64 protein-coding genes, 2 pseudogenes, 1 riboswitch and 2 other annotated features (1 of these 69 cut by a window edge) are annotated in these 55140 nt (G+C 43.1%); of the genes and pseudogenes, 36 read left to right on the top strand and 30 right to left on the bottom strand.

The window, feature by feature from the left end; all coding sequences use genetic code 11:
- Positions 1-35 precede the first annotated feature (35 nt).
- Positions 36-308 (top strand): annotated as a pseudogene (locus AB5N96_RS04675) (YybI family spore inner coat protein); the annotation flags it as partial.
- A gap of 88 nt (positions 309-396) precedes the next feature.
- Here AB5N96_RS04675 and AB5N96_RS04670 read toward each other — a convergent pair.
- Positions 397-1389, bottom strand: coding sequence for an LLM class flavin-dependent oxidoreductase (locus AB5N96_RS04670; protein ID WP_499704810.1), 993 nt, complete (start codon positions 1387-1389; stop codon positions 397-399).
- 10 nt (positions 1390-1399) lie between these two features.
- Positions 1400-1699: a DUF3219 family protein gene (locus tag AB5N96_RS04665; RefSeq protein ID WP_499704801.1), complete on the bottom strand. Its 300-nt coding sequence runs from the start codon at positions 1697-1699 to the stop codon at positions 1400-1402.
- A 286-nt stretch (positions 1700-1985) separates the two neighbouring features.
- Positions 1986-2235: a binding site (T-box leader), on the bottom strand.
- Between the two features lie 154 nt (positions 2236-2389).
- On the opposite strand from AB5N96_RS04665, the gene AB5N96_RS04660 reads away from it, so the two are divergent.
- The 8 genes from AB5N96_RS04660 to AB5N96_RS04625 all read left to right on the top strand — a co-directional run bounded on the left by AB5N96_RS04660 (position 2390) and on the right by AB5N96_RS04625 (position 10926).
- A complete protein-coding gene (locus AB5N96_RS04660) occupies positions 2390-2998 on the top strand; it encodes a VanZ family protein (RefSeq protein ID WP_499704800.1) in 609 nt (202 codons plus the stop codon).
- Positions 2999-3270: 272 nt separating this feature from the next.
- A complete protein-coding gene (locus AB5N96_RS04655; protein WP_499704799.1) occupies positions 3271-4206 on the top strand; it encodes an ABC transporter permease in 936 nt (311 codons plus the stop codon).
- On the top strand, positions 4206-5156 hold the full coding sequence (locus AB5N96_RS04650; RefSeq protein WP_499704798.1) for an ABC transporter permease: 951 nt from the start codon (positions 4206-4208) through the stop codon (positions 5154-5156). The genes AB5N96_RS04655 and AB5N96_RS04650 overlap by 1 nt, the downstream gene beginning before the upstream one ends.
- A 5-nt stretch (positions 5157-5161) precedes the next feature.
- Positions 5162-6283, top strand: coding sequence for an ABC transporter ATP-binding protein (locus AB5N96_RS04645; RefSeq protein ID WP_499704797.1), 1122 nt, complete (start codon positions 5162-5164; stop codon positions 6281-6283).
- Between the two features lie 66 nt (positions 6284-6349).
- A complete protein-coding gene (locus AB5N96_RS04640) occupies positions 6350-7987 on the top strand; it encodes a peptide ABC transporter substrate-binding protein (protein WP_499704796.1) in 1638 nt (545 codons plus the stop codon).
- A gap of 96 nt (positions 7988-8083) precedes the next feature.
- Positions 8084-9007 (top strand): S66 peptidase family protein, encoded by a 924-nt coding sequence (locus tag AB5N96_RS04635; protein WP_499704795.1) that lies wholly within the window; start codon positions 8084-8086, stop codon positions 9005-9007.
- An 18-nt stretch (positions 9008-9025) separates the two neighbouring features.
- Positions 9026-9967, top strand: coding sequence for a C40 family peptidase (locus AB5N96_RS04630; protein WP_499704794.1), 942 nt, complete (start codon positions 9026-9028; stop codon positions 9965-9967).
- Positions 9964-10926: an ABC transporter ATP-binding protein gene (locus tag AB5N96_RS04625; protein ID WP_499704793.1), complete on the top strand. Its 963-nt coding sequence runs from the start codon at positions 9964-9966 to the stop codon at positions 10924-10926. Before AB5N96_RS04630 ends, AB5N96_RS04625 begins: the two co-directional genes overlap by 4 nt.
- Before the next feature lie 40 nt (positions 10927-10966).
- Here AB5N96_RS04625 and AB5N96_RS04620 read toward each other — a convergent pair whose 3' ends face one another.
- Both AB5N96_RS04620 and AB5N96_RS04615 read right to left on the bottom strand, forming a co-directional pair.
- A complete protein-coding gene (locus tag AB5N96_RS04620; RefSeq protein WP_499704792.1) occupies positions 10967-11797 on the bottom strand; it encodes a hypothetical protein in 831 nt (276 codons plus the stop codon).
- Positions 11787-12311: an RNA polymerase sigma factor gene (locus tag AB5N96_RS04615; RefSeq protein ID WP_499704791.1), complete on the bottom strand. Its 525-nt coding sequence runs from the start codon at positions 12309-12311 to the stop codon at positions 11787-11789. Before AB5N96_RS04615 ends, AB5N96_RS04620 begins: the two co-directional genes overlap by 11 nt.
- 174 nt (positions 12312-12485) lie before the next feature.
- On the opposite strand from AB5N96_RS04615, the gene AB5N96_RS04610 reads away from it, so the two are divergent.
- Positions 12486-12953, top strand: a complete 468-nt coding sequence (locus AB5N96_RS04610) for an AAA family ATPase (protein ID WP_499704790.1) — start codon at positions 12486-12488, stop codon at positions 12951-12953.
- Positions 12954-13079: 126 nt separating this feature from the next.
- On the opposite strand, the gene AB5N96_RS04605 is transcribed toward AB5N96_RS04610, so the two are convergent.
- Entirely contained in the window at positions 13080-14660 is a 1581-nt protein-coding gene (locus AB5N96_RS04605; protein ID WP_499704789.1) for a M2 family metallopeptidase, read from the bottom strand.
- A 158-nt stretch (positions 14661-14818) separates the two neighbouring features.
- Here AB5N96_RS04605 and AB5N96_RS04600 point away from each other — a divergent pair, with 158 nt between their 5' ends.
- The 4 genes from AB5N96_RS04600 (at position 14819) to AB5N96_RS04585 (ending at position 18128) form a co-directional block, all read left to right on the top strand.
- On the top strand, positions 14819-15514 hold the full coding sequence (locus AB5N96_RS04600; protein ID WP_204589986.1) for a Crp/Fnr family transcriptional regulator: 696 nt from the start codon (positions 14819-14821) through the stop codon (positions 15512-15514).
- Between the two features lie 347 nt (positions 15515-15861).
- Positions 15862-15984, top strand: a complete 123-nt coding sequence (locus tag AB5N96_RS04595; RefSeq protein WP_204590083.1) for a cytochrome C oxidase subunit II — start codon at positions 15862-15864, stop codon at positions 15982-15984.
- An 18-nt stretch (positions 15985-16002) separates the two neighbouring features.
- Positions 16003-16476, top strand: a complete 474-nt coding sequence (locus AB5N96_RS04590; protein WP_499704788.1) for a cytochrome c oxidase subunit II — start codon at positions 16003-16005, stop codon at positions 16474-16476.
- Entirely contained in the window at positions 16476-18128 is a 1653-nt protein-coding gene (locus AB5N96_RS04585; RefSeq protein ID WP_499704787.1) for a b(o/a)3-type cytochrome-c oxidase subunit 1, read from the top strand. The genes AB5N96_RS04590 and AB5N96_RS04585 overlap by 1 nt, the downstream gene beginning before the upstream one ends.
- A gap of 148 nt (positions 18129-18276) precedes the next feature.
- Here the strand turns inward: AB5N96_RS04585 and AB5N96_RS04580 are convergent, their stop codons facing one another.
- The 5 genes and pseudogenes from AB5N96_RS04580 to AB5N96_RS04560 form a co-directional block, all read right to left on the bottom strand.
- On the bottom strand, positions 18277-18642 hold the full coding sequence (locus AB5N96_RS04580; protein ID WP_204589989.1) for a PH domain-containing protein: 366 nt from the start codon (positions 18640-18642) through the stop codon (positions 18277-18279).
- A 79-nt stretch (positions 18643-18721) separates the two neighbouring features.
- Positions 18722-19132: a type VII toxin-antitoxin system HepT family RNase toxin gene (gene hepT, locus AB5N96_RS04575; protein WP_204589990.1), complete on the bottom strand. Its 411-nt coding sequence runs from the start codon at positions 19130-19132 to the stop codon at positions 18722-18724.
- On the bottom strand, positions 19125-19535 hold the full coding sequence (mntA, locus tag AB5N96_RS04570; RefSeq protein ID WP_204589991.1) for a type VII toxin-antitoxin system MntA family adenylyltransferase antitoxin: 411 nt from the start codon (positions 19533-19535) through the stop codon (positions 19125-19127). The genes hepT and mntA overlap by 8 nt, the downstream gene beginning before the upstream one ends.
- 87 nt (positions 19536-19622) lie before the next feature.
- Positions 19623-21068 carry a DEAD/DEAH box helicase gene (locus tag AB5N96_RS04565; RefSeq protein WP_204589992.1) on the bottom strand — a complete coding sequence of 482 codons (1446 nt, stop codon included), beginning with the start codon at positions 21066-21068 and terminating at the stop codon, positions 19623-19625.
- A gap of 161 nt (positions 21069-21229) precedes the next feature.
- Positions 21230-21562 (bottom strand): annotated as a pseudogene (locus tag AB5N96_RS04560) (DUF4275 family protein); the annotation flags it as partial.
- 217 nt (positions 21563-21779) lie between these two features.
- Positions 21780-21994, top strand: a binding site (T-box leader).
- Positions 21995-22037: 43 nt separating this feature from the next.
- Here AB5N96_RS04560 and argS point away from each other — a divergent pair.
- Complete coding sequence (gene argS / locus AB5N96_RS04555) at positions 22038-23726, top strand: arginine--tRNA ligase (RefSeq protein ID WP_499704786.1); 1689 nt, start codon at positions 22038-22040, stop codon at positions 23724-23726.
- Between the two features lie 38 nt (positions 23727-23764).
- Here argS and AB5N96_RS04550 read toward each other — a convergent pair whose 3' ends face one another.
- The 4 genes from AB5N96_RS04550 to AB5N96_RS04535 all read right to left on the bottom strand — a co-directional run bounded on the left by AB5N96_RS04550 (position 23765) and on the right by AB5N96_RS04535 (position 26607).
- Positions 23765-24181: a hypothetical protein gene (locus tag AB5N96_RS04550; protein ID WP_499704785.1), complete on the bottom strand. Its 417-nt coding sequence runs from the start codon at positions 24179-24181 to the stop codon at positions 23765-23767.
- A 19-nt stretch (positions 24182-24200) separates the two neighbouring features.
- On the bottom strand, positions 24201-24713 hold the full coding sequence (locus AB5N96_RS04545) for a GNAT family N-acetyltransferase (protein ID WP_499704784.1): 513 nt from the start codon (positions 24711-24713) through the stop codon (positions 24201-24203).
- A 142-nt stretch (positions 24714-24855) separates the two neighbouring features.
- Positions 24856-25056, bottom strand: a complete 201-nt coding sequence (locus AB5N96_RS04540; RefSeq protein ID WP_204589995.1) for a cold-shock protein — start codon at positions 25054-25056, stop codon at positions 24856-24858.
- A 225-nt stretch (positions 25057-25281) separates the two neighbouring features.
- Positions 25282-26607: an alkaline phosphatase gene (locus AB5N96_RS04535; protein WP_499704783.1), complete on the bottom strand. Its 1326-nt coding sequence runs from the start codon at positions 26605-26607 to the stop codon at positions 25282-25284.
- A gap of 357 nt (positions 26608-26964) precedes the next feature.
- Here AB5N96_RS04535 and AB5N96_RS04530 point away from each other — a divergent pair, with 357 nt between their 5' ends.
- The 6 genes from AB5N96_RS04530 to AB5N96_RS04505 all read left to right on the top strand — a co-directional run bounded on the left by AB5N96_RS04530 (position 26965) and on the right by AB5N96_RS04505 (position 31253).
- Positions 26965-27138, top strand: coding sequence for a hypothetical protein (locus AB5N96_RS04530; protein WP_204589997.1), 174 nt, complete (start codon positions 26965-26967; stop codon positions 27136-27138).
- On the top strand, positions 27125-27703 hold the full coding sequence (locus AB5N96_RS04525) for a Fic/DOC family protein (protein WP_499704782.1): 579 nt from the start codon (positions 27125-27127) through the stop codon (positions 27701-27703). Before AB5N96_RS04530 ends, AB5N96_RS04525 begins: the two co-directional genes overlap by 14 nt.
- 57 nt (positions 27704-27760) lie before the next feature.
- The gene (locus AB5N96_RS04520) at positions 27761-28246 is read left to right on the top strand and encodes a peptide-methionine (S)-S-oxide reductase (protein WP_499704781.1); all 486 of its coding nucleotides are present in this window, start codon (positions 27761-27763) and stop codon (positions 28244-28246) included.
- Between the two features lie 261 nt (positions 28247-28507).
- Positions 28508-28610: riboswitch (SAM riboswitch) on the top strand.
- Positions 28611-28702: 92 nt separating this feature from the next.
- Positions 28703-29728 carry a methionine ABC transporter ATP-binding protein gene (locus tag AB5N96_RS04515; protein ID WP_499704780.1) on the top strand — a complete coding sequence of 342 codons (1026 nt, stop codon included), beginning with the start codon at positions 28703-28705 and terminating at the stop codon, positions 29726-29728.
- Entirely contained in the window at positions 29718-30380 is a 663-nt protein-coding gene (locus AB5N96_RS04510; protein WP_499704779.1) for a methionine ABC transporter permease, read from the top strand. The genes AB5N96_RS04515 and AB5N96_RS04510 overlap by 11 nt, the downstream gene beginning before the upstream one ends.
- Before the next feature lie 12 nt (positions 30381-30392).
- A complete protein-coding gene (locus AB5N96_RS04505; RefSeq protein WP_204590002.1) occupies positions 30393-31253 on the top strand; it encodes a MetQ/NlpA family ABC transporter substrate-binding protein in 861 nt (286 codons plus the stop codon).
- An 88-nt stretch (positions 31254-31341) separates the two neighbouring features.
- On the opposite strand, the gene AB5N96_RS04500 is transcribed toward AB5N96_RS04505, so the two are convergent.
- Complete coding sequence (locus AB5N96_RS04500) at positions 31342-31593, bottom strand: hypothetical protein (RefSeq protein WP_499704778.1); 252 nt, start codon at positions 31591-31593, stop codon at positions 31342-31344.
- The gene (locus AB5N96_RS04495) at positions 31590-31790 is read right to left on the bottom strand and encodes a helix-turn-helix transcriptional regulator (RefSeq protein WP_499704777.1); all 201 of its coding nucleotides are present in this window, start codon (positions 31788-31790) and stop codon (positions 31590-31592) included. Before AB5N96_RS04495 ends, AB5N96_RS04500 begins: the two co-directional genes overlap by 4 nt.
- A 131-nt stretch (positions 31791-31921) precedes the next feature.
- Between AB5N96_RS04495 and AB5N96_RS04490 the strand changes: the two genes are divergently transcribed.
- From AB5N96_RS04490 to AB5N96_RS04480, 3 genes are all read left to right on the top strand, one after another.
- Positions 31922-32335 (top strand): hypothetical protein, encoded by a 414-nt coding sequence (locus AB5N96_RS04490; protein ID WP_499704776.1) that lies wholly within the window; start codon positions 31922-31924, stop codon positions 32333-32335.
- A 31-nt stretch (positions 32336-32366) separates the two neighbouring features.
- Positions 32367-32930: a DUF4256 domain-containing protein gene (locus AB5N96_RS04485; RefSeq protein ID WP_499704775.1), complete on the top strand. Its 564-nt coding sequence runs from the start codon at positions 32367-32369 to the stop codon at positions 32928-32930.
- A gap of 87 nt (positions 32931-33017) precedes the next feature.
- Positions 33018-33440: a cytidine deaminase gene (locus AB5N96_RS04480; protein ID WP_499704774.1), complete on the top strand. Its 423-nt coding sequence runs from the start codon at positions 33018-33020 to the stop codon at positions 33438-33440.
- 77 nt (positions 33441-33517) lie between these two features.
- On the opposite strand, the gene AB5N96_RS04475 is transcribed toward AB5N96_RS04480, so the two are convergent.
- Positions 33518-34117, bottom strand: a complete 600-nt coding sequence (locus AB5N96_RS04475) for a transposase (RefSeq protein ID WP_499704773.1) — start codon at positions 34115-34117, stop codon at positions 33518-33520.
- A gap of 144 nt (positions 34118-34261) precedes the next feature.
- Between AB5N96_RS04475 and AB5N96_RS04470 the strand changes: the two genes are divergently transcribed.
- Positions 34262-34819 carry a hypothetical protein gene (locus AB5N96_RS04470; RefSeq protein ID WP_499704772.1) on the top strand — a complete coding sequence of 186 codons (558 nt, stop codon included), beginning with the start codon at positions 34262-34264 and terminating at the stop codon, positions 34817-34819.
- Positions 34820-34866: 47 nt separating this feature from the next.
- Here the strand turns inward: AB5N96_RS04470 and AB5N96_RS04465 are convergent, their stop codons facing one another.
- The 3 genes from AB5N96_RS04465 to AB5N96_RS04455 all read right to left on the bottom strand — a co-directional run bounded on the left by AB5N96_RS04465 (position 34867) and on the right by AB5N96_RS04455 (position 40088).
- A complete protein-coding gene (locus AB5N96_RS04465; RefSeq protein ID WP_499704771.1) occupies positions 34867-36507 on the bottom strand; it encodes a thiamine pyrophosphate-binding protein in 1641 nt (546 codons plus the stop codon).
- Positions 36508-36522: 15 nt separating this feature from the next.
- Complete coding sequence (locus AB5N96_RS04460; protein ID WP_499704770.1) at positions 36523-39294, bottom strand: bifunctional diguanylate cyclase/phosphodiesterase; 2772 nt, start codon at positions 39292-39294, stop codon at positions 36523-36525.
- A 353-nt stretch (positions 39295-39647) separates the two neighbouring features.
- Positions 39648-40088, bottom strand: coding sequence for a MarR family winged helix-turn-helix transcriptional regulator (locus AB5N96_RS04455; RefSeq protein ID WP_499704769.1), 441 nt, complete (start codon positions 40086-40088; stop codon positions 39648-39650).
- 103 nt (positions 40089-40191) lie between these two features.
- Between AB5N96_RS04455 and AB5N96_RS04450 the strand changes: the two genes are divergently transcribed.
- The 5 genes from AB5N96_RS04450 to AB5N96_RS04430 all read left to right on the top strand — a co-directional run bounded on the left by AB5N96_RS04450 (position 40192) and on the right by AB5N96_RS04430 (position 43390).
- Positions 40192-40608, top strand: coding sequence for an Ohr family peroxiredoxin (locus AB5N96_RS04450; RefSeq protein ID WP_499704768.1), 417 nt, complete (start codon positions 40192-40194; stop codon positions 40606-40608).
- 217 nt (positions 40609-40825) lie between these two features.
- Complete coding sequence (locus AB5N96_RS04445) at positions 40826-41305, top strand: LytTR family DNA-binding domain-containing protein (protein WP_499704767.1); 480 nt, start codon at positions 40826-40828, stop codon at positions 41303-41305.
- On the top strand, positions 41295-41708 hold the full coding sequence (locus tag AB5N96_RS04440; RefSeq protein ID WP_499704766.1) for a DUF3021 domain-containing protein: 414 nt from the start codon (positions 41295-41297) through the stop codon (positions 41706-41708). Before AB5N96_RS04445 ends, AB5N96_RS04440 begins: the two co-directional genes overlap by 11 nt.
- 12 nt (positions 41709-41720) lie before the next feature.
- Entirely contained in the window at positions 41721-42650 is a 930-nt protein-coding gene (locus AB5N96_RS04435; protein WP_499704765.1) for an ABC transporter ATP-binding protein, read from the top strand.
- Complete coding sequence (locus AB5N96_RS04430) at positions 42647-43390, top strand: ABC transporter permease (protein WP_499704764.1); 744 nt, start codon at positions 42647-42649, stop codon at positions 43388-43390. The genes AB5N96_RS04435 and AB5N96_RS04430 overlap by 4 nt, the downstream gene beginning before the upstream one ends.
- A gap of 78 nt (positions 43391-43468) precedes the next feature.
- Here the strand turns inward: AB5N96_RS04430 and AB5N96_RS04425 are convergent, their stop codons facing one another.
- The gene (locus tag AB5N96_RS04425) at positions 43469-44251 is read right to left on the bottom strand and encodes an SDR family NAD(P)-dependent oxidoreductase (RefSeq protein ID WP_499704763.1); all 783 of its coding nucleotides are present in this window, start codon (positions 44249-44251) and stop codon (positions 43469-43471) included.
- 189 nt (positions 44252-44440) lie between these two features.
- Here AB5N96_RS04425 and AB5N96_RS04420 point away from each other — a divergent pair, with 189 nt between their 5' ends.
- Both AB5N96_RS04420 and AB5N96_RS04415 read left to right on the top strand, forming a co-directional pair.
- Positions 44441-44845, top strand: a complete 405-nt coding sequence (locus AB5N96_RS04420; protein ID WP_499704762.1) for a GNAT family N-acetyltransferase — start codon at positions 44441-44443, stop codon at positions 44843-44845.
- 74 nt (positions 44846-44919) lie between these two features.
- Positions 44920-45372 carry a hypothetical protein gene (locus AB5N96_RS04415; RefSeq protein WP_499704761.1) on the top strand — a complete coding sequence of 151 codons (453 nt, stop codon included), beginning with the start codon at positions 44920-44922 and terminating at the stop codon, positions 45370-45372.
- Positions 45373-45427: 55 nt separating this feature from the next.
- On the opposite strand, the gene AB5N96_RS04410 is transcribed toward AB5N96_RS04415, so the two are convergent.
- Complete coding sequence (locus tag AB5N96_RS04410) at positions 45428-46186, bottom strand: SDR family oxidoreductase (RefSeq protein WP_499704760.1); 759 nt, start codon at positions 46184-46186, stop codon at positions 45428-45430.
- Between the two features lie 158 nt (positions 46187-46344).
- On the opposite strand from AB5N96_RS04410, the gene AB5N96_RS04405 reads away from it, so the two are divergent.
- The 3 genes from AB5N96_RS04405 to AB5N96_RS04395 all read left to right on the top strand — a co-directional run bounded on the left by AB5N96_RS04405 (position 46345) and on the right by AB5N96_RS04395 (position 48201).
- Positions 46345-46920, top strand: coding sequence for a TetR/AcrR family transcriptional regulator (locus AB5N96_RS04405; RefSeq protein WP_204590018.1), 576 nt, complete (start codon positions 46345-46347; stop codon positions 46918-46920).
- Positions 46921-46968: 48 nt separating this feature from the next.
- Entirely contained in the window at positions 46969-47289 is a 321-nt protein-coding gene (locus AB5N96_RS04400) for an NUDIX hydrolase (protein ID WP_499704759.1), read from the top strand.
- Positions 47290-47373: 84 nt separating this feature from the next.
- On the top strand, positions 47374-48201 hold the full coding sequence (locus AB5N96_RS04395) for a GNAT family N-acetyltransferase (protein WP_499704758.1): 828 nt from the start codon (positions 47374-47376) through the stop codon (positions 48199-48201).
- 30 nt (positions 48202-48231) lie between these two features.
- Here the strand turns inward: AB5N96_RS04395 and AB5N96_RS04390 are convergent, their stop codons facing one another.
- The 8 genes from AB5N96_RS04390 to AB5N96_RS04355 all read right to left on the bottom strand — a co-directional run bounded on the left by AB5N96_RS04390 (position 48232) and on the right by AB5N96_RS04355 (position 54387).
- The gene (locus AB5N96_RS04390; RefSeq protein ID WP_499704757.1) at positions 48232-48399 is read right to left on the bottom strand and encodes a hypothetical protein; all 168 of its coding nucleotides are present in this window, start codon (positions 48397-48399) and stop codon (positions 48232-48234) included.
- A gap of 344 nt (positions 48400-48743) precedes the next feature.
- The gene (locus AB5N96_RS04385; protein ID WP_499704755.1) at positions 48744-48986 is read right to left on the bottom strand and encodes a hypothetical protein; all 243 of its coding nucleotides are present in this window, start codon (positions 48984-48986) and stop codon (positions 48744-48746) included.
- A gap of 187 nt (positions 48987-49173) precedes the next feature.
- Positions 49174-49518 (bottom strand): DUF2178 domain-containing protein, encoded by a 345-nt coding sequence (locus AB5N96_RS04380; protein ID WP_499704754.1) that lies wholly within the window; start codon positions 49516-49518, stop codon positions 49174-49176.
- Entirely contained in the window at positions 49515-49748 is a 234-nt protein-coding gene (locus AB5N96_RS04375) for a helix-turn-helix transcriptional regulator (RefSeq protein ID WP_204590024.1), read from the bottom strand. Before AB5N96_RS04375 ends, AB5N96_RS04380 begins: the two co-directional genes overlap by 4 nt.
- 122 nt (positions 49749-49870) lie before the next feature.
- The gene (locus tag AB5N96_RS04370) at positions 49871-50191 is read right to left on the bottom strand and encodes a DUF3784 domain-containing protein (protein WP_499704753.1); all 321 of its coding nucleotides are present in this window, start codon (positions 50189-50191) and stop codon (positions 49871-49873) included.
- Between the two features lie 236 nt (positions 50192-50427).
- The gene (locus AB5N96_RS04365; RefSeq protein ID WP_499704752.1) at positions 50428-52854 is read right to left on the bottom strand and encodes a DEAD/DEAH box helicase family protein; all 2427 of its coding nucleotides are present in this window, start codon (positions 52852-52854) and stop codon (positions 50428-50430) included.
- The gene (locus AB5N96_RS04360) at positions 52847-53173 is read right to left on the bottom strand and encodes a nucleoside triphosphate pyrophosphohydrolase (protein ID WP_499704751.1); all 327 of its coding nucleotides are present in this window, start codon (positions 53171-53173) and stop codon (positions 52847-52849) included. Before AB5N96_RS04360 ends, AB5N96_RS04365 begins: the two co-directional genes overlap by 8 nt.
- 14 nt (positions 53174-53187) lie before the next feature.
- Entirely contained in the window at positions 53188-54387 is a 1200-nt protein-coding gene (locus AB5N96_RS04355) for a sigma-70 family RNA polymerase sigma factor (RefSeq protein ID WP_499704750.1), read from the bottom strand.
- Between the two features lie 71 nt (positions 54388-54458).
- Here AB5N96_RS04355 and AB5N96_RS04350 point away from each other — a divergent pair, with 71 nt between their 5' ends.
- Positions 54459-55140, top strand: partial view of a DEAD/DEAH box helicase gene (locus AB5N96_RS04350; protein ID WP_499704749.1) — the start only. 2564 nt of this gene lie beyond the right edge of the window; the window shows 682 of its 3246 coding nt (coding positions 1-682); the start codon lies at positions 54459-54461; its stop codon lies off the right edge, out of view.

Raw genomic sequence — 55140 nt, 5'->3', positions numbered from 1 at the left:
GCAAGTCTAAATGGAGGTCGATGTCTCTCTCAATCATTATTGACATTTCAGCAAGAGGCAGCGAGTATTTAGATGAAATCTATGATGAAAATGGAAAGCTGAAGAGTCCGATCACTGGATTTGTAAATCCGCTTAGTGGGTTGTATCCTGTAGATTTTGATTACAATCAACAGTTTGAGTTGTTGGCCTATCAGAAAATTGCGGGGCGATATAATGCGGATTCTTTAGGGTATGTTTTGAATACTTTAGCATGGTCGGGTAATAGATTTGGTTTGCAAAATCAGTATGTTGCTATCTTTGGAAGTTAGGATATAAAAAGGTGTGAGGAGAGCATCAAAATGTAATCAGCTAAATAGAAAAACAACCAGTTAGCCTTTAATTAACTGGTTGTTTTTATTACAAGAGTTCTTCAGCAATCAATTTATACGACTGTAAGCGATCCATATAGTCATGAGTGATAGTAAGGATCATGAATTCATTAGTGTGGTAGATGGATTGTAACTGTTCAAGCTGCTCCCGTACTTCTTGTGGATTGCCGATGATCATTTTGCGCCGCATCTCTTCAATTTCTTGTTGATCTCCGCTTGTATATGGATAGTGTTCGGCTTCTTCTAGTGAAGGGACCCCAACGCTACCTTCCCCTTTTACCATTTTTAATTTCCAGAGAAAACCACTCTTTGCCAAGTGTTCAGCTTTTTCGGTCGTTTCTGCACAAATGACAGACACGGCTATGATTGATTCCGGTTGTTGGGATAAACCCGGTTGAAAATTTTCTTCGTAGGTTTTAAGGATTTCCGGCCCTTCTTTATCGCTCATAAAATGACCGAATGCATAGGCGCTTCCATTCTCTGCAGCAAGCTTGGCACTTTTACTACTTGTCCCGAGAAGCCATGGTTTAGGAGAAATTTCCGGAAGCGGCGCTGCAGATACTTTTGAATACATATGATCTTCCGGAAAATCATCTTTGAGGAAATGCAAAAGTTCTTTAAAGGATTCCGGCAATTTATAAACATTTTGCAAATAATTCTCCGAGAGAGCCATCGTCACTTCCGCTGATCCGCCCGGAGCCCTTCCGATCCCTAAATCAATTCTGCCAGGAAACAGGGTCGCTAGCATATTATAGACTTCAGCAACCTTGTACGGTTTATAATGCGGAAGCAATACCGCCCCTGCTCCGATACGGATTGTTTTGGTGTGTGCCCCAATGTAGCCCAGCATCACTTCCGGCGCCGAACAGGACAGTCCGGTAAAATCGTGATGCTCGGCAATCCAATACCGCGTGTACCCGAACTGTTCACCACTTTTTGCGAGCTCCATAGAAGCCTGCAAAGCTGTAGCGGGTGTTTTGCCAGCGGATACAGGTGATTGATCCAGGATGCTTAATTTCAGTCGATTTTCTCTACCCAATTTCAATCAGCTCCAGGCTGAATAGTGATGAAGAATCTTCATCTGTGAAATCAGTCCGTGAAGTAGAATAATTGTTGATGGTTCCTCTGAAGCTCAAATCGAGTTCAGGGACCTTTACATCAAATGTATTTTTGTATAAATGGACCGTGACGTCGTGGTACTCATTCCCGCCCCGTACTTCGAAATCAAACCGAATCGTCTTTGCTTTTTTTCCGGGACTGTTTGTGGAGACTCCCTGTTCAAAACCAGTTACCTTCAAAGAAAAATCGTCCAAAATCACTTCATTTACCATTACGGATCCTCCTCAATAGTTACCTAAGTTTGTCCATGTTACCACTCGCCGAAAACGTTTAACAAATTTTCTGCTTTGTTTAGTTGGAGTACAATAAAAGATAGGGTGAAGGAGATACCTGAAATTTTATAAACGAGCTGAACAGAAGTAAGCGATATTGTTTAACTAACGGGGTAGAAAAGATTAATGATTTTTTTAGGAGGGGTCTATAGTAGACTCCTATTCTTCCAAGTGTTCATGTTCATTCCCCCTAAAATAAAAAAATCCCGCCCTCAAGACGATTAGTCTTGAGGACGAGATTCTCTCGTGGTGCCACCTCTATTTGTTTATGCATTGCTACACAAACCTCATTCGGTACGACCGTCATTGCGGTATATACCTAAGCTCTATAACGGGAGCGCCCGTTACACCATCCCTTCACAGTTCCGGTGCAATGCTCAGAGGTTTGATTCGATACCCAGCCCTTACTCCTTCTCACCAACCGGAGCTCTCTTTGAAAGGCGTATGGTATGTACTAGTCTCTTCCACGCATTTTGATTTTGCCTATCGTATCATAATTGGATTTGATTGGTAAAGAAAGAATTTAGAAATCCTTAAGAATTTCCCTACCTATTTCTTCAGATTTCAATGAAATAATTAGTGTATCAGCTAAAAAGCATACACGCGATTGATCTGAAGAAGAGGAGTTGGATGAGAATGAAAACGGAAGAGTCTTGGTCGTATATAGCCACTATTGACGCATGGTATGTTTTGGGACCACTGTTTGTCGTGTATTTGATTTTGATGATGGGGAAGATAAAGAAACAGAGTGAGAGGTACAGTGTGTTTCAATACATCACGTTGATCACTTTAGGTATTTATCTACTATCGGTGTTAGCTTTAACCACGTTCCCAATTGAAGTGAACTGGGGAATGTATAAAAATCAGACTTCCTGGCTTAGCCGAATCAATCCAATCCCGATACTAACAATTGATTTAGCAACATTTGTATTGAATATCATTATGTTCATTCCATTTGGCGTCTACCAATGGTTAGTGATGAGGAAAGATAAAATCTCGTGGGAGCCGGTCGTAGTCGGTAGTTTGCTGTTCAGTATCTGTATAGAAATAGTGCAACTACTGATGTACATTATTTTCAATAGTGCTCGAAGTGTAGATGTGAACGACTTGATTGCCAACACACTAGGTGGAATAGTCGGCTTTTATACAATAAAATGGATTTCAAAAAATACGTACTTCCGAAACCTTATAGATGTATTTAAAGTTCCAGCAAAAAAACTTATCACTTCAACAAACTAAAATTCTCCTTTCACAAATCCTAACTATCCGGGATTTGTGATTTTTTTTATTTATCCTCAAACTTTCCGGCTAGTCTGAATAAGGAAAAAGATGGATTGCATTCTGAAAAGTGCCAATTTGTACTATTTCGTTTTGCGAAAATATAGGACGACATTCCGATGTACTATTCAAAATATTCTGTTAAAGTTGGGGGTGTCTAGACGGAAACTACATAAAGAGTGAATTACTTCCAGTTGGCGATGCGTACATTACAGGAACAAAGGGGGAAGCGTATGCTTCGTTACACACTCAAACGATTCGCAATGATGATCATGACTATCTTGATTATCGCGACACTCACATTTGTTTTGATGCACTCGATTCCAGGTTCGCCGTTCAATGAAGAGCGGACGACTAACGAGGCAATCCAGCAAAACTTAGAGCGGTTCTACAAACTCGATGAACCATTACCTGTGCAGTACTTGTACTACTTGAAGTCCATAGTGACTTTCGATTTTGGTCCATCAATCAAAAAACCGAATGAATCGGTAAATGACTTATTGGCGAGGGGATTCCCGATATCCTTCGAGCTCGGGATGACGACCATCTTAGTCGCTGTAATTTCGGGGATCTTACTAGGGACGTTTGCAGCGCTGCGGCACAATGGCGTAATTGATTATATGGCGATGACGTTCGCTGTAGTCGGAATCTCGATTCCGAACTTCGTACTCGCGACATTACTCATTCAAAAATTGGCTGTTGACTGGAACATCCTTCCACCAGCAACCTGGTCCAGTCCTTTGCATATGATACTTCCAGTACTCGCGCTTGCAACCGGTCCAATGGCTATTATTGCGCGGCTCACAAGGTCCTCGATGCTCGAAGTACTGACGCAAGACTACATCAAAATGGCACGTGCAAAAGGCTTGAGCCCACTGCGCATCGTGGGGAGACATGCCCTGCGAAATGCATTGATGCCAGTAGTCACCATCATGGGGACTATGCTTGCTGGAATTTTGACAGGAACATTTGTAATTGAAAAGATTTTCGCGATCCCGGGGATGGGGAAGTATTTCGTGGAAAGCATCAACAATCGGGATTACCCCGTCATCATGGGGACGACCGTATTCTACAGTGCATTTTTAGTATTCATGTTATTCCTGGTGGATATCGTCTACGGCTTGTTGGATCCACGGATTAAGCTACATAAGAAGGAGGGAGATGCGTAATGGCGAACCTGCAGCAAGCAACTGTGACCCGAGAGACGATTCCAAACGACTGGTTTCAAAAGAAAGACAAAGACCTTGAGCAAGCAGAAGCAGTCGTCCGGCCCTCCCTTTCTTATTGGAAAGATGCGTGGCGACGCCTGCGGAAAAACAAGCTCGCGATGGCAGGACTCATCAGCTTGATCGCGCTTGGACTACTCGCCATCTTCGGTCCGATTTTGTCGCCGTACTCTGTGACACAAGTCGATTATCCAAATCAAAATCAGCCGCCGTCTTGGTCGCATTGGTTTGGGACGGACAACGCGGGACGTGACGTATTCACACGAACTTGGTACGGCGCCCGGATCTCTCTCTTTGTTGGAATCATGGCAGCGCTCATTGATTTCTTCATCGGCATCATTTACGGAGGAATCAGTGGCTACAAAGGTGGCAAGGCGGATACGATCATGATGCGTATTATTGAAGTCTTATACGGGTTGCCACATTTACTGGTCGTCATTTTATTAATGGTTGTGATGGGACCAAGTTTGACGACCATCATCGTGGCTTTGACCGTCACAGGGTGGGTCGGAATGGCGCGTATTGTACGTGGCCAAGTCTTACAAATCAAAAACTACGAGTTCGTCACGGCGTCGAAATCATTCGGGGCAAAAACGTCTCGTATCATTCGCAAAAATCTATTACCGAATACAATGGGGCCCATCATCGTACAGATGACACTGACGGTACCAAGTGCCATATTTGCAGAAGCATTCTTGAGTTTCTTAGGGCTCGGCGTTTCAGCACCTTACGCGAGTTGGGGCGTGATGGCAAGTGACGCTTTACCGGTCATTTTATCGGGAGACTGGTGGCGCTTATTCTTCCCAGCATTCTTTATCTCCGTGACCATGTTTGCATTTAACGTGTTAGGGGATGGCTTACAAGACGCACTGGATCCGAAGCTTAGGGGGTGACAACGATGAATAATGAACCACAGCTTGCGGCAGTTAAAGAGATGGAGCGCGAGAAGATGCAAGACGCAACACGCGCTGAACAGGAAGTGCTCAATGTTCAACCGATCGCACAGCGGCACCGCAAAGTCGTATCGACGGAAAAGGTGTTAGAAGTACAGGACCTTCGCGTGTCTTTCACCACATATGGAGGAGAAGTCCAAGCCGTTCGTGGTGTGTCGTTTGATTTACACAAAGGAGAGACGCTTGCCATCGTGGGTGAGTCCGGGTGTGGGAAGTCGGTCACATCAAACGCCATCATGGGGCTCATACCCCAACCGCCTGGACGGATCTCAAACGGGACCGTACAGTTCAAAGGAAAAGAACTGACAATACTTTCGAAAAAAGAGTTGCGCAAGATACAAGGGGTCGACATCTCGATGATCTTCCAAGACCCAATGACCGCTCTTAACCCGACGCTGTCCATCGGCGAACAATTGATGGAAGGGGTACGTACCCATTTTAAGGTTTCCAAGAAAGAAGCGAAGGAAAAAGCACTCGCGATGTTGCACCTTGTCGGGATTCCAAATCCTGCAGAGCGTTTGAAGCAGTATCCGCACCAGTTCTCAGGTGGAATGCGTCAGCGGATTGTCATTGCAATCGCCCTCATCTGTGAACCGGAGCTGTTGATTGCAGATGAACCGACGACGGCGCTGGATGTGACGATTCAAGCGCAGATATTAGAGTTGTTTGAAGAAATCCAAGCTAAAACAGGAGTTTCGATTATTCTGATCACCCATGACTTAGGCGTTGTTGCGAAGATTGCTGACCGCATCGCTGTTATGTATGCAGGAAAGATCATTGAAATCGGAGACAAGCGGGAAATCTTCTACACACCGCAACATCCCTATACACAAGGGTTGCTGAAATCTGTGCCGCGGCTAGATTTACTTGAAGAAGAATTGCAACCGATCGACGGAACACCACCGGATTTGTTTGCACCACCAAAAGGCTGTCCGTTTACAGCGCGCTGTCCATTTGCGATGACGGTGTGTGAACATATTCATCCGGAAACGACGACACTGACCACTACACATGCAGTGGATTGCTGGTTACAAGACGAGCGTGCGCAAAAGGTTTGGCAAGAGTAACAATTCAAAGGGGATGAACGCACATCTGTGCATTCACATAAAAAGAGGACAAGGGGGATTTACACTATGAAAAAGTGGTTACTACTTACACTTGCGGTCGTGTTCGCGCTGATGCTTGCTGCGTGTACGGCAAACGAGGAGGCAGGGGACGATGCAACAAACACTGATCCGGCAGACGGAGAAGAAACAGCTGCAGAGAAAGTACTGTACCTTAACAATGGAAATGAGCCTACGACATTTGATCCATCGGTTGGATTTGATGCAGTTTCTTGGAATGCGCTCAACAACTTGATGGAAGGATTGACGCGTCTAGGAGAAGATGACCTTCCGCATGAAGCAACAGCGGAGTCAATTGAAGTCTCCGATGATGGTTTGACGTATACATTTAAACTACGTGAAGATGCGATGTGGTCAAATGGAGACCCCGTCACAGCTGGTGACTTCGTTTATGGATGGACACGTATGCTAGACCCGAATACAGCTTCACCTGCTGCTTTCCTTGGCTATTTCATTGAAGGTGCAGAAGCGTTCAACACAGGAGAAGGCGCAGCAGAAGATGTGGCGATTCAAGCAGTGGATGAAAAAACATTTGAAGTGAAATTAACAGCACCAACTGATGCGTTCCTAAATATCATCACAAATCCGAGCTTCTTCCCGGTCAATGAAAAGGTGGCAACTGAAAACGACAAGTGGTTTGCAGAAGCAGAGTCGTTTGTAGGGAACGGACCATTCAAACTGGTTAAATGGGAACATGATGCAAAAATGGTCTTTGAGAAAAATGAAAACTACTGGGATGCTGACACTGTGAAGCTCGATAAAGTCGAGTGGGCAATGGTCAACGATTCGAACACAGAATACCAAATGTACCAGTCGAACGAGTTAGATGTTTCCGCTGTACCATCTGAATTGGCGGAAGAACTTCTGGAGAGCGATGAAGTATCCAACGAAGCTCAAGCAGGCACGTACTTCTACCGTTTCAATACAACAATGGAGCCATTTACAAACGCAAAAGTACGAAAAGCCTTTGCGATGTCTGTGAACCAACAAGAAATCGTTGAGTTTGTTACGAAGAATGGCGAGAAGCCAGCACTTGGATTTGTTTCCTACGGATTCCCAGGACCTAGTGGCGGAGACTTCCGTGATGAAGTCGGCGATCTTGTTACACCAGATGCAGCTGAAGCAAAAACACTGTTAGAAGAAGGTATGGCGGAAGAGGGATGGACAGAGCTTCCGGAAGTAACATTGACCTATTCAACGTCGGATACACATCAAAAGATTGCAGAAGCACTACAAGCACAGTTTAAAGATGCACTAGGGGTGGATGCAAAACTTCAAAATGTTGAAGCGAGCGTATTTGCTTCTGAACAGAAAGAATTGAAGTACCAACTGTCTCGTTCTTCGTTTTTACATGACTACGCAGATCCAGTCAATGCAATTGAGAGCTTTATCACAGGTTCATCGATGAACCGCACAGGTTGGTCAAATGCAGAGTTTGACGGACTGATTGCTAGTGCTAAACAAGAAACAGATGCAGATGCGCGCTGGGAATTGTTGAAGCAGGCGGAAGAGTTATTGTTTGAAGAAATGCCAATCTTCCCAATACATTTCTACAACCAAGTGAGCTTAGAAAAACCGTCAGTTTCTGGCATCGTGCGTCACCCAGTCGGGTACCTCGAGTTGAAATGGGCAGATAAAAACGAATAGAGGTGTGCGCCACAGTACGTGGCGCCCCTTCTGTTTTTCTTAGGGGAAGGGATTCGTCCTTTCTCGTCAGAAGACCAGAACAAGGAGGAACAACTGATGCGAATTCGTCCAAAACGATTGCAACTAGGCGACACGGTGGCCGTTATTGCCCCGTCGAGCCCGCCGAATTTAGAGAATTTGAAGCGTGCTCTTCCTTTTTTAGAAGAGCTCGGACTGAAGGTCAAGATGGGCAAATCCGTCGAACGTGTTCACGGCTATCTCGCAGGAACTGATGAGGAGCGCCTAGCAGATCTACATGAGGCACTCCAAGACCCTGAGGTAAAAGGCATTATTTGTGCAGGTGGTGGATTCGGAGCAGCCCGGTACGCAGAACAAATCAACACAGAGTTCATGACGAAACATCCAAAGATTCTTTGGGGATACAGTGATATTACAATTTTACATACGGTCTTTGGGAAGTTTTCGAATAGCGTCACTTTCCATGGGCCAATGCTAGCTTCAGATGTAGGTACTGACAACTTTCATGAGCTCTCCCGCAAGCAGTTAAACCAATTGTTCGAGCCGATAGAACTTCAGTACACAGAAGAAATCGCACCACTGACAACTTTGACAGGTGGTGTAGCGAGGGGAGAAATCGTTGGAGGCAACCTATCTTTACTAGTAAACTCGCTCGGAACATCGTATGAAATTGATACAAAAGGAAAGCTATTGTTGGTAGAAGATGTCGATGAAGAGCCGTACCGTGTAGACGGGTTACTCAATCAACTGCGCCAAGCAGGGAAGCTAAAGGACGCAGCAGGCATTGTGGTCGGTGACTTCGCACGTGCAGAGCCAGTGAAGCGAAAAGTCTCACTGACACTTGATGAGGTATTACGGCACTACTTAGGCAACTTAGAGAAACCAGTCGTCAGTGGCTTCAAGATTGGACATTGTGAACCACATTTTGCGATTCCGCTCGGTGTTGATGCAGTGCTTGATGCGGACGCAAAAACATTGACGCTTCAAGCTGGAGTGGAATAAGAAAAGGGAGGAAGAGAGATGGGCGTTCAAACAAAATGGGTGTGTGCGGTGTCCGTGGCAACAGTCTGGACCTCACCGCAGTCTCCGCGCGAAATCGATCAGTTCGGCTTCGACCAACCAGTAAAAATGACAAAATGGCTTGAGAAGTTGGACTTTGAAGAACTCTTAGACCTGTGTGATAGCAATCGTGTGCAAACGCAGCTTTTGTATGGCGAGCCTGTGCAAGTCGACGCCATCGAAGGCAACTGGGCAAAGGTGATATGCGAGTGGCAACCATCAAAGAAAGATGAACGCGGGTATCCGGGCTGGGTTCCACTTCATCAATTAGCAGAGGTGGAGGAACCAGCTTCGAATGGAGTTGCTCGTATAGCTGTAAACAAGGCGCAGCTGTGGACACTAGAGAAACAACCGTTCCTTGTCGTACCATTCAATACATTTCTCCCTGTTCGTCATACGGAGGAGGAATTCTCGACAGTTTTTACGCCTCATGGGGACATGCTTGTCCGGAACAAGGATATAGAAGTAGCAAATTCACGTGATAGCTTCCCAAAACGAGAGGGAAGTGAAGTGGTAAAAGAAGCAAGCCAGTTCCTAGACCTCCCATACTTTTGGGGCGGGATGTCGAGTTACGGTTATGATTGCTCCGGGTTTAGTTTTACTATGCTGCGTGCTTGCGGCTATACAATTCCACGAGATGCAAGTGACCAAGCAGTTTCTGGTATAGAAATAAACAAGGAAGATGAGAACGACTGGCTTCCGGGAGATTTGTTGTTTTTTGCAAATGACGAAGGGAAAGGCAATGTGCGCCACGTCGGCATCTATTCTGGCAACGGACAGATGATTCATTCGCCTTCAACCGGTCAGTCGATTGAATATTGTACGTTAGAAGGAACGAAGTTTGTAAAAGAACTATGCGCGGTGAGGCGATTTGCACATGTGCGAGAAGGGGTGACGTCGTGACGAACGAAGCATTGTTAACAGTAGAAAATCTAAAGCGTCATTTTGACGTCGGTAGTAAACAAACATTAAAAGCAGTAGATGGCATTTCGTTTGAAATCCAGCGCGGTGAAACGTTTGGGCTTGTTGGAGAGTCTGGCTGCGGGAAGTCAACAGCAGGACGCACGATCTTAGGGCTCTACAATAAGACGGAAGGGGAAGTTTCGTACGAAGGACAATCCGTGCATGGTATGTCCGAGAATGAGCGGCAAAAATTCTTACGGAAGATGCAGATGATTTTCCAGGATCCCTACGCGTCTTTGAATCCGCGTTCGACGGTGTTTGAAATCATCGCTGAACCGATGCAGATCCACGGTTTGTACAAGACGAAAAAAGAAGTCCAAGAACGTGTCCACACACTTCTTGAAGATGTTGGACTCAGTCGTGATCACGCGAACCGCTATCCACACGAATTCTCCGGTGGTCAACGCCAAAGAATCGGGATTGCACGTGCACTCGCTCTCGACCCAGAGTTCATCATTGCAGACGAACCGATTTCCGCACTCGATGTATCGGTGCAAGCGCAAGTCGTGAAGTTGCTGCAGAAGTTGCAAAAAGAAAAAGGGCTCACGTATTTGTTCATCGCGCATGACTTATCGATGGTCAAATACATCTCCGACCGCATCGGCGTGATGTATCTCGGGCATATGGTCGAACTCACGACAAGTGACCAATTGTACGAAGAGCCACTACACCCTTATACACAAGCGTTGTTGTCCGCAATTCCGATTCCAGATCCGGACGTAGAGGAAGCTCGCCAGCGCATCTTGCTACAAGGAGAGCTACCAAGTCCAATCAATCCACCATCTGGCTGTGTGTTCCGCACACGTTGTCCGTACGCGATGGATCTGTGTGCTGCGGAGAAACCTGCTTGGAAAGAGCAGAAGCCCGGCCATTTTGTGGCGTGTCATTTGTATAACTAAACAGAAAGAAGCCACCAGAGGTTTGATGGCTTTTGTTTGGTTATGGAGTGAATAGATTGTTAATGATTGCAGTCAGTTTCCATTCATCGCTAGCATCTTCTTGCTCAAATACTAAGTTGAGGCTCCGGTAGTCGAGATTGCTATATTGGGCGGTTCCCGCGTGATAGAACTCGATGATTTTAGCTTCTGGATAGACACTCATTAAATAGTTCGACGGGTCGAGTTCTTCGTTTGGTGTATCGACGAAGACTTCATCTGCCTCAAAGAAGCGCTCGATTTGAAGATGTTCTTCAAAGTAACCCGCAGGCGTCAAACGAATCTCCGTATTGGCTTCTTCGTAGCCCCAAAGATACGTTTCGGAGTCGGATAACAGACCTGCGATTTCACTTTGCTGGAAGCTGACCGTGGAGTCTGAGACAGAAAGGTAAGGCGAGAACTGAATTCCTTTTTGTGAGTGAACGTTGTTTGCGAGTGCTTCCATATCGCGGTCGTGAAGAGCTTGCAGGATTTCATTGGCTTGTTGTTCAAGTGCAGCAGAATCAAACGGTGCTTCTTCTGGTTGTTCTTCAGGTGCAGTTCCTGGAACGAGGTCACCCGGTTGTTCAGCAGGAAGGGGTGGTTCTTCTACTGCTGTGTTTGATGGTGTGTTGAACAGATTAATCGAAAGAATCGTCAGGATGAAAAGAGCAGCGACTGCAATGAGTCCCGTTCGTGCTTTAGACCAATTCGTGCGGCTTCGCTTTGGTTCGGCGATGGGTTCTTCAAGTGCTTTCATGATGTTTTGGTGAAGGCGGTGTTGCGTTTCTTCTGACATGCGGTGCGTCGGGAATGCGTTCAGTTCGTTGTCAGGTGTGAGGCGATTATCGTTCATACAATTCCCTCCAATTGGGTTCGGATCGTAAGGCTTTAATGGCTCGGTGGAAATTTGTGCGAACCGCGGTCTCTTTGCAGCCTAGGATAGTGGCCGTTTCGCTGACTGAAAGTCCTTGGATTCCACGGAGTAGCAACACGTCTCGAAATTTCTTTTTTTGTTGGTTGATGAGATGGTAGAGTGCCAGTTTGTCTTCGCTATCAAGTACCTGTTGTTCGGGTGAGTCACTCGTCGGCGTAGTGAGAGTGGCGTCTTGCCACGGAAGTGCGGTCAAGCTGACTTTGGTTTGTCGTTTTCTTGCGTGATCGATTGCGATATTGCGTGCGATGCTCATCAGCCAAGTCTTAGGGCTCGATTGGTTCTGGAAACTGCCTAGGCCTCTTCCGGCTTTGATGAATACGTCTTGCACTAAATCTTCAACGTCTCGCGTGCCTGTATAGTAGACAAGGAAGTTGTAGATATCTTGGCTGTAGAGATAGAACCAGTCGGAGATGGTTTGTTGGTCGCTGTTCATGTAGCTTTGATCCTCCTTTGCGTGCAGGTACTAATTAGACGGATTGTTTTTCTCAGTGTGTCAAAACGAAAGAGAATATTTTTCGAGATGATTGAAACAAAAGTGGAGTTGATTGATATACTCATAGTACCAATAGTTAGGTTTTGAGAGTGAAGGGAATAAGAGGAGGTTTTCATGACAATCATCTATATAACTGGTTTATCTGGAGTCGGCACAACAAGTGCTCTGGATGAATTAAAGCGCAGAGGTTACAGAACAATTGACACAGATTATGGAGACTACGTTGAGGAAATAATTACAGAAACAGAAAAAGCTCATTTTTTAAACGAGGATAAAATGAAGAAGCTACTTGAAAGTACTGGGGAGGAGCATCTCTTTATCTCCGGATGCTGCGACAATCAAGGACAGTTCTATAAAGACTTTGATGTTGTAGTCTTGTTGAAAGCAGATCTCTCTACAATGTTTGAGAGAATTGAAGCACGGACTACAAATCAATACGGAAAAACACCAGAACAGAGACAAGAAATCCTTGAAAACCACAGTGCAGTTCTGCCGTTATTAGAGAAGAGTTCAGATGTCATCTTAGACACTACAAACTTATCTATTCCGGAAGTAGTAAATCAGTTAGAAGCTTTGCTATGAAAGTATACCAGTATACGCATATACCAGTATACGCATATACCGGTATACACCTGCCCAAAAGATAAAATCTACACTAAACCAAAACCAGCTGACCCCAAACAGGATTCAGCTGGTTTTTGTATAATATTATTTTTTACAATACAACTCCACAAAATGCGCAGGGTTGAGCTTTTCGCCTGTGATACGCTCGATTTTTTCGTTCCAGTCGTACAGGGCCGCTGGTTTGAAGAAATCATTCAGGAGCATGTCACCCGCTTCTTTTGTAAAGAATTCCGGTGAGATTTCTGTCTCGATATGGCGCTGAAGCTGTGCCGCCATTAATTCACCTAACAAGTAGTTCTGGTAGTAGACCGGTGCTAGTGTGAAGTGGATTTTCGCTGCCCAGTCTGGATTCGATGTATCTTCTGGTGGCGTGACAAGTTGCACGTCACTCACAATTTTCCACCATAATGCATTCAAATCTTGGTCAGGGTTTTCATAGAGTTCCTTCTCAAAGAACACAAACGTGATAATCCAACGCACCATGATCAACATTTGAAGCTGTTGGTATTCCGCAAGTTCTCCTTCAAGGCCGTCAATCGTCTTTTCATCAAGTCTTAAGAAACGTTTTAACCAGCGTGGATCTTTCCCCATCTTGCCAAACAACATCGCAATCGCTTCTGTCGTGAGTGTATGGCTGTTCGTGCGTAACATGAACGGAAGGTCGCTATCGACATATTTGAAATACGCTGCATGCCCAAACTCATGCAAGTTCGTTTCCATCCAGTACGCATCCTCTGTCAGATTGCACAATACGCGCGTATCGCCAGCGCGGTCGACGTCCATACAAAACGCTGTCGGATTCTTTTTCGCACGCGGGAACAAATCGCTCTTTGCATACAAATCATCAATCTGGATTCCCATAGAATTGAACGTCTCTGTCGTCAGTCGTAGAATATCTTTTCCTTTATAGAACGAATCGAGATTCGTCGCGTCAGAAGCAGGCGCTTCTTGGAAGAACGGGTCCACATAGTGCCACGGGCGAATCTCTTCCGGTGTGATGCCGAACTTTTTCGCTAGACGTGCATCCAGATCTGACTTCATCTTACGGTAGGCAGTATCCGATTGGTCGATCAGGTCATTGAAGATAGAAAAGATCTCCTCGCGGTCCAGTTCCTGCAATTCAAAACTCATCTGATGATGGTTGTCGTAGCCAAGTAATCGAGCCGCTTCATTGCGCTTTTTCACAAGCTCAAGTAAACCTTTTTCTACAACGCCGCCAACTTCTTTACTCGCAAGCCACACTTTCTTACGCAGTTCTAGATCTGTACTTGTCAAAAGTACTTCGCGGATATCGTTTGCAGAATACACTTTGCCGTCCACTTCTGGTGAATAAGTATTAAACAAGTAGTTCAGTTCTGAACCACGCTTCGCAAGGTCCGCAATGACTTCTTCCGGAAGCTGATTGCTCTTCATATTATTCACCAGTAACTGCAATTGACGACGTTCTTCTGGGCTTCCACTGTCGGTTTCAAGGAACTTGAGCGCCTCTTCATATTTCTCTTTTGATGAAAACAACAGACTAAACTTCGTGTCTTCTTCTCCAGATTTCTCCGCCCATTCCGCTTCTCCTGTCGTCTGCGCCATCCATCCTGCTTCCGAAGAACGAATATACAAGTCTTTCATTTGGTCATTGAATTCATTTAAAAATGTCTCGCGTGTACTCAAATCGTCGCAACCTTTCTCGTTTGAATTTACTTCCTCTATCTAACTATTCGACTTCCGTTATAAAATTCCTTCAAGAAGTACACAAAATCGCCTATAGCCAACTGAAAGAACATGGTATAAAGTGGTAGTATATATACTACTATTGGAGGTGGAAGGACATGTTTGTTGAACAGGAATCGATTTCAGAAGACTTGAAGGAACTGTTGAAATTACCACATGTGGTGAAGAGTTTCAGTAAAGACAGCTATTTGTTCCAAGAAGGCGATAAAATTCAGCATTTGTTCTTCCTCACAAAAGGCAAAGTGCAACTGAACAAAGTCAGCTCGGACGGTCGAGAACTCACGCTGCGCATCTGCGGAGCAGGACAGTTGCTTGGTGAGGTGTATCTGTATTCCCCTGAGGCATTCTATATGCTGGATGCGAAGGTGAAAGAGGATGCCGAATGTTACTTGTTTCCGGTGCATGAGCTCGAAGCGGAGCTCCAAAAGAATGCGCGACTCGCTGCGGCATTTATGAAATGGATGTGCTTGAATCAGCAGAAGACGCAGACCCGCTTCCGGGACTTGTTGTTGAACGGGAAAAAGGGAGCACTTTACTCGACGTTGATCCGGCTGTCGAACAGTTACGGCGTTCAGAAGTCAGAAGGTGTGTTGATTGATGTACAGCTGACCAACCAAGACCTCGCGAATTTTTGTGGGATGGCGCGCGAAGTGACGAACCGGATGTTGTCGGAACTGAAGAAGCAGCAAGTGGTGTCGACGTGTGATGGGAAACTACTGATCCGAGACCTTGCGTATTTAAAAACTGAAATCCAATGCGAGAACTGCCCGTTGTCGCTGTGTCGAGTTGATTAACTAAAGAGATGCTAGATGACCACCTCCGAATTGCGGAGGTGGTTTTTGTGTTTTGAGGCGATTTAGTTTCCATAATATGACTTCGGTAGAAGAAATCCTCGTTAGTGCAGAATAAATCGGCGATTCGGTAGAAGAAATCGAGTTTCGGTAGAAGAAATCCGCCATTCAGCCGATGAACGCCCGCTCACCCAAAACTTCCATCCTCTCCATCAGACAAAGTTTGACAAAAGTATGAAGTAATTTCACATTTTGCATAGATTAATGTCACAGATGTGATTTATGTCACAGTTGCCGCCTAGGGATTGCTTTACGCTTAAGTCATAAACGAAGTAGGAGAGGTGAGTGTCGTGGCAAAGAAAAAACAACACGAAGAAGAGAACCTAAAAGGCACATTGATCAGCGTATTTTTTGTCGGCTTTGTTATCGTGGCGATGTGGGTCGCCGTTTATCTAATGTACTTGTCGCTCTAGACAGAAAGGAGAACGAACATGCATCTGCATAAGTATGAAAAAATCTGGTTAGTTTTTGGAATCACGTGTTTAGCAGTATTTTTAACAGTCGTGGGAGTCAGCGCATTTACAGATAACCACCACACCCCAGCTGGAGGAATCGAGCACATCGATCCGGAAAAAGTAAGAGAAACAGCACCGTTTGATAATCCAGGTGTGACGCAACTGGATGACGACACGTATCAAGTGTCCATCATTGCTATGGCATTCGGATACGAAGGGCCAGAACTGAAAGTCCCTGTTGGGAAAGAAATCGTCTTCAAAGTAACAAGCACAGACGTGGTGCACAGTTTCACGATCGATGACACGAAAGTCAACATGATGGTTGTACCTGGCCAAGTGACGACGAAATCGTACACGTTCGATAAGCCAGGGAAGTATTTAATCATCTGTAACGAATACTGTGGAGCTGGCCACCATTTCATGTTCACAGAAATTGAGGTGACAGAATAATGATCGCATCAGGAGAACGCAAACTGGCCCTTTGGAACGTCGGGGTCGCGTACGCTGCCTTTTTAATTGGAACACTTGCAGGTTTACTACAGGTCTTTATTCGAAACGATAAGCTCCAACTTCCGGCATGGCTGGATTATTATCAAATTTTGACCGCACATGGAGTTTTACTCGCACTTATCTTTACGACATTTTTCATCTTTGCTTTCTTTATCACCGGCATGAGCAAGAGTCTTGGCGCATTCGGACCGAAAGTGTTGCTGTGGAACTGGATCGGTTTCCTGACAATGCTTGCTGGGACAGTGTTAGCAACCGTCATGATCATTAGCGGAAAAGCATCTGTTCTTTATACATTCTACGCACCAATGATGGCGAGTCCTTGGTATTACATCGGGTTGGCACTCTTTATTGTTGGGTCGCTCGTGATGGGCTTTGCACTTGTGGGTCATTATATTCGCTGGCGCAAGGAACATAAAGGTGAGTTAAGTCCTTTGTTTGCCTTCATGACCGTTTCTACAGTCATCTTATGGGCAATTGCGTGTCTAGGTGTTGTCGCGACGGTGTTGTTCCAATACATCCCGTGGGCATTCGGCTGGGTTGATACAATCAACGTTGAACTGAGCCGTACATTGTTCTGGTATTTTGGTCACCCGCTTGTGTACTTCTGGTTACTTCCAGCATATATGGCATGGTATGTGGTAGTTCCAAAGATTTTAGGCGTACCGGTATTTAGTGATTCACTTGCTCGTTTATCATTTGTGTTGTTCATCTTGTTCTCGATTCCAGTCGGTTTCCACCACCAGCTGATGGAGCCAGGAATCGAAAACTTCTGGAAGTTCTTCCAAGTCGTTTTGACATTCATGGTCATCATCCCGTCATTGATGACGGCGTTCTCGATGTTCGCGAATTTTGAGCGAGCAGGCCGCAAGAATGGCGGGAAAGGGTTGTTCGGCTGGTTTACAAAACTGCCTTGGAACGACCTACGTTTCACCTCTTTGTTTATCGCGATGGCGTTCTTCATTCCTGGAGGCGCGGGCGGAATTATCAATGCAAGTTTCCAATTGAATGAAATCGTCCACAATACGCTTTGGGTTGTCGGTCACTTCCACATCACAGTCGGAACTCCGGTTGCGATGACATTCATGGGTATCACGTTCTGGATGATTCCATATTTAACAGGGCGAAAGTTCACGAAGACGATGGAAAAACTCGGTTTCATCCAGATTGGGTTATGGGCAGTCGGGATGTTATTGATGAGTACAGCGCAACACGTGCTAGGGCTTCTCGGAGCACCGCGTCGTACGGCGTATAGTGGCTACAATGATCACCCGGCAGCACTTGAGTGGTTTGAGGGGATTATATCCAATCACGTGACGATGGCGATTGGCGGAAGTATTTTGTTCTTGTCCGCGATGCTGCTTCTCTACATCGTGATCATGAGTGCGTTCTTGTCACCAAAAGCTGTGGAAGTGGATGAGTTTGTGGAGTTCCCATTAGCAGAAAGTGATAAAGCGGCGACTCCAAAATTCTTAGAAAACTGGCTTCTGTGGATCGGCATTGCATTTGCGTTGATCATTATTGCGTACGCGATTCCAATTTTCCAGATGATCCAGCATGCACCACCAGGTTCCAAAGGCTTTATTACATGGTAAGGAGTGGAGAACAATGGTTTTAGGATTAATTGGTTTGTTCGTGGTGATTGTTTTGTCGACGGGAATTTTGGTTGAGGTTATGACAGAAGAAGAGTAAAAATAGAGCCAGTTGAGTCCCTTGTTTAGGACTTAACTGGCTTTTGTTTTGTTAGAGAATCGCCTCAGCAATGATTTTGTCGAGCTTGCGGACGTCTACTTTTTTATTGAGGTTTAGTTTGAAACGACCAGCTCTTGTCCAAAGTTCGAGCTCTGAGTTGATATCAAATGTGCCGCCGTTTTCAGACGAATACATCACGATGGATTTGAACGGAATTGTGTAGATTTCAATCTTCTTTCCTGTTAGACCTTGGCGATCGGCGATAATCAATCGTTTATTTGTGACTACGGCAACATCTCGGATTGTCTTGTAAGCAGTCGTTGCTGTCTCCCCAGCAATCAAAATATCCTTGATAGAATCTGGTACTGGGACCTCTTCGGTGAAAGTCCATGTCATGAATTTGTTCAATTCGCTCATATTTCCACTCCTATTCGTATGTAATTAGTTTAAGTATATACATAGTTTCCAGAAATGGAAGGAAAGGTAGTCTCAACTATCACTTTGCTTCATGTTGTAAGATGATTTTCGTGAATTTCTTAAAATCATCGATATGTTTGGTAAGGATGGATTCGAGTATTTCGATTTCTAAGGCCTGATAATCGTGGACAGCAATATTACGAAAACCAACCATATTCATCAAAGTTTTTGCTAAAGCTTCATCAATGATTTTAGCTTCATGTAACAACTTGAAGCCATCTCGACTAGACTTTGGTACTCCAAGTTTATTTTCACTGATAATGTGCATGGCCATGTCTATGCTTGCTTCACATGCACGCTGAATATTTAAGACAATACTATCTTGTTTAGTAAAATCTTTAAGATTAGTTGGATTACCTTCGTAAACCTCATGAATTCTTTTAATGCATCGTTCAATAGTTGCCGACTTATTCACTAGTACATCATTCATATCCAAAGACACTTCCTCGCTCTTTAATTGATTCAATAACAGGAGCACGCTGTTCATTTAAAGCTAGATACATACTATAGGCGCGCATACGCTGAATATAAAATTGATCGTGATTATTAATAAAAATAGGAAGACCTTGAGAGAAGATTTGCATAGTAAATACAGTATCTAGATTTCTAATATCGACCAAATCAACTTCTCTACCAGTGGCTTCTGCTAGCTCGCTAGCCAACAGAAATCGATCATAGGCTGAGATTCTTTGTTGACTAAAAAAAGCGATATCTAAATCACTGCTTTCTCTTTGCATTTCTTTCGCAAATGAGCCAAAAAGAATTATAAAATCAACATCAATTTTTTTTAGAATAACTTCAATGATTTGATTTTGTATCGTTGGAGTTAGCATTAGATCCACCACCTTTAAACTAGTATAGCTTGAAATATGCGATATCGCACAGAAAAATCCCCCTCACAGACGTGAAGGGGATAGCGATTATTTTAGGGCTTTGCTGACTTTCAGCTTTTTGCCTTTGACTGGAGTTGTTTCCATTGCTTGCAGCACAAGAGATCCTTTACCGTTCAAGATGTCCACATACGACATTTGATCTTGGATTGTAATGATGCCGATATCTTCTGCAGTGACACCCGGGATATTGGCGATTGTACCGACTAAATCGATGGCGCGGATTTTTTTCTTTTTCCCGCCGCTAAAGTGAAGCTTCATGATGTCTTGGTTGATACGAGCCGTCTTATTGTTGCGGACGACACGACGACTTGCTAGCTTCTCGTCGAAATCGTAGCGCGCACGTTTCACTTCCTGTTCTTCCGGAGCTTCTGCTTTAGGAAGTTCGAAGCCGATGTAACGCTCAATGGCACGAATGAATTTACTTTCATAAGGAGTAGCGAACATAATCGCAGTTCCAGCAGCACCAGCACGACCTGTTCGGCCCGTACGGTGAACGTAACTTTCTTTTTCCATTGGAACATCATAGTTGATGACTAGGTTGACGTTATCGATATCGATTCCACGTGCAGCCACGTCTGTAGCTACAAGATAGCGGAAGTTTCCAAGCTTGAATCCTTCCATTACAGCGAATCGGTCTTCTTGCACAATCCCGCCGTGAAGTTTCTCGACTGGGTAACCAGCTTCTTCAAGTTCACTGTAAACCGTATCAACATTTTCTTTCGTACGGCAGAAAATCAAGCAGCTGTTTGGATTTTCAACAACCGTTATGTCTTTAAGAAGAGCGATTTTGTCTTCTTCTTTCACTTCAATTAACGAGTGCTCGATTGTATCAGCAGTGACACCAGTCGATTCAATCTCGATGTACGTTGGGTCTTGCATATATTCATGGCAAAGACTCGCGATATCTTGTGGAAGCGTTGCAGAGAAGACCATTGTGACGCGGTCAGAAGGCACTTGTTTGATGATGGCTTCGACTTCATCGATGAAACCACGGTTTAGCATCTCGTCTGCTTCATCAATGATCAAGTACTTCACCATCTCAAGGTCTAGCGTTCCGCGGTCGATATGGTCCATCACACGGCCAGGTGTACCCACAACTACGTGTGTCTTTTGTTTCAGCTCATCTCGCTGTTTCGAGAATGGCTCTTTTCCGTAAAGTGCAACGGCCTTCACGCGCTTGAAACGACCGATATTTGTAATATCTTCACGCACTTGAACAGCAAGTTCACGCGTTGGTGTCAAAATCAACGCCTGTGGCTTTTTCTCTTCCCAGATGATCTGGTCCGCTACAGGGATCCCGAATGCAGCTGTTTTTCCGCTTCCTGTCTGAGATTTCACTACAAGGTCCAGGTTTTCAAATGCAAGAGGAAGTACTTTTTGTTGTACTTCAGTCGGTGTGTCATATTTCAAAATCGTCAAGGCGCGGCGGATATCATCACTAATCGGTAAATCTGTAAAGCGTGTGGTTATCATTCAAATACCTCATTTTCTAGTTTTTCGTCATATATCTTCACAATCTGTTCCGTACATATGTCAATAGCTCTCATTATACGTGAAAACCGCGCACTTTATCCGGTTTTCTTTGAAACGTAACAGAGAAGATATATAGGAAATGAGAAACCATCGAATTCTGTTCACACTTTGACAAAATACAGCCCACACGTCTCGGTTTCATGCGTGATCACAAACGTCCATGTGAAATCCGCGTCTACCAGGTAAATGTCTTCTTCATTCTGCAGTATGTTCATATCTATACAAGAGGCATCCTCTATCAAAAAAGCATCATTCGAATGTTGATAAAAGACAAAACAGCGCTTTTTACACAAGGCATGAAATGCACTGATTGCCTCGCTTCCAGAAAGATGTTCGCGTGTTTGATAGCTGAATACATGCCATAAGTATCCAGAGTAGTAACCAACATCCTTCAGATAGATTCTTTTCTTTCCAGCGGATGTTAAATGACTAGCAAAAGCTTCTTCTCACTTCGCGTGGAGATACGCACTCCAGCCAGTAAGGACACGAGTTCGTGGGTCGATTTTCGATAATTGAGTGTGTAGGTTCATGTGTAAACTCCCTAGAATTGAGTTGTTTTAAACAGTATACAATACTCCTCATAGATAGAATAACTGTGAAAATATATCTTGTATTTCCCAAATAAATGTCTATACTAAGTTGAAATACCATTTAACGTCTTGGACAAAGAGAGTAGTTTTTAGTGTTCGACTAGCGAATCAGGAACTGGTGAAAGCCTGATCATACACTTCAAATGAACCGCACTTTGGAGATGCTTTCCTGAACGACTAAGTAGGGAAGGCCGGGGAGTTCCTCGTTAGCAACAAGAGAGGTCTATTAGACAACTAGAGTGGTACCGCGGGTAAATTCAAACTCCCGTCTCTTTTCATTGCGAAAAGAGGCGGGAGTTTTTTATTTGGAGGGAAAACTATGCAGACAAAGCAAGCTGTTGCACAAAGTTTAGTTGAATACTTTATCAACACATGGACTTACGAAGAAGTACTTAGCCGAATCAGTCCACCGAAACATTCCGAGATGGGGGACTTGGCTTTTCCCTGCTTCGAACTTGCCAAAACCTATCGTCAATCCCCAGCTTCTATTGCTGAAGGCATCGTGGAAAAACTTCAACCGACTCAGTGGATTAAACGTGTGGAAGCTGTTAGTGGCTATATCAATATCTTTCTCAATCATCAAACTGTCGCAGCAAATGTACTGCGAGAGATACTTACAAACCAAGAGTTTTACGGGAATTTGGACATCGGACAAAATCGAGTTGTCACGATTGATTTCTCGTCGCCCAACATCGCAAAACCGTTTTCGATGGGCCATCTTCGCTCTACTGTGATTGGCAATGCATTGGCACTTTTACTAGAAAAAGTAGGATATCAAGCCGTCCGAATCAATCATTTAGGAGATTGGGGAACTCAATTTGGAAAGCTCATGGTTGCCTATCAAAGGTGGGGAGACGAAAGCCAAGTTAAACAAAATCCGATTCGAGAATTGCTGAAGTTGTATGTGCGTTTCCACGACGAAGCCCTTCTAGATGAGAGCTTGAATGATCAAGCAAGACTGTGGTTTAAAAGACTAGAAGAAGGTGACGAACAAGCTCTTCGTTTGTGGAAGTGGTTCCGCGACGAATCGCTGAAAGAGTTCGCCAAAGTTTACGAGTTGATGGGGATTCGATTTGACTCCATGAACGGGGAAGCATTTTATAACGATAAGATGGACCGAGTAGTAGAGATGCTCGACCAAGAGGGATTACTGATTTCATCGGATGGTGCGAGAGTAGTTCCTGTTGGAGAGGATTTGCCGCCTTGTTTGATTACTAAAAAAGATGGAACCACCTTGTATGCGACACGTGACTTGGCAGCTGCACTTTACCGCCAAGAAACATACGGTTTTTCGAAGTCCCTATATGTTGTTGGCAATGAGCAGTCGCTCCATTTCAAGCAAGTATTCCGTGTCTTAGATAAGATGGGGTATACGTGGCAGGAAGGAATGACGCATGTTCCGTTTGGTATGATGCTTCAAAATGGCAAGAAGATGTCGACGCGTAAAGGAAGGGTTGTTTTGCTTGAAGAGGTTTTGCAGGAGGCTATTGCTCTGGCGGAAAAGACAATCACAACGAAAAATCCTTTGCTTGAAAACAAAGTAGAAGTTGCTCATCAAGTGGGAGTTGGAGCAGTGCTGTTTCATGATCTGAAGACTTTCCGCAGAAACGATATCGAGTTTTCTTTAGAGGATATGTTGAAAGTAGAGGGAGAAACCGGGCCTTATGTACAGTACACACATGCGCGCATCTCAACTCTTTTAAAGAAAGGGCAGTTTCAAGCTCCTTTGTTAGATATTCAACTAGTAGACGAGGAAGCCTGGCCTGTTGTAAAAAGCCTTGAAGAGTTTCCAGAAGTTATTCGCCATGCTTATGAAAAGTATGATCCCTCTGAAATCGCAAAGTACCTAATTGATTTGGCGAGAGCCTTTAACAAATACTACGCGTCTGTGCGAATACTCGACGATTCAAATCTCAAGCAGTACCGTCTTGCCGTTGTAAAAGCTGTTCAAATCGTTCTAGCGGAAGGGCTGCGTCTGCTGGGAATTGGTGCACCGAAAGAAATGTAATAAATAGCCCCACTCAAAATGAGAGGGGCCAACTTATGTTAGTATACAAAGCGAACTAAAGTCTTTTCAGCAAATTGAATATCGTTTATTTTAGCTTCAGTCATGGAGATTGAAAGTTCATCTTCTCGAGGCTCAGCTTCTTCACCAAGCCAACAAGTATATAGCTCGAAATAATCTCCAGCAGATACGTAAGACTCCATAATTGCAAACAAACTCTCTAACTTTTTAAGACTATCGGATTGTCTATCATGAGGTTGTCCATCATATAGTTCAATTCCCCAATAGGAGGATATCTCATAGACATACGTTGTAGAGAACTGACACTTTAGAGCAGCTTGCTGAGAACTTTCATCAGAAAAACAACTTCCAATCCAGAATTCTAAATCATAGAGTTCTGGATTTTCATCATCGGTAGGGATTTTTTGATTTGTCCCAATATATGTTGCTAAACTCATTGATCGATTCCTCCTAGAATCAGCCTTCCACCGGGGTCTCCGGTCCTTCGAGATCCAGTTGATAAAACGCAAGATCAAGCCAGCGCTCGAACTTGTAACCGGCGTTGCGTAAAGTTCCAGAGTGCGTGAAGCCAAGACTTTGATGAAGCAAGATGCTTTTCTCATTCGCTGCATCGATTCCGGCAACTAAAGTTTTATACTCCCCATTTTTGGCAAGTTGAATGATTTCCTGAAGCAATGTACGTCCGATTCCACGTTTTTGATAGTCGTTGCTGACATACACCGAATGTTCTATCGAATATTTATAGGCAGGCCACGCGCGGAAGGGACCAAATGTCGCAAATCCAGCTACATGTCCGTCGACTTCAAAGACAATCACAGGATAGCCATCTTTCATCTTTTGATCAAACCAAATCGTGCGGTCTTCTATAGTTTGAGCGTGGTACGAATAAACAGCGGTCGTGTTGACAATAGCGTCATTGTAGATAGCTAAGATTTCTTTTAAATCATCAGAGGTGGCTGGTCGGATCATCGGGTTCTTCCTTTCAGGGTGGGAGTAAAGTCAAACTAGAATAGTCCTAGTTTAGCAGAAAACTATCAAAAGAGAAGAGGTTTTTTGTGAATCGAAACACAAAAAAGGCACCCCAGATGGGATGCCTTTTCGTATCATAAAATTAAAGTTTTACGATGTTTGTAGCTTGAGGTCCGCGTTGACCTTCTTCGATGTTGAATTCAACTTTTTGACCTTCGTCTAAAGATTTGAATCCTTCACCTTGGATTGCTGAGAAGTGAGCGAATACGTCTGCTCCGCCTTCAACTTCGATGAATCCGAAACCTTTTTCTGCGTTAAACCATTTTACTGTACCTTGTGTCATATAAATGACCTCCATTATAAATTATTAATAAGATCATTTTTCTGCAATAAAAAAATTCACGTATTACAAAAAGTACGGAAATAATACACAGATACTTTTTGTAATAGGTGAATTAAATGTGTTGTACTTCATGAACTTATTAAACCTAGTATACAACACAAAATCTGATTTGTCTACTAAAACAAAAACAACCCCACAAAAGTGAGGCTGCTCTAGGTACGAAACTTAATTGCCGAACTTTATTTTCATTGCTTTCGCCATATGTTTTGGAATATCTGTATTGTCCAAGAGACCTGTGAACAAGTCAGATTGAGGGCCATAGGCGTAGATTGGAAGATCCGTCCCGGTGTGTGCACCTGTTGTCCAGCCGATCAACGCGCGGTCGCTGACAACTGTGTTGATAGCACGTACAGGATTTTCGGCAGAAGCAATGGCTTCGATTTCCGCAGCTGTTAAATCAAATCCGGTGTGCGCTTCTACGACTTCCTCCACATTGTTACGCGTTTCATTCAACTGCGCAGCCATAAAGTCACCAGTAGCTGTAACGTCATGAAGTACTTCCGTTTTTACATCGTACACACTGTTCGAACCAACGGACATGCCGCCTGTGTCATGATCCCCTGCAACGACGACAAGTGTATTGCCATCTTTTTTCGCAAATTCAAGAGCAGCAGCAACAGCTTCATCGAATGCTTGGGAGTCTGTCATCGCCCAAGCTGCATCATTTGCATGACCCGCCCAGTCAATTTGTGAGCCTTCTACCATTAAGAAGAAACCGTCTTTGTCTTTTTTCAATGCTTGGATTGCGATATCCGTCATCTCGGCCAGACTTGGTTGATCTGTTTCACCGCGCTCTAGTTCAGGAGCCATTGCGTCGTCTGCAAATAAACCGAGTAGTTTTCCACTCTTCGCTTTTAGTAACTCTTCACGGGAGGTCACATACTCATAGCCATCATTCTGAGCAGCTTCCACTAAGTTTCCGGCAGGTTGTTTGCCACCTTCTTCTAGTGAAACGAAGTAGTCACGGCCTCCTCCGAGGAGCACGTCCACATCGTTCTCAAAATATTGCGGGGCAATCGACGATTCATCGCCGCGTGATGCGACACTTGCGCCGAACACAGCTGGCGTCGCGTGTGTGATTGTAGAAGTGGCAACTAGCCCTGTAGATTTCTTCGCAGCTTCTGCCGCATCTAAGATAGAGTCGACTTCTTTTCCATCGGGTGTAACACCGACCATCCCGTTATTCGTTTTTACACCTGTTGCCATCGCCGTCCCAGCAGCAGCTGAGTCCGTCACTTCTGTATCTGCTGAATAGGTTTTGATTAGACCTTTTACATACGGATCAAAAGAAGAGTCTTCGCCTTTGAACCAACGGTAGTTCGTTGCATAGGCGGCACTGTAGCCGTCAGGAATCATATAAATTACATTTTTGACTTTCCCATTATGAGCGTTATCTTTCCGTGCTTCTGCGTGATCCATCGTCACATTGACACTGATTCCGGATACGACAAGTCCTCCAACCAAAGCGGCTATTACAAGCTGTTTTTTCATGCACATTTCCTCCTTTTGTTTGGTACACGGCAATGATACCAACGAATTGTAAAGAGAGTGTGACAGGAATGTAAAAGCTTATGTGAAGCAGAAAAAATCGGTTTTTGGTCATAGGAAACCTGAAAACCATTTAATTTTTAGTAGCTATATAGACCGTTCCATTTGCAGTCATTTTGACGGATGTTCCGTTATCGAGTTCGACTTCGAGGGGAAAGACTCTAGATGGTTTGTCGGAAAAATACCAATTTGAAAGTGAAAGATACTGCTGCAACTTACGTTCATTTAAGCACAAAATATGAGATAATAAAGTATACTTAAATTAAGCAAATTCATTTTATTGAACTGGAGGGAAAATGTTTGACTAGACTATCTTTAGACTCAAAAGAATATCGTTTAGTAGAAAAGAGCCTTTCGTTAGAAGAGTTTAAAATCAATAAAAAAATTGCTTTGAGAGCTATAGAAGCAGTTAATACGAACCAAAGGTTAACTTCCAATTTGATTAAGGCTGTAATTAGAGATGGAAAAGTATAATTTTGGTTCTGATGAATCTTATTTGTTACAACATAATTTGTTGGGAATTGATGATTTAAGTGAGCTTCAATTAGCGGAGCAATATGTGTTTACAGTTAGGGCACTTCAAATTGCACAAGGAGTTTACAAAATTAGAGATTTTAAAATGGATGATTTATGTGCACTCCACAAACATTTATTTCAAGACATTTACTCTTTTGCAGGTGAGGTTCGAAGTGTACAGTTAACCAAAGGCAATACTAGATTTTGTCAATTTCAATATATCGATTCCTATGGAGCTTCAATTTTAGGCGAATTAGCGTTAGAGAAAGATTGGAATACAATTGAGTTTGCCTCAGAGAAACTCGCTTATTATAAAAGTGAGTTAAATATGCTTCATCCATTTCGAGAGGGAAACGGTAGAACCCTTCGTATCTTTATTAGAGAATTAGCAAAAACAAAAGGATATGATTGGGATTTTGAGAAAATGGACAAAGAAGATTATATGAATGCAATGATTAGAGCAACATCAGACTCAACAGAACTTAAAAGGATTTTTTTAAATACACTTCATCTACAGACCTGAATTGATTTCGATCGATTTCGGTCTTTATTTAATTTTAAATACAAGGGGAGATTTTGTGTGCACACGATTTATTTAGCAGGGGGATGCCTATGGGGCGTGCAAGCATTTGTAAAGACGTTGCCAGGGATTGTCTCAACTGAAGCGGGAAGAGCAAATGGAACATCTAAAACGTTAGACGGGGAATATGACGGATATGCGGAATGTGTAAAAACGACTTTTCATCCAGATGTGGTATCTGTCGAGGAGTTGATGGGCTATCTTTTTGAAATCATTGATCCGTATAGTATCAATAAACAAGGGGAAGATGTTGGAGAGAAGTACCGAACTGGGGTGTATAGTATAGACCCAAAACATGTAGAGCAGGCCAAGGCGTTCATCAAGAAACGTGAAGATGCGGGCCGAATTGCTGTAGAAGTTCTGCCGCTTATCAATTATGTACGTAGTACTGAAGAACACCAAGACCGTCTTGCTCGCTGTCCGGATGATTACTGCCACATCCCACAGCAGTTGCTGACAAAATACAAATCGAACGTGCTTACATGAGACGAGCCTCCTTTCTGTTCTAGAAAGGAAGCTCATTTTTATTAGATAGCCTGCTCACATCTAGGAAATCAAAATAATGCTTTTTAAAGAATTTTCAATAAAACCAATAAAAAACTATCCGCGTCGTACCAACAAAGCAACCGCTTACATAGTCAGACTACTAAAAAAATTAGTAAAATTACTATTGACGAGAAAACTTTGATGCTTTAGACTGTGAAACAGTTAGCAAGACGAACTAAATTCAAAACTACATACCAGCAATTCTTATCACGAGAGACGGAGGGACAGGCCCTGTGAAGTCTCGGCAAAGCGCGCATGCGTCAGTGCCAAATCCTGCAAGTGTCCACCACTTGAGAGATAAGACTGAGAGGCTTTTTCATGGCTTTCATTTCTTATGTTCTTAAGAGATGAAGGTCTTTTTTTATGCACTCTAGCAAGAAAGTAGGGAAGTCCACCATGATTACATTCCAAAACGTATCCAAAACATTCAAAATCGGGAAGCGTGATGTGCACGCGGTCCAAAACGTCACGCTCGACGTCAAAAAGGGCGACATCTTCGGCATCATCGGGTTTAGTGGAGCCGGCAAGAGCACGCTCCTTCGCCTCGTGAACCTTCTAGAGAAGCCGACGAGTGGCGTCATCAAAATCAATGATACCGACATCACATCTCTAAAAGCCAAACAACTTCGCTTGCAACGCCGACGTATCGGGATGATCTTTCAGAACTTTAACTTGTTCACATCCCGCACTGTCGCAGGGAATGTTGCCTATCCGTTGAAACTTGAAGGCACGCCAAAAGCGGAAATCGCAAGACGCACAAAAGAGTTACTTGAATTCGTTGGCCTATCTGATAAAGCAGATAACTATCCTGAGCAACTCTCGGGGGGGCAAAAGCAGCGGGTTGGGATTGCGCGAGCTCTTGCAACGAACCCGGAAATCCTAATTTGCGACGAAGCAACGTCCGCACTTGATCCGGAAACGACAGAGGACATCTTGAAACTTTTGAAGCGCGTCAATCAAGAATTCGGCATCACAGTGCTCTTGATTACACACGAGATGAACGTCATTTCAACCATTTGCAACCGAGTGGCGATTATGGAAAACGGACACGTCATCGAGCACGGGGAAGTCTTCGATGTCTTCACAAACCCGTCCCATCCGACGACAAAACGGTTTATCCAGTCGGTCAATAAAGACCTTCCTTCTCAAGAATTGCTAAAAGAATGGCGAGCAGCGGGAGATGAGCACATCTACCAAGTAACGTTTACTGGAAGTGCGACAAGTCAGCCGCTTCTTTCAAAAATCTCACAGCAACACAATGTCCACTTTAACGTTGTGTACGGCGCTGTTCGAGAAATCCAAAATCAGTTGCTAGGAAACCTGGTCGTTTCCTTCAAAGGAGAGACGACCGCGATTCAAAACGTGATCCGTGAACTAGCAGATGTTGTCGACATCAAGGAGGTGATCATCCATGAAAGTTGAGTGGAGTACATTTTATCAGCGCATCATAGAAGCAACCGGCGAGACGATTACGATGGTCATCCTGACTCTGATTCTCGGTTCGATTTTAGGCGTCTTGGTGGGACTCGCTTTATTCGTCTCTCGCCAAGGCAATATCTTAGAAAATCGCTTGTTATACGGCCTTCTCAACTTACTCATTAATGTGATTCGGCCGATTCCATTTATCGTGTTCCTCGTATTCTTGATGCCAGTGACACGAATCGTAATGGGGACGACGATTGGTGTGGGAGCTGCTGTATTCCCGATGGCCATTATGGCAACATTCAGTGTTGCGCGTATTGTCGAACAGAACTTACTGAGTATCGACCCGGGTGTCATTGAAGCTGCAAAAGCGATGGGGGCAAGCCCGTTCCAAATCGTCTTTACCGTTTTGATTCCGGAAGCGCTTGGACCACTGATTCTTGGTCTCACGTTTGTGACAGTCAGCTTGATCGATTTCTCGGCAGTGGCCGGATATGTCGGTGGTGGCGGTCTCGGGCACATCGCGATAACATACGGCTACCAACGTTTTGATACGAGCGTCATGGTCGTGACGGTGATTATTTTGATTCTTCTGGTGCAACTCGCCCAGTGGCTAGGCAATACATTATCCAAAAAAATTATGAGACGATAGGAGACTAAAAAAATGAAACGACTTAAACTTGCAGCACTTGCTGCCACAGCTGCTCTAACACTTGCAGCTTGTAACTCAGCCGATGGGTCAGAAGAGACAATCAAAATTGGGGTGAACGGTGCGGATAGCCCGCAATGGCCGGTAATCGTAGAACTTGCAAAAGAGGAAGGCATTGATTTAGAAGTAGTAGAATTCACAGATTACATCATGCCGAACAAAGCGCTTGCAGCGGGGGACATTGATTTGAACGCGTTCCAGACGATCTCGTTCTTCTCAAACTTTGTGGCGGAATCTGGGGAAGACTTGGCACCTGTTGGTACAACGGTATTTGCGCCACTTGGTGTGTATTCAGATAAAATCGAGTCACTAGATGAATTGCAAAAAGGTGATCAAGTCGCCATTCCAAATGATGCATCAACACTTCCACGCGCACTGAACCTTCTGCAAGAAGCAGGTGTGATTGAATTAGCTGACGATTTTGGGATCACTGGAGACTTAGACAAAATCACATCAAACCCGTTAGAGCTTGAATTTGTCGCTATGGAACCCCAACAGACAGCACGTGTTCTTCCGGACGTTGCCATTGCCTTAATCAACAATGGTGTGGCCGTACAAGCAGGTCTTATTCCAGCTGAAGACGCTGTTGTGTATGAAGATACAGAATCCGAGTCCATCGAGCCGTACATCAATATCATCGCATCTCGTGCAGATGAAGCAGACAACGAAAACTACTTAAAGATTGTTGAATTGTATCAGCATCCTGAAGTAGAAGAAGCGATCAACAAAGAGTTCAAAGGTAGCATGTTCATCATCCGCAAGACGGCGGAAGAGACGCAAGCGATGTTTGACAAAATGAACACCTATTTCCAATAAGGGCACCCACCCACTGCAGCTTTGGCCCCCTTTGCTGCGGTGGGTTTTTTCATGAACTTTAGAAATGTTTCGTAGATTATTTGGTTTATCAATCTAGCGCTTGTCTGTTCTTTGAGTAGGATCTGCGTAATGAGATAAAATGAATCCCGAAATACATAAGTAAAAGGATGCTGAAGAAGCCGCCGATTTCTAACCATCCTGCACCGTTTGAAGGCAATCCGCTAATTAGAGAGTAAACTACGAAGTAGAGAGCGCCAAACCCTATTGTCTGAATGGTGACTTTCTTAAGTTGTTGTTTGTATTCGTCTTTAGGTAAAACTAGAGCTAACCATGAATTCATTGATCATTTACCTCCCAAAATAATTCATCAAGCGTTTTCCCCAACTCTTTAGCCAATGCAATGCATAACTGAAGACTTGGATTGTAGGCTCCTTTTTCAATCAAACTAATCGTCTGTCGCGTAATGCCTGTCTTTCTGGCAAGATCCGTTTGTGTGATGTTGGCAGAAAGACGAGCAAGCTTTACATTGTTTTTCATAGAATCTCCTTACTCAATGTAATATATATATTCCATTTATAATTTATATATTACATTCTAACCTAGTAGATGTCAATCCTCATTGACAACTTATTACCAAGTAATTCGTATAGATACAAGAGGTGATTGGGATGAACGAGTTAATTAATCAAACAGACGAGCAAATTGAACAGACACGCGTGATTTACAAAAGCTTGCCGAGCGCACTGACGTCCTGTGACTGTCTATATTGCCAAAATTATATTGCGTGTATTCCATCCTTTCCGGAGTGGATTCAAAAGCTTACTGATCACTACGGATTAGACCTAACAAAGGCTGCAGAAATTATGGCTCTGGATTCAAAGAACGACCTGCATCAATTTTTCGCAATTTATCACGTGATTGGCTCAGCCTCTCCCGTGAAGTATGAGCAGCAAGATGCAACGGTTTTCATTGAAACAGAGGAGTTCGATTTTGTGCCCGACGTATTTCCAGAACCGATTGTTCAAGTCATGATTGAACTATGGCTTCCGTGGGTAGTTGAACCGCTCGACGAACAAGGGTAAAGTGAAAGAAATAGATGGGAGGCGAAAGGAAATGGTAAACCACGAACTAACGCAAGACCAACAGCAGGAACTTTTGGCAACACTAAAGGCTCGCTTTGAGAAGAATCGGGGACGGCATAAGGGAGTAATTGAATGGGAAGAAGTTGAAAAAAAATTAATCGCAAACCCCAAGGCACTCTGGTCACTTTCAGAAATGGAAGCGACTGGCGGCGAGCCGGACGTTGTGCGATTTGACGCTGTCAAAGAGCAGTATCATTTTTATGATTGCGCAAAAGAAAGTCCGAAAGAGCGACGTAGCGTATGTTTTGATCAAGTGGCTCGCGAAGGGCGCAAGAAGTTCCCTCCAGAGACGTCAGCACTTGAGATGGCAGAACTCATGGGCGTTGAGCTTTTGACAGAAGAAGAATATCGCTATTTGCAGACGCTTGGAGAATTTGATTTGAAGACATCCAGCTGGATTGCAACACCATCTGAGATTCGTGAACGTGGAGGCGCTTTGTTCGGGGATCGCCGCTACAACACAGTATTTGCTTACCACAATGGAGCCGATTCGTATTACGCTTCGCGAGGGTGGCGTGGTGTACTAAAAGTTTAGTGAGACAACCCCAGGGGTTGTCTCAAAAAGAGGTTAACTTAATTTATGAGATAACCCCTGGGGTTATCTCAAAAAGGGGATTTGAGAATGTTATCCGTCAAACCATTAGAAGAAATTGATTATCAGCTTATAAAAGAAGCAGAAAAAGTGATTGAAGCGAATTACCGGTACGGTCGCCATCATATAGGAGCAGCCGTCTTAGCGACTTCAGGAGAAATCTATTCAGCTGTCCATGTGGAAGCGAACGTGGGGCGAATCACGGTTTGCGGTGAGGCAATGGCATTAGGCAAAGCAATTTCTGAAGGTGACCATACTTTCAAGACAATTGTAGCTGTTGCGCACCCGCATCCTCATGAAGATATCGAGAACTGTTGGGTTGTAGCACCATGTGGCATGTGCCGCGAGTTGATCAGTGACTACGGTCCAGAGACAGATGTAATTTTGTTGCACAATGGAGAACTCGTTAAATGTGCAGCGATTGATTTGTTACCTGAGAAATACAGAAGCTGATTTGAAGTGGAACCCCAGGGGTTGTTTCACAAAAAGGTTAACTTAATTTATGAGATAACCCCTGGGGTTGTCTCATATCATCTCTTTGCCAAGCGAAATAGCCGTTTCTTCTTTGAGCGATACGGTTTTTTAGTAAGTATTAATTGCTTGTAAGAGTTTAAAGTATCAGGTAATAAAGAAGAGAGGGAATTTAAGAGAATATGCTTTTCCAAATAAGGAGGAGAACTCTGAGAGCTGGAATTATAGAAGCGATAAGAGCTATATAAATACTCTTCAGCTGTTGTAGCCAATGGGGTTTTACAATGAATAGGATTGCAATGAATGTAGATGCTCACATCGATGAGGTGCTTTGGATTAGTAATAATACTCGAGAAATATCTTTGATCATAGATTGTTCCTTTATGACCATATCTTTGTTTGTAATAGAGGCTGTAGCGTAGGTTGATGGATGCCATAATTACAGACAATGGCTTTTCAAGCGGACGAATCAGAAGGTGATAATGATTTGGCATAATACAATAAGCAATTAGTGTGAATGGATACTTCTCATGAACTCTTTCCAAGATCTTTAAAAACCTGTTACAGTCGTAAGCATTTTCAAAAATAGACATCTTGTTATGTCCGTGAATGGTGACGTGATAAAAGTCTTTGGTGTTCATAGTTCTAGGTTTTGTCATTTTGCACTCCCTTATATCAGAATATTTAATCCATTATAGAGTACTAAATTTAGAGTTTTGAGACAACCCCTGGGGTTGTCTCAAAAAGAAGTTGGCTTTTTTATAGAAACAACCCCAGGGGTTACAAAAAGAAGGAGAGGACCTATGAAAAAAGCAGAACAGATGGACCAATTACTTGCAGAGCAAGAACTAAGTGTAGAGGCCGTGTTTCAAGTCGTACACGAAGTATTTGGCTTTGATTTAGACAAAGTGCCTCTAGTGCATTCAACAAATCATTCTTCACGAGAAGTTGTAGCAGAAAAGCTTATTCAACAAGATGCTAAGCCTACAGGGCAACAAATCAGAGCGTTTATTAATGAACTGTTTAGTGTGAATCTGGAGGCACTCTCTGCACTTGAAGGAGCCGGACTGTCCTTATATGCGAAAGGTCGTTGGGTGATCGAGGAGCCAACAGACTGCTTCGTCATTTATTCAGAAATCGGAGACCGGGTTACGCGCGTGTTCACAACAACTTATTACGCCCATACTACTGGTACTTCTTCAGCTCCTATTGCACTTCAAGAGACACTCCAAAGAATGGGATACACAGCGGACACAACAGCAAGTAGCTTCTATTTTGAAAGTGATACAGCTGTTCCAGATGCTTTCAAAGGGCAGACAATCGGAGCAGTGCTCCAAAACATGCCGAAAGTACATAGCTAAACATAAAATCCCTGACTCAGCGACGAGTCAGGGATATTTATATGTTTTTATTTACCGAAAGAAGACAAGAACTTCACGCGGTCGCCCATGGGTGGTGTGCTATTGTCTTGTAAAAAGACTTCAAGCACTGCAGGCCCTCCGTGATTCAACAGTTCATTCACTTTTTCAGGTGTAAAGTCGGTCATCTCCGTCACGCGGTGATTTGGAATGCCCATGGCAGCTGCCATTGCACTGATATTCACAGGCTCTTGTTCAAATGACGTATGCGTACGTTTGAACTGCAGGTTGTGCCCGTGATACACCATACCAAGGCGTGCATTGTTCATGATGACAAACAGAATTGGCAAGTTGTGTTCTTTTGCCGTCAACAATTCCATTCCATGCATGAAGAAGCAACCGTCACCCGTGATGCAGACGACAGGACGTTCTGGTTCTGCAAGCTTTGAGCCGATTGCCGAACCGATTCCGCTTCCCATCGCACCAAAGTGAACATTAATTTCATACGTATACGACTCTTTTACTTGATGGTGATTGATCATATAAGACATGAATTCGCCGATATCGATTGTGTAGCGTGTCGATGCAGGTAGCGCTTCTTGAAGAGCGATTAACACGTTCTTTGTCGTGTAGTCGTCTCCTCCTGTTGATGGGGCTTGCTTGTTCACAGATAAACTAGTTGTACTATCTTGTTTCTTCGCTTTTACAGCTTCCACAAGAGCAGGAACACTTAATGTGATATCCCCGAGCAAAGCTTCGTCGACTTCATACTTACGATTGAAAACCGACGCATCAAAATCGAGTTGGACAGTGAAACGGTCTGCAGTAATGGATGCATTGTAATTGTTCGTCGCGGTCTCACCAAGGCTTGACCCGATGATCAGTGCGACATTGCGTGCATTTCCTGAAGCAACTAGCTCAGAAGCCGCTTCATGTCCTGCAAAACCGTACACACCAACCAGAAGTGGGTGATCCGTTGGAATATAGCCTTTTGCTTGAGGAGTCGTCACGATTGGCCAACCCAGTGTTTCCGCAAGCTCAAGTACAGAATCAACAGCCCCACGGATTCCTTGTCCAGCCAAGATATAGCCAGTATCACGTGCAATCAATTCATCTGCCACGCGAGCTAAAGTCTCTGCCTCTGGTGTAATCAAACTGCGTTTTGCAGGAGCAGGAAGTGTCGCGTCTGGAACTTGCTGGTGCTGCACATCGATTGGAAGTGCTACGTGTACAGGACCAGGTACACCAGAAAGTGCGATTTCTACAGCTTTTGTGATTTCAGCCACGACATCTTTCACGTCGTTTACAGCTACACTATATTTTGTGACAGGTTGGAAGATAGGAGCAGCATCCAATTCCTGCGAAGCATTTAAACCGATTGTACTGACGGGAACTGCGCCTGTTAAAAACACAACAGGAAGGTGTTCACGCATCGCATTCGCCGCACCTGTCACGAGGTTTGTTCCACCTGGACCACTACATGCAATGGCGACACTTAAATGATTCGTATACTTTGCGTAAGCGGCAGCCATGTACCCGGCAGCGCCTTCGTGTTTTGTGACGACTGGCGTGATGTCATCCATTTGTGTCAACTCATCAAAGAAGGCATTGACCGAACCGGCCGGAATTCCAAAGATGTGGTTAACCCCATTTTGTTTCAAATACTCTAATACGAGACGTGCTGCTTTCATCATCGATCTCCTCACTTATACGTATTTGCTCGTTAAAGTCTCTGCGTCGAGTGGACGACTGAAATAATACCCTTGCATCAAAACGCAGTCTTGTTCAAGTAGATAGTCCGCTTGCTCTTTCGTTTCTACACCTTCTGCGATAACTTCCAAGTTCAAGTTCTTGGCAAGTGTAATGATCGTATTCGTAATGGCGGCATCATCGACTAACATCTGGTCGACAAAGGACTTATCGATCTTTAACTTGGAAATTGGCAAGTTGCGCAAATACCCAAGAGATGAATACCCTGTTCCGAAGTCATCAATCGCAATCTTGATGCCATATTCTTTCAGTTGTTTCATTGTTTCGAGCGTTAATTCAGTATTTTTCACAATCAGGTTTTCTGTCAGTTCAAGCTCGAGAAAACTTGGATCAAGACTGGTCTCGTTCAAAATCTTCTTAATACTGCCAAATAGATCCGTTTGCTCAAATTGGTGAACTGATAAGTTTACAGATAAACGTGGTAATGCAAAGCCTTCATCATGCCATTTTTTTAATTGCTGACATGCACGGCGAAGCACCCAATCCCCAATCTGTACAATCAAACCCGTTTCTTCTGCAAGCGGAATAAACCGGTCTGGTGGAATCAAACCATACTCGGCATGTTTCCAACGCAATAAGGCTTCCACACCGACGATTTCATTATTGCGGTAGTCGATTTGTGGCTGATAATGAATGAACAGTTCTTCTTTTTCTATGGCCCGGTACAAATCGTTTTCGAGCTTAATAGATTCATACGAGCGAATGTCCATTTCTTCACTAAAGAAGTGGAAGCTCGTACCTGGCCGCTCTTTGGACCTGTACATCGCCGTATCCGCATTTTTAATCAGAATTTCTGCCGTATCCCCGTTTTCTGGGAATAAGGCAATGCCGATACTCGTCTTAATATGCATTTCGTGTTCGTTGAGTTTAAACGAATCGACGAATACAGCATTAATGCATTTAATGACTTTTAAAATATCACTGTCTTCTTTGACGTTCGGTAAGAAAATCGTAAATTCATCGCCACCTTGGCGGGAGACCGTAGCCCCTTCTGGAACACAAGTCATTAGACGCTGTGCTACTTCTTTTAACAGCAAGTCACCATAACTGTGACCAAGCGAGTCATTGACTAGTTTGAAACGGTCGAGGTCTAAAAAAAGAACCGCTGCTTTTTCTCCGTTTTTCTTTGCATACTTCAAGCCCTGCGTCAGGCGATCCATCAACAAGACACGGTTTGGTAGGTCAGTGAGACTATCAAAATACGCATAGTATTTGATTTTCTCCTCAAGCTGTTTACGCTGTGTGATGTCTTTGAATGTGACAACTTCACCGACCACTTTGTCATTCTCTTTGATAAGTGACGTTACATATTCTACAGGGAATCGAGAACAATCTTTTCTATAAAATTCTTGGTACTCTTCAAAGTACGTATCAGGGTAAGCGGATGCGTTTTCCGAACGTTCCATCACTTTGCCGTTCGTAATAATTTTCACGGGTTTCCCGATCAGTTCACTTTCCGACGAATAGCCAAGCATCGTAGCACCTGCAGGGTTACAGAATGTGATATTCCGGTGTAAATCTAAACCGAAGATGCCCTCTCCAGCTGAATTCAAAATCAATTCTTTTTCCCGACTCAAATGTTTGAGTTCAGACACCACTTCTTCAAGTTCTTTGTTTTTCTCAAGAACTTCCGATGTGCGCTCTTCAATCAAGATTTCTTGCTTCTCCATATAAAGTAAGTGAGACAAGGCGGAAGCTGTCGTATCGATAATGGATTGAGCCAGTTGCAGTTGCGTCTCATTGTATGGTGGGACATTATCTTCTAGTGTGACAACTGAGATTTGCCCTAACACCTCTCCCATTGTAATGAGAGGGAACATGACAAGGCCGCGGATTCCAAAATTTCTACAGACATCATGGTTGGGTCGATCATCAATCGAGACATCGGGAATGTAGATGTACGCTTTCTTTTCAATGACTTCTTGCATTAGAACGTCATTACTGTCATCGACATCCAATTCATTATGAGTTTCAAGCCATTTTTCTTCGGTCCAGTCACTTTCTTTACTAAGTTTAGCTGGTTTGATTCGTTTTTTAGCTATTGGGTCGAATAGATGAACGCCGATGTTTGGATTGTTTAAGACTTTTTGAATATAGAAGAAGCAGCTATCAAAACATTCTTGAAGGGTGGTATACATCGATAAGTCTTTCGAGACGTCAAGAAGCAACTGCTTTTCGTTCAGCAGCATCTCTTTACGCGTCAAATTTGATGCATTTTGGATAGCTACAGCCGCCATGTTGACGTAGGCTTCTACCGCTTGGATTTCATCTTCTGTCAGATTCATAGGGATTCCATAATCAAATAGGAAGACAAGTCCAAAAAGTTCACCTTCGAATGAGATGGGGAGGGCAAGTAACGACTTGATTTGGAACGCTTCTACAGCTCGTGGGTCCGGTCGGTTGTCGCGCGAGGTGTCTGGAATATAAATTGTTTTTTTCGTTTCAATTACTTCTTTTGCCAACAGGTCATAGTCTGTGTCGATGACGTGCATATCTAAAGTACGGCCATTGATGACTTCTGGCTTCCCGACGTATCCTCGGAATGTGCCGTCTGGTTGGGGCATGTAGATACCGACTGAATCGCAGCGCATAATTTCTTCAGAGATGGCGAGTGTGACTTGTTCCATGACTTCACGCAAGTCGAGCTTCATGTTGATCATTTTCGTGATGTTGGCGAGACGAGAATACCTCGAGTGGTCTTGTGACATGTTACGAACCTCCTAACAGTTTCAGAATGAGTCTATGAGAGTGGCAACGATATGTATCATCTCTTTTATAGTAACAGGTAAAGTCGAAATTATTATACTATTATCAGAAAAAAATATGGTTATTTTGATACAAGAACACCACTTTCCGGTTTAAGGTCTAAATGACTATCCATAGACCTATAAAATAAAAAATATTTCGTAAAACGTAGAGCTAGGGACTTTCTTACTAGATTGATTAGTATGACTTTGCGAATAGGGAAATATAGAAGTTCCTATAAAAAAGTTCCCTGGGAAGATTTCATATCTTAAGTTAACTCTCGTTTTGAAAACTTCCCTGGGAAGAATAATAAAGATTAGCATGTCCCGTCACTTAACCCAAGCTTTATGGAAAGGTCAGTAAGCATTTTTTGATAAGCAGAGTACTGGTGTTCCGTGAGACCGAGAATCTCAGCAAGTTTTGCTGGAATATCCGCTGCATCATTTTTTAACGCGCGTCCAGTAGGTGTCAGTTGAATAACGAGTTGGCGTTCGTCGTGGGGATTTCGTGCTTTTTCGATGTACCCTTGTGAAATAAGTTTATTGACTAGCGGTGTAAGGGTACCTGAATCAAGATGGAGCCGTTCACCAATTTTTTTTAAAGATAGTTGATCGGTCTCCCACAGTACGAGCATCACAAGATATTGAGGATAGGTTAGCTGCAAAGGTTCGAGTAACGGCCGGTAGCGCTTGGTGATTTCTTTTGATACCGCATAAAACGGGAAGCAGAGTTGATTCGAAAGATGAAGAGCATCCATAAACCATTCCTCCTTGTGCAAATTAGTTGCAAGTGTTTTTTAGTTGTGTAAAATTAAATTGTGTACAACTTAATTATACCAAAAAATTAGAGGAGGAACCACTATGCAAAAACTATTTACATCAACTGCTACAGCTGTCGGAGGACGCCAAGGCCGCGTTGCTTCAGAGAGCGGAACATATGACTTGAATTTGGGAATGCCAATGCCAGGTGCAGACATGACAGGCAAGACGACACCTGAAGAATTGTTCGCAGGTGCTTACTCAGCTTGTTTTGACTCTGCATTGAATATTGTTGCGATGCAAAAGAAAGCACAGATCTCAGGTTCTGAAATCACGTCGCACGTATCGTTAAATAAAGGTGATGCGGGGTATCAATTATCAGTCGAAATGATTATCACTATCCAAGGGACGGATCAAGACACAGCAGAAATGTTGGTAGAAGAAGCACATAAAATCTGCCCATTTTCTAACGCAATCCGCAACAACGTCGATGTCGACTTTACAGTAAAAACAGCTTAATCTAATTTGATAAATGTAGACCCCTGGAGTTGTCTCACGCGCTAAGTAAACTTAGAAGTGACCCAACTCTAGGGGTCTTTTTTTTATATACTTGAATAGAAAGTTACGTTTCACACACCGAACGGGTCATGTTATGCACGATTTAAAGCATGTTGGCCCTATCTTTGTCGCCCGTTACATAAACTGACCTATACTATGAACAAGAAAGGGAGGCCCAATGAAAATCAAAATTGACATTGATCCTCAATATGAGGACACACCTGTGATTACCATCCAAGCCAATGAATGGACTGCCGAAGTGGAGGCAGTTGTACGCCACCTGAAAGAGTTGGAGAAATTAGACACTGCTCCGAAGCGACTCGTTGCTAGTGATGGTGAGCGGTCCATTATTTTGCAGCCGCACGATATTGATTTCGTATACTCAGCCAATCGTAAAGTGTTTGCCCAGACTGCTGAAGGAACATACGAACTCAAGTTGAAGCTGTATGAACTAGAAGAGTTTTTAGGGAACCATGGCTTTATTCGGTTCTCCAAATCCGTCATCGGAAACTTAGACTTGATTGATCGTTTCGAATTGTCCTTTAACGGCAATCTTTGTGTATTCTTCAAGTCTGGTAATAAAGAATATGTGACACGAAGCTACGTGCACCATCTACGTAACCAACTTGTCGAAGGAGGTGGAAGTCGTGATAAGTAAGTTGATGATTCGAATCTTTGGAGGGTTTGGGGTTGGTGGACTGCTGACACTGCTTGTGATCGTCTTTCTTTACGACAGCACAGATGAAGTTTCAACAAGACTGATTGCATTAAACCTCTTTGGAAGCATGTTGATTGGTGCTTATTTTAGTGTTTCTGCCCTGTTATTTGAGGTTGAGGAATGGAGTATGTTAAAGCAGACCTTTGTTCACTATACAGCTTCACTTATCGTGTTGTTCCCTGTCTTCACATGGCTGACTGGCTGGATTCCACTAAACCCACAATCACTTGTCATTGGGTGGTTATTTTTCACAGGCACCTACATTCTGAACTGGTTCGGCTGGTACAACTATTTCAAACAGCTAGAAAGACGCATGAATCAGTCTCTTCAAAAACGTAGATAGGGAGGAAGTTGAATGATTCACATCCAAAACGTGAAGAAAAGCTACGGTACACACTGTGCTCTTCAAGACGTGGAACTGACAATCGCAAAAGGAAGTTGCTTCGGTTTGGTCGGGCCAAATGGTGCAGGGAAGTCGACACTGATGAAAATCTTAGTCGGGATTCTAGAAGAGTACGAAGGCGAAGTACTGCTCGATAACGCCACATTTCATCATAATCGCTTAGCTATCAAACGTCGGATTGGCTATGTACCTCAAGACATATGCTTAGAGGAAACGCTGACAGCACGAGATAACCTGCTCTTATTTGGAAGACTGTATGGACTCCCGAAAGCTCAAGTGTCCAAACGTATCAAAGAAGTACTTCGTCAAATCGGATTAGAAGAACGTGAAAAGTCCGTTGTTTCCACATTTTCGGGTGGAATGAAGCGCCGTTTAAATATTGGCTGTGCGTTGTTGCATGACCCAGACATCATTATCTTAGATGAACCGACTGTCGGCGTGGATCCGCAGTCTCGTCGAGCGATATTTGAGTTGATCCATTCGTTGAAAAAAGAAGGCAAGACATTGATTTATTCTAGTCATTATATGGAAGAGGTCGAGCAACTCTGTGATGCGATCGGATTCATTGATCAAGGGAAGGTTGTAGAGCATGGGCCTATGCAGGAAGTGTTGGCACGTCACCATCATTCATCGATTTATGTTGAAGGAAAACAAGTAACTGCTGAAGTGTTGCAAGGGTTTCCTTCACTCAAGGAACAAGGTGCAGGGTTCAGTATTGTCAGCAATGAGCCTCTGGAAACTTTAGAGCAGCTTGCACGTTCGTTTGCTTCACAAGCCGTCTTGCCCGAGCGTTTAGAGCTCAGCCAAGCACGACTAGAAGATATTTTCATTCGCTTAACAGGAACATCCTTACGAGATACGGGAATGGAGGGGGCATCATGACAGCCATTGCTCTTTTAGAATTGAAAAAGAAGACGAAAGACAAAGGATTATGGTTTTGGACATTCCTACTGCCAGTTATTTTCATTGTAGGGTTTATCACGCTTTTTGGAGAAAGCATGGGGGCGGAACCTGAGCAGTTAGTAGTTCAAATAGTTCCGGGCTACACAGTGATGTTTTCGTTCTATATCATGATTTCTATCGTTGTTGCATTCATCAAAGACCGAGATAGCGGAATGGCTGCTCGACTTGCGAGTACACCTATCCGCCGCCTCGACTACTTTGCAGGAAAGTGGTTGCCGTTTGTTGCGGTTGTGTTGCTTCAAATCGTTGTATTGTTCACGTTTGGCGTAGTGGTATATGACTTGCCTCTTGGTGACCCTCTTTCTCTTCTAGCACTTTCTATAGGGCTTGCTTTTGTAGCGACAGGTTGTGGGATGGCCATGGCCGTGCTAGCAAAAACAGAAAATATGGGAATCGCGTTGACTCAGGTCATTGCACTTGGGGGAGCGATGCTTGGGGGTCTTTGGATGCCTGTAGAGTTTATGCCCGACGTCATGCAAAACATCGCGCATTTTTTACCACATTACTGGGCACTTGAAGGGTATAAGACAGTGATTCTCGACAACGGTACGCTTATGGACGTATGGCAGTCGCTTGCAGTCCTCGTCGGATTTGGAATTGCCTGTATTACACTAGCTCTACTTGCCTATCCGCGTTACTTGAGGGAAGCGAAGAGTTAATGAAACTTAGACCCCTGGGGTTGTCTCATGACTAAGTAAGTATCCTTAGTGTTTGAGACAAATCCAGGGGTCATTTTTTTATAGAGCGTTTCCGGAACCACCGTCAATGTTGACAGCCGTGCCCGTCACGTAAGAAGCAGCGTCTGATACGAGGAACGTGATGACGTTAGAAGCTTCCTGAGTGTCACCGATCCGGCCGAGCGGGATGCCTTTACCGGTCTCATGCGAGAACTCATCCCACGTGAGGTCTGGGCGATTGTTTTGCCACATTTTTTCAATTTGGTCACTGCGAATCAAACCGATACATACAGCGTTCACGCGAATGTTATGCTTGCCAAGATCTTTACTCATCGCCTGTGTCAATGCAAGACCGGCTGAACGACTGACGGAAGATGGGAGACTGCTTGCTGGAGGCGTCTTTGCTACGACTGCTGCCAAATTGACGATAGCCCCGCCTCCTTGTTCTTTCATGTGTGGGATTGCGTAACGGGAACAGTGGATAGTTCCACCAAGCTTAAGGTCCAAGTCATTCTGCCACGCTTCACCGTCGACATCTTCAAACGCCTTTGCCGCTGCAGTACCTGCGTTGTTAACTAAAATATGTAACTTCCCAAAGTGTGCGACTGCCTCGTCCACTGCACGTTTACACTCACTTTCTTGCGAGACATCCGCTGAAATAGTAAGTACCTCACGCCCTGTCTTCTCCTTAATTTCGTCCTTGGCTTTCTGCAAATGTTCTTCGCTACGTGCGACGATTGCGACATGCGCACCTTCAGCAGAAAGATCAAGAGCTGTCTGGAATCCAATACCTTTACTACCACCCGTAATGAGTGCCACTTTATCTGTCAGTCCTAAATTCATGATGAGCCTCCTTGAATTGTTTGATTACTTAGATAATAGCATACTTATTTGAGGAATAGGGTCGACAAGGAATTGCTGTATGGTAACATAAGGAAAACAAACGATTTAACAAGAAAGTAGGAGAATTTATGTTGTTGTACAATTGATTCCCACTCGTTTTCAGAGGCCAATGAAAAGGAGAGAGAAACAATGAGCTATTCTACAAATGTCGATGCACTACAACCCGAGCAGCTCGCGGAATTCTTTGAGGGATGGCCGAACCCGCCGAGCGCGGAAACACACGTGAAGCTCTTACAAAACAGTAGCCATGCCGTGATCGCAATCGAACCGGATACAAACCGCGTGGTTGGCTTCATCACAGCCGTAAGTGACGGCGTATTGTCTGCCTATATTCCATTTCTAGAAGTGACTCCATCTTATAAAGACCAAGGGATTGGAAAAGAACTAGTGAAGCGAATGTTTGCAGAACTGCGTCACCTCTATATGATTGATTTAGCTTGCGACGATGATTTAGTCGCCTATTATGAAAAGTTCGGTATGGTGCGAGGGAATAGTATGCACATCCGAAATTATGACCGACAAGCAGGAAAATAAGAAAGCAGAGCGCCGAATCTTTTCGGGTTCGGTGCTTTTTATGAAAAGATATGGAGTAGCAAAGGAGAATGACGATGAAATTAACTAGTTTAAATGTGCACTATAGAGTTGGAGAGAACATAATTGAACTTCCTACAAAAATGAAGTTTACTCAAGTGGATGAAGAAGGAAAAAGAGCCATCCAGTTTGAAGTTCAGATAAATGAACAACATATACAATCGGAAGAACATGATTCTATGGAATACGCTGTAATGAAGTTACAAAAAGCACTTCCTAAAGTAGTGAATATAGCATGTTGTCTTTCTTGTCGTCACGGAAATTGTAATCCTTATGGAGACTTGGAAGATGAGATATTTTGTTTGAAAGATACAGTCATCGCAAGTCGTGAAGATGTTGTGGATTTCTTCTCGGAAGAAGTAGATCGATCGTCTAGGGCAAGAAACCTCTTGTACTACTGCAATCAGTACCAGCCTGTTAACTCAAATGAAAAGTATACGTATACTAATTGGCCAGAAGAAGAAATTTAAAAGTAAAAGACCAACCCCCAGAAAACCTCTGAAGGTTGGTGAAAGTGACTATAAATTAGTAAGCCGTCCAACCAGAATCTGCCGCAATGACTTGTCCGTTTACAAAGCTCGACTCGTCTGACCCTAAGAACACCGCAAGTTGCGCAATTTCTTCTGGTTTGCCCATGCGCGGGTTGATAGCCATTCCAAGTTGCTGACGACCCATTCCGTACTCGCTCAAGCTTGTCATCGAAGAGCCGATATTAGTCTCGACGCCACCGGGAGCGATTCCATTGCACCGAATGTTTTTATTCGCATACATAAATGCTGTATTTTTCGTTAGACCAACGACCGCATGTTTCGATGCCACATAAGCAGCCCCAGCACGTGCTCCGTACAATCCGCCGACTGAACTATTGTTAATGATTACACCATGACCGCGTTCTAAGAAGTGGTTCACTGCTAGACGAGATGCCCGCATGACAGCTGTCGTGTTGACTGCGAATACGCGATCCCACCGTGCGTCTTCAATTTCCCCAACAGGTTCCATGCCATCCATGATGCCCGCGTTGTTCACGAGAATATCAAGATGCCCATAGTTCGCAACGGTTTCTTCGAACAATTTATCCAGATCTGCACTCTCTGCCACGTTCGTTTGAATCGAAAATGCTTCGCCACCATTGTCTTGAATCGCTTTCGCTACTACCTCAGCACCTTCACCATTCAAATCCGAGACTACGACTTTTGCTCCTTGTTTTGCATACGCTTCCGCAATCGCTTTTCCCATTCCGGAAGCTGCGCCTGTTACAATGGCCACTTTGTCTTTTAAACGCATGTATGTGTCCTCCCCAGTCTTATTTTAAGATAATTATTGAACACCTGTTTAATAAAAAGTATACTAGGAACAATAAATTGCCACAATAATCAAAAAATAAGATTCTGTTTACTAATGAACAAAACGCATAAATGTGTCGAGGAGGAAGTGAACAAAAAATGAAAACGGATCTACGTGTTCTCAAAACAAAAGATGCCTTGCATGCAGGACTAGTTGCATTGTTAAAAACAAAGCCGCTCGAAAAAATTACCATCACAGAACTTTGCCAACAAGCCAAGATTAACCGCGGAACGTTTTATCTTCATTACCAAGAAATCAATGATGTGTTCGAGGAATACTTCCGGGAAATCACAGCGGACCTCGCAAAATCCTATGAAGAGCCGTACCGCCATGTATCTGTCTTGAAGACATCAGAATTGGATCCGTCCACTATCCGGATTTTCCATCACATTAAGAACTACGAATCTTTTTATGCAATTGTATTGTCTAAACGAGTGCCTCTTTTGTATTACTACCTGCTGTTTGATGAAGTACGGACCTTATTTTTAAATGACCATGCGACTTCCTGGAATCAGCCCGAGATTCAACGAGATTTGTATTGTGCCTATCAAGCGAATGCGATCATCGGGATGATTTTGCACTGGTATCAACATGGTTTCGAAGCATCTGCCCAGGAAATGAACGAACAACTCGTGAAAATCATTAATTTACAACCAGCCAATTTAAATGACTAGTTGTTCCACGGGGAACTTGAGAACAGGTCATAGGAAAGGAGCGTTTATATGAAAAGCACACATAATGAATTTCAAATTATACTCGGAGACCCGATTCCGCAAGATGTAAAGGTTGTGACGCGCACTGGAGTCCGCGCCATTATCTGGAGTGGCCAAGACTTACTAATGATGAAATCAAACCGCGGAGACTACAAGTTTCCTAGGGGAGGTGTGGAAGCAGGAGAGAGTGACAAGCAGGCACTTGCACGAGAGCTGCTAGAAGAAACCGGGTATACAGATTTCGTGATTCGAGAACTCGCAGGACAGGCCATCCAAACGGACCCCGACCGAATCGAAAAAGGGGCTTGGTACCACCTTCGATCCCATTGACCCGTTCAAGAATTTTTATATCGAACGTGAAAACAGTGTTTTGCAAGAATTAGTAAGAGTGCAGCGAGTAAGGAGGGACACACCATGAGAACGCTGGAAGAATTAAAAGCCATCAAGACGTTGCAAAAAGTAGTGGAGGCTCATGACCACCTTGAGATGAAACTGAACTGGGAGATGCTCGAAGATAGAGAATCCAATGAGTATGATTTTCTCCACTATGAAAACGACGAACTCGTAGCCTTTCTTGGGCTCTATGGTTTTGGGTCTACTGTCGAAGTCACGGGGATGGTAAGGCCGAGGTCTCGTCGTGCGGGTCATTTTACACGCCTGTTTGATGAAGCAATGTTGACCGTATCGAAACTAGGATTCACAAAAGTCTTAATGAATGCACCAGCTTCTTCTGAAGCAGCAAAAGCATTCTTGCAAAAGAAAGGAGCTATCTACTCGTTCACTGAACATCAAATGCAGTGGCAGCCAGTGGAATTACCGGAAGCAACAGGGTTTACACTGCGACCTGCGGAAGACAGAGATAGAGAACTTCGTGTGCAAATGGATATCAAAGCATTCGGACTGACACGGGAAGATTCACTCGCAACAGAAGGACGCATCACTGCGGAACCGGACACAGATTTGTGGATGATTGATGTGGAAGGAGAGCCGGTTGGGAAAGTGCGCGTGAAGCGAGAGGAAGGCCAAGCGTGGATCTACGGGTTTGCAATTTTACCTGAACACCAAGGAAAAGGAATCGGCCGCAATGTCCTTCGCAGGGTTGTGAAAGACCAAAGTGAAGCAGGATACTCGGTCCATTTGGAGGTCGAAGCGACAAATGCGCATGCTCTGCGGTTATATGAATCTGTGGGATTTAAAGTCCACCATGCGCAGGACTATTATACATACAGTTCGAATAGTTAAAAAAGGTGTGCACATAGCGTACGCACCTTTTTACTGACTGTCTTTTGAAGACTTCTCTTCAGTTTCTGTAAAAATATAAAATATGGTCATTGCACTCAAGATCCAATAGCAGGCGACAGCAATCCAATTCTCAATGACTATCGATATCATGATAGCAGTGGCAACCATGAATAGTGCCAGCAGTAGCTTTTCGTTCATGTCTTCACCTCATCCAATTTATGTATAGTTAATCCTACCAATAAAATCCAAATTAATCCATCTGTTTCTATAAGGCACCAAGGCGAGCTATTGGTCCACCGCAAATCCCAATAAACCGATTCAATACAGTCATTTCAATGAAAATGACTATATTAAAAAAATCCCTATCCGCATTTAAAGAAAAATCAAATTATCAATGCACTTACACGTAACAGGGCCAAGACTTCGGGTATCGTCTGGCTCATCTATTACATGCGACTCCGTAAAGAGGCTGACGTGATTAACAAGGCTTTAAGCAATTAAAAAGAGAAGGCACCAACGCCTTCTCCCATATATATATTGAATTACGAGCCGGAGGTGTTGATTCCGCTTTGGTCAGGTTTTTTACCTTTACGAGCAACATCCTCTTTGCTCCATGTCACGTCGTCTGATGAATGGTTAGTGGAGTAGCTTGAAGAACTAATCTGACCGCCTTTTTCGTCAAGCTCCTCGTTAATTATCTGATCAGGATTGTACGAAGTGTCTTCGCCGACTTTGTGTTCGGCTTCTTCACGACGGATTTTCTGATCATCCTTTCGATTTGCCATGTACAATTCCTCCAATCCCTTAATTTGTGGTACACCTTATACATTCCCTTCGACTGTTACGAAAAACATTATACGTGAAGATGATACAAGAATGTAACCTATGAACTACTCGTCCATAGTTGGAGAAAATACTAAGACTATAAGGGTTATTCATGACAAGTCTACATATCCAACATGTTTTTTTAGATTACCCCGCAAACTCCCGCTTATATTGCATCGCCAAGTATACACCAGTCGCGACAAATGCCACCCCGTACTTGAGTACAAAGAAAATCGTCCACATTTCTTCTTTTGGCAGAATAAAATCCCCCAGAATCACCGCGCCTAGCAAGACGAACGTGCTCTTCAAATAAATTTGATTCGTCCGCTCATCAGGCTTCCCGATCCGATAATAGTAAACCGTGATAAGTGCGGCTCCCAAAAGTAAAACCCCTAAGCTCGCCATCAATACCATATTAAAATTCGCATTCGATTGCTCGGCCCAGTCCATCAGCGGAGAAAAAACAAATGCTCCTACGTGATCTATCCTCATTTCTCATCCATCCCCTTTACATACGTAAAAATATCCCCAATTTCCACCTTGAAAAAATCAGCAATCCGGAAAGCCAAGAGCAGCGACGGCACATAATTGCCTTTTTCCATAACAAAAATCGTCTGCTTCGATACCCCAACAGCCTTCCCAAGCTCTGCCTGCGTCAGTTTGGCAAGAACCCGGTGTTCATAGACCTTATTGGCAATCGAATCGCCCACCTCATTTTTCATCTGCTTCACCTCTTACTTTTGATAATAAAGTAAACTTATCAAAAAGTAAAGTAAACTTTAATCCTTTATATTTCCAATTTACTTTACGGTAAATAAAAATCCAGCTCGCAACTGAGCTGGATCTACTGCTGACGGAAACGATTCCCCGTATTTGAATACACAAGCGTAAAAACAATCAGTCCTATCATCAGCGCAATACCAATCCATAGCAGTGCGGGAATCTCTAGCCATTCACTTAGAGAGAGCAGTACCAAACTGAAGCAGATCCCGTACAGTGCTTTTCCCATAAATTTGCATAGCGCGACCTCATCATACTTCGCTTTTTCCTCTTTCGGCACCGTGTTGTAACCCGCAATCAGAAAAGCGCCTTTGCCTTGGGAGAGGTAGACGGCTAGGATGAGGAGGGGAATGATCAATAGAAGATTGAGTAAGGCTCCGGACATTTTGGGGCTCCTTTCTTTATTGGATGTATAACTTGTTTACGGAGCTTTTCGCTCATTGGTTTCAGTAATCATTTCAAGCCCAAGACCAAAAGCCAAACTTCTTTTAGAAGTTTAGCTTCTTCTTACTAACTTAATAGACTCTAGCATCCTCTCAAATAACAAGTATAGTATCTATATTAAATCTTAATTGTTTTTTAAGAATGTATTTAGCGAATAGTAGAAAGGGCATTATTAATCTAATTTAATCTTTTTGCCTTCCTCTCAAAATACGTATGCAATCGGTATTCGCAAATTTGACTTGTCCAATCGTAGAGAATTTCTAAATCTTCATCATGAATTTCTAAATCAATCCAAAAGATTTTGTCTTCAAACTTAACAAGTCCATTTGAGCTGCTACTCCAAAAATTCATTGGCATATTTTGAATAAGTGTTGCAATTTTTTTCTCATTGAAATTTGCAAAAGTAAGTTGTTGCTTTTCTGACATGTCAATATTTCTTCGGTATTTTTTACTCCAAATATAATCATAAAAACAAGAAGCTGCTTCAATAGCTTTAAATGGTTTGAACCAATCGTATACACCACGTGTTAGCATACACCTTAAAAGAACCATTTTGTAACTTTTGCTCATTCCTGTTCTTTCAACTTCAACAAACCAATCATTATATCGTCTTAGGACAATAAGTTCATGTTCAGTTAAATCGTTAGTTGCTTTTAACATATGAAAATAACTAGAATATTGATTTTTTATTTCAGATGAATCGACCTGAGAATTCAGATGAAATTCTAAATAAGTAGGCCTTCTTCCAAGGTCTGTTCGAATAATATGATCCTGAACTAATAAAAACTCCTTACCTCTTTGATATTTCTCGGTCATGTAATCAATAAGGTTGATAACTTGAGTATCTAAATTTATTTCACAATCTGTGGGTAGCATCTCGGAGATATGTTTTATACTTTCATCTAATGCGTGATCAGGATTAAAAACCCTCCACTTTAAATCTGCATTTTTATAGTTACCAATCAAATCGATAATCACGCAATGATCTTTTCCATCAGCCAGACGCAAACCACGTCCGATTTGTTGGGTGAAGACAGCGAGAGATTCGGTAGGCCGAACAAATAGAAGTGTATCTACCTTTGGGATATCTACCCCTTCATTGAAAAGGTCCACAGTAAAGATAATTTCGAGCTCTCCATCGTTTAACTTTTGTCGCGCACTTTTCCGTACATCTGGGTCCGACTTGGCATCTAGACTAATCGCATGAATGCCTTGTTGTTTGAAGTAATTTGCTAAAAACTGTGCTTGGCGAACGGAAGAACAGAACCCGATTGTACGCGTCTGCTTTTTTGATTGCCACTCTGAGAAAATCATTTCTGCCATCGACTCACGGAGCTGAACTCGAGCAAGATCTTCCTCCGCATAGCCAGTTCCAACCCAACGTAATTGACTATAATCCGTATCGTCATAAACTCCATAATACTTAAAAGGGGCCAGCCATTGTTTTTGAATGGCATCTAAGAAGTTAATGGTAATAGCGACATTCCCATCACAAATCCCGAATACATCACTATTGTCTAATCGGTGAGGTGTGGCAGTGATGCCTAATAAAAATCTAGGTTTGAAATGATTGATGATGCGCATATAACTTGGGGCTGTCGCGTGGTGGAACTCATCAACAACAATCAAATCAAATTCTTCGGATTGGAACTTAGCTAGATGGTGTTCTTGACTAAGTGTAGCCACTGATGCAAATAAGAAATCTACGTCTATGTCTTTGTGTGTTGCGTTGTAAAGTCCGGACTTCTTCGAATTATGAACATGTTGGAAAGAGTCACGTGCTTGATACAAAATTTCTTCTCTATGTGCAACGAAGAGAACACGTTTGAAACGGTCCGCGAAAAAAGCAGCAAGATACGTCTTGCCTAAACCCGTCGCCATAACGGCAAGAGCCTTATCGTACTCTTCCTCCATTGACTCCTCCAGAGCTTTCAACGCCAATTCCTGTGCTGGACGGGGAGTGACATCTGTTGAATAAATTTCGTTCGTTTCAATCAAGACAGGCTCATGATCTGTCCCGTCTGTTCCAAACATCACTTCAATCTCATCTTGCTTTGCCCAGAGAGAACTGAGTGGCATAGCCTTATTGTTTTCGCTGTACTTAGCTTCATATAAAAGAAGAGTTTCAGAATTCACAGGTAGAGTTTGAGGGTGATAAAACAGACGCATAAACTCAGTTGCAGCTTCTTCAAAGAGTGGTTCTTCAAGTGGTGTTGGCACAGATAGACTCCATTCAATTCCGTTTGTAAGCGCAGATTTTGAAAGGTTGGAAGATCCAACGATCAATGTATTCTCTGTAGTATTTCGGAACAAGTACGCTTTTGGGTGAAAGGAAAGTCCATGACTCTGATAAATGCGTACTTCTGCTTCTGGCACTGCATCAATTAACCGTCGCAAAGCTTCTGGCTGCGTAATGGATAAATAATCGCCTACTAAAAGTTTAATGTCTGCTCCACGCTTTGCGGCATCTACTAAACTAGGAAGTACCAGGTCCACACCCGACTTCATTGCAAATGCAGTAATCCAGTAGACAGTCGTAGCTTGTTCTAATTCCTGTTCCAAATTTGAGACTAGGTTCTCTGTGATGAACCGAATCTCAGTCATCATGCACCTCGATCAAATAAATCCCTTTATCAAACCCGCCTCGTTTTTCTTTCTTCTTCATGCGTACTTCTTCCAACTGTTCGTATGTTGCATTATGTAGCGGAAGAGCAGCGTGAACCAACTCCAGAATATCTGCCAGTTCTTCTAGTGCATCATGGTCGTTTTGAGTTGCTTGGTACTCGTGGACTTCTTCAGTGAGTTTCGCTTTTATCTCTTCCTCGTGACGTTCTTTTGATAGGATTTCCATATCATAAGTTTTGCCGTCTATTTCGATGATTTCTAAGATTCGGTCTCGGATAAGTTTGTTGTAAATGGGCATGGGATGACCTCGCTTTATTCAATAAAATCAACTAACAACTTACTTCTTGAAGGGTGCTGCAACTTTCTCAGGGCTTTTGCTTCAATTTGTCGAATACGCTCGCGCGTGACTCCGAATATCTTTCCTACTTCTTCGAGAGTTTTGGGTTCTCCACCATCAAGTCCAAAACGACTAATGATTACCTCACGTTCACGGTCTTTTAAATCGCTCATCACTCGTATTAACTCTTCTGTTAATGCTTTTTGTTCGATTGTACGTTCAGCATCAAAATATTGAATAATATCGTGACTTAGAAGAATATTGTCGGCTGAGTCCAGATTGATAAAATCCATCAGTTCTGCATCCTCTGATTCACCAATTACTTGATTTAGAGATACATCATGTAAAAAATTATTCTCGATTGTTTTAAGTTTATAATATTGCTCTCTAGATATTTCTTGAGATTCAAGATATTCATATAGGTCTTCGGCTTCGGGATTAACTAAAAATTCACGTTCAATCCTGCGCATTTTATTGATTTTTTCAAACATATGAACAGGAATACGGATGATATTTGATTTATCAGCGATTGCTCGAGTTATTGATTGTCTAATCCAATGTGTGGCATAGGTAGAGAAGTGAAAACCTCTGGTAACATCGAACCGATCGATGGCTTTCAACAATCCTAAATTACCTTCATTCACCAAGTCTTCGTGAGTAAGAGCTTTACCGGCAATTCCTTGGTATCTGATAGCAATTTTATTCACTAGATTTTGATTATTCTCTACTAATTTTTCAACAATCTCATCATGTCTTTCAGGGGACTCTACTAAATACTCAAACAGTTCACCATTTTGTCGGTATGAAGTAAATAAACTTACATCTTCAACTTTCTTTAAAAATTCTTCTGACTCTAAAAATTGATTGAGATCGAAGTCGTTCTCCTGTGTTTCCGCAACATCTTCTACAATTGTCACAGCTATTTCTTCGTCCTGTTTGTGACTAGATTGAACTTCAGCAATCGCTTCAAACTTATTTGATTTATCAGAAATTTCATATGAAAAAAAGGAGTACCCTTTACTTATTAAATAAGTTTCTAAGTATTTTTTATCAATGGGCTCAGTTACCTCTAAAATTTGCATCAACTTTAGTGAAATCTCTGGAATATTAATCATTTGAGATTTGTCTGGATAATCAGAGTCCAATAATTTAATTATCTTATTGATCAATTCCATAAACTCACCTTATCTATATGTGAAATTTTTCCTTAGAGTAAGTATAATGGAATTTAAGGGGAGGTTCAATTATGCATCTAAATTTACTAGTTACTGAAGAAAATCTAATAAGTCTAATTGATGACTCGAATTCAACTAACACTCTTTTTGTATTAGCAGGTTTTACTCCGGAAAATGTATCAAACATAGGTGACTACAAATTATTAGATTATGCGTACCCAACTACACTTGAGAAAATCATGCCAAAAAATCCTGAGAGTTTACAGAAAGTAGTCAGCTTTATAGGTGAACCTAAACAAAAGTTTTGTTGGGTAACTATGGAAGAATATTTGTTACAAATACATAATTCGTTGAACAGCTTTTTAGAAGTGAAGTTTATTTATAACAACCTGTATTACCGTACGTTTCCGCTTCACTACACAATTTCAAATCTGGAAGAATTAATTCAAGATTATTCTAATGATGATCAAGATGTGAAGAGTCAAAACTTTGCTGGTATATCGGCTATTTATAGCTCGATTGTTCAACTCGATAAAGTTTACGTATCGTATAGTTTAGAAGAAGAATATTTAGAAGAGTGGATTCCTTTTTTAACCGTTTCTAAACAACAAAATATTGTTAAAGAAGTGGCGGAGGCATCCTATGATTTATCAATTGAGATTTCAGAAGATGAACAGCCTTTTCTTCAATTGATAAATTCTGTTTTAGTGGATTCTAAAGAAGATAATATTGAACTTATTCATTCGAATAAAA

It is taken from the genome of Chryseomicrobium imtechense, assembly GCF_041475995.1.
Taxonomy (GTDB): domain Bacteria; phylum Bacillota; class Bacilli; order Bacillales_A; family Planococcaceae; genus Chryseomicrobium; species Chryseomicrobium aureum.
This window is presented reverse-complemented; position numbering and strand designations above follow the sequence as displayed.

Coding starts and splice junctions, on each gene's coding strand:
- AB5N96_RS04665 (WP_499704801.1), bottom strand. CDS start 1,699: ATGGTAAATGAAGTGATTTTGGACGATTTTTCTTTGAAGGTAACTGGT.
- AB5N96_RS04635 (WP_499704795.1), top strand. CDS start 8,084: ATGCGAATTCGTCCAAAACGATTGCAACTAGGCGACACGGTGGCCGTT.
- AB5N96_RS04590 (WP_499704788.1), top strand. CDS start 16,003: ATGCATCTGCATAAGTATGAAAAAATCTGGTTAGTTTTTGGAATCACG.
- AB5N96_RS04545 (WP_499704784.1), bottom strand. CDS start 24,713: ATGATCCGACCAGCCACCTCTGATGATTTAAAAGAAATCTTAGCTATC.
- AB5N96_RS04600 (WP_204589986.1), top strand. CDS start 14,819: ATGTTTGTTGAACAGGAATCGATTTCAGAAGACTTGAAGGAACTGTTG.
- AB5N96_RS04485 (WP_499704775.1), top strand. CDS start 32,367: ATGGTAAACCACGAACTAACGCAAGACCAACAGCAGGAACTTTTGGCA.
- AB5N96_RS04430 (WP_499704764.1), top strand. CDS start 42,647: ATGACAGCCATTGCTCTTTTAGAATTGAAAAAGAAGACGAAAGACAAA.
- AB5N96_RS04615 (WP_499704791.1), bottom strand. CDS start 12,311: ATGAACAGCGACCAACAAACCATCTCCGACTGGTTCTATCTCTACAGC.
- AB5N96_RS04620 (WP_499704792.1), bottom strand. CDS start 11,797: ATGAACGATAATCGCCTCACACCTGACAACGAACTGAACGCATTCCCG.
- AB5N96_RS04455 (WP_499704769.1), bottom strand. CDS start 40,088: ATGGATGCTCTTCATCTTTCGAATCAACTCTGCTTCCCGTTTTATGCG.
- AB5N96_RS04365 (WP_499704752.1), bottom strand. CDS start 52,854: ATGACTGAGATTCGGTTCATCACAGAGAACCTAGTCTCAAATTTGGAA.
- AB5N96_RS04370 (WP_499704753.1), bottom strand. CDS start 50,191: ATGTCCGGAGCCTTACTCAATCTTCTATTGATCATTCCCCTCCTCATC.
- AB5N96_RS04395 (WP_499704758.1), top strand. CDS start 47,374: ATGAGAACGCTGGAAGAATTAAAAGCCATCAAGACGTTGCAAAAAGTA.
- AB5N96_RS04495 (WP_499704777.1), bottom strand. CDS start 31,790: ATGAAAAACAATGTAAAGCTTGCTCGTCTTTCTGCCAACATCACACAA.
- AB5N96_RS04390 (WP_499704757.1), bottom strand. CDS start 48,399: ATGAACGAAAAGCTACTGCTGGCACTATTCATGGTTGCCACTGCTATC.
- AB5N96_RS04460 (WP_499704770.1), bottom strand. CDS start 39,294: ATGTCACAAGACCACTCGAGGTATTCTCGTCTCGCCAACATCACGAAA.
- AB5N96_RS04385 (WP_499704755.1), bottom strand. CDS start 48,986: ATGGCAAATCGAAAGGATGATCAGAAAATCCGTCGTGAAGAAGCCGAA.
- AB5N96_RS04445 (WP_499704767.1), top strand. CDS start 40,826: ATGAAAATCAAAATTGACATTGATCCTCAATATGAGGACACACCTGTG.
- AB5N96_RS04490 (WP_499704776.1), top strand. CDS start 31,922: ATGAACGAGTTAATTAATCAAACAGACGAGCAAATTGAACAGACACGC.
- AB5N96_RS04410 (WP_499704760.1), bottom strand. CDS start 46,186: ATGCGTTTAAAAGACAAAGTGGCCATTGTAACAGGCGCAGCTTCCGGA.
- AB5N96_RS04500 (WP_499704778.1), bottom strand. CDS start 31,593: ATGAATTCATGGTTAGCTCTAGTTTTACCTAAAGACGAATACAAACAA.
- AB5N96_RS04435 (WP_499704765.1), top strand. CDS start 41,721: ATGATTCACATCCAAAACGTGAAGAAAAGCTACGGTACACACTGTGCT.
- argS (WP_499704786.1), top strand. CDS start 22,038: ATGCAGACAAAGCAAGCTGTTGCACAAAGTTTAGTTGAATACTTTATC.
- AB5N96_RS04640 (WP_499704796.1), top strand. CDS start 6,350: ATGAAAAAGTGGTTACTACTTACACTTGCGGTCGTGTTCGCGCTGATG.
- AB5N96_RS04465 (WP_499704771.1), bottom strand. CDS start 36,507: ATGAAAGCAGCACGTCTCGTATTAGAGTATTTGAAACAAAATGGGGTT.
- AB5N96_RS04525 (WP_499704782.1), top strand. CDS start 27,125: ATGGAAAAGTATAATTTTGGTTCTGATGAATCTTATTTGTTACAACAT.
- AB5N96_RS04510 (WP_499704779.1), top strand. CDS start 29,718: ATGAAAGTTGAGTGGAGTACATTTTATCAGCGCATCATAGAAGCAACC.
- AB5N96_RS04405 (WP_204590018.1), top strand. CDS start 46,345: ATGAAAACGGATCTACGTGTTCTCAAAACAAAAGATGCCTTGCATGCA.
- AB5N96_RS04375 (WP_204590024.1), bottom strand. CDS start 49,748: ATGAAAAATGAGGTGGGCGATTCGATTGCCAATAAGGTCTATGAACAC.
- mntA (WP_204589991.1), bottom strand. CDS start 19,535: ATGCTAACTCCAACGATACAAAATCAAATCATTGAAGTTATTCTAAAA.
- AB5N96_RS04415 (WP_499704761.1), top strand. CDS start 44,920: ATGAAATTAACTAGTTTAAATGTGCACTATAGAGTTGGAGAGAACATA.
- AB5N96_RS04480 (WP_499704774.1), top strand. CDS start 33,018: ATGTTATCCGTCAAACCATTAGAAGAAATTGATTATCAGCTTATAAAA.
- AB5N96_RS04535 (WP_499704783.1), bottom strand. CDS start 26,607: ATGAAAAAACAGCTTGTAATAGCCGCTTTGGTTGGAGGACTTGTCGTA.
- AB5N96_RS04380 (WP_499704754.1), bottom strand. CDS start 49,518: ATGAGGATAGATCACGTAGGAGCATTTGTTTTTTCTCCGCTGATGGAC.
- AB5N96_RS04650 (WP_499704798.1), top strand. CDS start 4,206: ATGGCGAACCTGCAGCAAGCAACTGTGACCCGAGAGACGATTCCAAAC.
- AB5N96_RS04645 (WP_499704797.1), top strand. CDS start 5,162: ATGAATAATGAACCACAGCTTGCGGCAGTTAAAGAGATGGAGCGCGAG.
- AB5N96_RS04655 (WP_499704799.1), top strand. CDS start 3,271: ATGCTTCGTTACACACTCAAACGATTCGCAATGATGATCATGACTATC.
- AB5N96_RS04580 (WP_204589989.1), bottom strand. CDS start 18,642: ATGAGCGAATTGAACAAATTCATGACATGGACTTTCACCGAAGAGGTC.
- AB5N96_RS04630 (WP_499704794.1), top strand. CDS start 9,026: ATGGGCGTTCAAACAAAATGGGTGTGTGCGGTGTCCGTGGCAACAGTC.
- AB5N96_RS04355 (WP_499704750.1), bottom strand. CDS start 54,387: ATGGAATTGATCAATAAGATAATTAAATTATTGGACTCTGATTATCCA.
- AB5N96_RS04450 (WP_499704768.1), top strand. CDS start 40,192: ATGCAAAAACTATTTACATCAACTGCTACAGCTGTCGGAGGACGCCAA.
- AB5N96_RS04515 (WP_499704780.1), top strand. CDS start 28,703: ATGATTACATTCCAAAACGTATCCAAAACATTCAAAATCGGGAAGCGT.
- AB5N96_RS04425 (WP_499704763.1), bottom strand. CDS start 44,251: ATGAATTTAGGACTGACAGATAAAGTGGCACTCATTACGGGTGGTAGT.
- AB5N96_RS04565 (WP_204589992.1), bottom strand. CDS start 21,068: ATGATAACCACACGCTTTACAGATTTACCGATTAGTGATGATATCCGC.
- AB5N96_RS04360 (WP_499704751.1), bottom strand. CDS start 53,173: ATGCCCATTTACAACAAACTTATCCGAGACCGAATCTTAGAAATCATC.
- AB5N96_RS04585 (WP_499704787.1), top strand. CDS start 16,476: ATGATCGCATCAGGAGAACGCAAACTGGCCCTTTGGAACGTCGGGGTC.
- AB5N96_RS04475 (WP_499704773.1), bottom strand. CDS start 34,117: ATGACAAAACCTAGAACTATGAACACCAAAGACTTTTATCACGTCACC.
- AB5N96_RS04470 (WP_499704772.1), top strand. CDS start 34,262: ATGAAAAAAGCAGAACAGATGGACCAATTACTTGCAGAGCAAGAACTA.
- hepT (WP_204589990.1), bottom strand. CDS start 19,132: ATGAATGATGTACTAGTGAATAAGTCGGCAACTATTGAACGATGCATT.
- AB5N96_RS04420 (WP_499704762.1), top strand. CDS start 44,441: ATGAGCTATTCTACAAATGTCGATGCACTACAACCCGAGCAGCTCGCG.
- AB5N96_RS04550 (WP_499704785.1), bottom strand. CDS start 24,181: ATGAGTTTAGCAACATATATTGGGACAAATCAAAAAATCCCTACCGAT.
- AB5N96_RS04505 (WP_204590002.1), top strand. CDS start 30,393: ATGAAACGACTTAAACTTGCAGCACTTGCTGCCACAGCTGCTCTAACA.
- AB5N96_RS04540 (WP_204589995.1), bottom strand. CDS start 25,056: ATGACACAAGGTACAGTAAAATGGTTTAACGCAGAAAAAGGTTTCGGA.
- AB5N96_RS04610 (WP_499704790.1), top strand. CDS start 12,486: ATGACAATCATCTATATAACTGGTTTATCTGGAGTCGGCACAACAAGT.
- AB5N96_RS04660 (WP_499704800.1), top strand. CDS start 2,390: ATGAGAATGAAAACGGAAGAGTCTTGGTCGTATATAGCCACTATTGAC.
- AB5N96_RS04400 (WP_499704759.1), top strand. CDS start 46,969: ATGAAAAGCACACATAATGAATTTCAAATTATACTCGGAGACCCGATT.